This window comes from Pseudoalteromonas sp. NS-SX12 (assembly GCF_057367955.1).
In genome coordinates, this window is record NZ_CM170634.1 from 173,015 (window position 1) to 230,685 (window position 57,671).

53 protein-coding genes (2 of these 53 running past the window's edge) are annotated in these 57,671 nt (G+C 41.0%); 20 read left to right on the forward strand and 33 right to left on the reverse strand.

Annotated elements, in window-relative coordinates; genetic code table 11:
- A protein-coding gene (locus AC2IOM_RS00875; protein ID WP_486358835.1) for a tRNA1(Val) (adenine(37)-N6)-methyltransferase crosses the window boundary here: on the reverse strand, positions 1-602 show its 5' portion. Its footprint begins 103 nt before the window's first position; 602 of the gene's 705 nt are visible here — the first part of the coding sequence; it begins with the start codon at positions 600-602; its stop codon lies beyond the left edge, outside the window.
- A 76-nt stretch (positions 603-678) separates the two neighbouring features.
- On the opposite strand from AC2IOM_RS00875, the gene srmB reads away from it, so the two are divergent.
- Complete coding sequence (gene srmB / locus AC2IOM_RS00880) at positions 679-1,908, forward strand: ATP-dependent RNA helicase SrmB (RefSeq protein WP_138633952.1); 1,230 nt, start codon at positions 679-681, stop codon at positions 1,906-1,908.
- A 30-nt stretch (positions 1,909-1,938) separates the two neighbouring features.
- On the opposite strand, the gene AC2IOM_RS00885 is transcribed toward srmB, so the two are convergent.
- Complete coding sequence (locus AC2IOM_RS00885) at positions 1,939-2,997, reverse strand: bifunctional transcriptional activator/DNA repair enzyme AdaA (protein WP_486358836.1); 1,059 nt, start codon at positions 2,995-2,997, stop codon at positions 1,939-1,941.
- Positions 2,998-3,077: 80 nt separating this feature from the next.
- Positions 3,078-5,471: an alpha-glucosidase gene (gene ygjK, locus AC2IOM_RS00890; protein ID WP_486358837.1), complete on the reverse strand. Its 2,394-nt coding sequence runs from the start codon at positions 5,469-5,471 to the stop codon at positions 3,078-3,080.
- A gap of 169 nt (positions 5,472-5,640) precedes the next feature.
- Between ygjK and AC2IOM_RS00895 the strand changes: the two genes are divergently transcribed.
- Positions 5,641-6,570, forward strand: a complete 930-nt coding sequence (locus tag AC2IOM_RS00895) for a tetratricopeptide repeat protein (RefSeq protein WP_486358838.1) — start codon at positions 5,641-5,643, stop codon at positions 6,568-6,570.
- 68 nt (positions 6,571-6,638) lie between these two features.
- The gene (locus tag AC2IOM_RS00900; protein WP_486358839.1) at positions 6,639-7,496 is read left to right on the forward strand and encodes a GGDEF domain-containing protein; all 858 of its coding nucleotides are present in this window, start codon (positions 6,639-6,641) and stop codon (positions 7,494-7,496) included.
- Here AC2IOM_RS00900 and yaaA read toward each other — a convergent pair.
- A complete protein-coding gene (yaaA, locus tag AC2IOM_RS00905) occupies positions 7,493-8,272 on the reverse strand; it encodes a peroxide stress protein YaaA (protein WP_486358840.1) in 780 nt (259 codons plus the stop codon). The two genes, AC2IOM_RS00900 and yaaA, sit on opposite strands and share 4 nt — an antisense overlap.
- A 232-nt stretch (positions 8,273-8,504) precedes the next feature.
- On the opposite strand from yaaA, the gene tal reads away from it, so the two are divergent.
- From tal to AC2IOM_RS00920, 3 genes are all read left to right on the forward strand, one after another.
- The gene (gene tal / locus AC2IOM_RS00910) at positions 8,505-9,455 is read left to right on the forward strand and encodes a transaldolase (protein WP_486358841.1); all 951 of its coding nucleotides are present in this window, start codon (positions 8,505-8,507) and stop codon (positions 9,453-9,455) included.
- Between the two features lie 14 nt (positions 9,456-9,469).
- Positions 9,470-11,083 (forward strand): glucose-6-phosphate isomerase, encoded by a 1,614-nt coding sequence (gene pgi / locus AC2IOM_RS00915; RefSeq protein WP_486358842.1) that lies wholly within the window; start codon positions 9,470-9,472, stop codon positions 11,081-11,083.
- A gap of 158 nt (positions 11,084-11,241) precedes the next feature.
- The gene (locus AC2IOM_RS00920; RefSeq protein ID WP_010560807.1) at positions 11,242-11,427 is read left to right on the forward strand and encodes a DUF3545 family protein; all 186 of its coding nucleotides are present in this window, start codon (positions 11,242-11,244) and stop codon (positions 11,425-11,427) included.
- Positions 11,428-11,480: 53 nt separating this feature from the next.
- Here AC2IOM_RS00920 and ung read toward each other — a convergent pair whose 3' ends face one another.
- The 5 genes from ung to AC2IOM_RS00945 form a co-directional block, all read right to left on the reverse strand.
- Entirely contained in the window at positions 11,481-12,152 is a 672-nt protein-coding gene (gene ung / locus AC2IOM_RS00925) for a uracil-DNA glycosylase (protein ID WP_486358843.1), read from the reverse strand.
- Positions 12,153-12,246: 94 nt separating this feature from the next.
- Positions 12,247-13,530, reverse strand: a complete 1,284-nt coding sequence (thrC, locus tag AC2IOM_RS00930) for a threonine synthase (RefSeq protein ID WP_486358844.1) — start codon at positions 13,528-13,530, stop codon at positions 12,247-12,249.
- On the reverse strand, positions 13,517-14,476 hold the full coding sequence (gene thrB / locus AC2IOM_RS00935; protein ID WP_486358845.1) for a homoserine kinase: 960 nt from the start codon (positions 14,474-14,476) through the stop codon (positions 13,517-13,519). Before thrB ends, thrC begins: the two co-directional genes overlap by 14 nt.
- Positions 14,477-14,485: 9 nt before the next feature.
- Positions 14,486-16,900: a bifunctional aspartate kinase/homoserine dehydrogenase I gene (gene thrA, locus AC2IOM_RS00940; RefSeq protein WP_486358846.1), complete on the reverse strand. Its 2,415-nt coding sequence runs from the start codon at positions 16,898-16,900 to the stop codon at positions 14,486-14,488.
- 221 nt (positions 16,901-17,121) lie between these two features.
- Complete coding sequence (locus AC2IOM_RS00945) at positions 17,122-17,493, reverse strand: response regulator (RefSeq protein ID WP_040641222.1); 372 nt, start codon at positions 17,491-17,493, stop codon at positions 17,122-17,124.
- 259 nt (positions 17,494-17,752) lie between these two features.
- On the opposite strand from AC2IOM_RS00945, the gene AC2IOM_RS00950 reads away from it, so the two are divergent.
- A complete protein-coding gene (locus AC2IOM_RS00950; protein ID WP_054978612.1) occupies positions 17,753-19,519 on the forward strand; it encodes an ATP-binding protein in 1,767 nt (588 codons plus the stop codon).
- 116 nt (positions 19,520-19,635) lie between these two features.
- On the forward strand, positions 19,636-20,547 hold the full coding sequence (gene rdgC, locus AC2IOM_RS00955; RefSeq protein WP_010560814.1) for a recombination-associated protein RdgC: 912 nt from the start codon (positions 19,636-19,638) through the stop codon (positions 20,545-20,547).
- A gap of 81 nt (positions 20,548-20,628) precedes the next feature.
- Here the strand turns inward: rdgC and AC2IOM_RS00960 are convergent, their stop codons facing one another.
- The 5 genes from AC2IOM_RS00960 to ftsY form a co-directional block, all read right to left on the reverse strand.
- The gene (locus AC2IOM_RS00960) at positions 20,629-23,058 is read right to left on the reverse strand and encodes an arylsulfatase (RefSeq protein ID WP_486358847.1); all 2,430 of its coding nucleotides are present in this window, start codon (positions 23,056-23,058) and stop codon (positions 20,629-20,631) included.
- Positions 23,059-23,449: 391 nt separating this feature from the next.
- The gene (rpoH, locus tag AC2IOM_RS00965) at positions 23,450-24,313 is read right to left on the reverse strand and encodes an RNA polymerase sigma factor RpoH (RefSeq protein ID WP_010560833.1); all 864 of its coding nucleotides are present in this window, start codon (positions 24,311-24,313) and stop codon (positions 23,450-23,452) included.
- Positions 24,314-24,500: 187 nt separating this feature from the next.
- On the reverse strand, positions 24,501-25,487 hold the full coding sequence (gene ftsX / locus AC2IOM_RS00970) for a permease-like cell division protein FtsX (protein ID WP_010560834.1): 987 nt from the start codon (positions 25,485-25,487) through the stop codon (positions 24,501-24,503).
- Positions 25,487-26,161: a cell division ATP-binding protein FtsE gene (gene ftsE, locus AC2IOM_RS00975; protein WP_486358848.1), complete on the reverse strand. Its 675-nt coding sequence runs from the start codon at positions 26,159-26,161 to the stop codon at positions 25,487-25,489. Before ftsE ends, ftsX begins: the two co-directional genes overlap by 1 nt.
- A 21-nt stretch (positions 26,162-26,182) precedes the next feature.
- Positions 26,183-28,234 carry a signal recognition particle-docking protein FtsY gene (gene ftsY / locus AC2IOM_RS00980; RefSeq protein ID WP_486358849.1) on the reverse strand — a complete coding sequence of 684 codons (2,052 nt, stop codon included), beginning with the start codon at positions 28,232-28,234 and terminating at the stop codon, positions 26,183-26,185.
- 121 nt (positions 28,235-28,355) lie between these two features.
- Here ftsY and rsmD point away from each other — a divergent pair, with 121 nt between their 5' ends.
- Positions 28,356-28,943, forward strand: coding sequence for a 16S rRNA (guanine(966)-N(2))-methyltransferase RsmD (rsmD, locus tag AC2IOM_RS00985; protein ID WP_486358850.1), 588 nt, complete (start codon positions 28,356-28,358; stop codon positions 28,941-28,943).
- A gap of 12 nt (positions 28,944-28,955) precedes the next feature.
- Here rsmD and AC2IOM_RS00990 read toward each other — a convergent pair whose 3' ends face one another.
- On the reverse strand, positions 28,956-29,546 hold the full coding sequence (locus tag AC2IOM_RS00990) for a YjaG family protein (RefSeq protein WP_010560838.1): 591 nt from the start codon (positions 29,544-29,546) through the stop codon (positions 28,956-28,958).
- Positions 29,547-29,649: 103 nt separating this feature from the next.
- Positions 29,650-31,044, reverse strand: a complete 1,395-nt coding sequence (locus tag AC2IOM_RS00995; protein WP_486358851.1) for a hypothetical protein — start codon at positions 31,042-31,044, stop codon at positions 29,650-29,652.
- A gap of 267 nt (positions 31,045-31,311) precedes the next feature.
- Between AC2IOM_RS00995 and AC2IOM_RS01000 the strand changes: the two genes are divergently transcribed.
- From AC2IOM_RS01000 to AC2IOM_RS01015, 4 genes are all read left to right on the forward strand, one after another.
- Complete coding sequence (locus AC2IOM_RS01000) at positions 31,312-31,743, forward strand: DUF2721 domain-containing protein (protein ID WP_138634940.1); 432 nt, start codon at positions 31,312-31,314, stop codon at positions 31,741-31,743.
- Positions 31,744-31,852: 109 nt separating this feature from the next.
- Positions 31,853-33,370: a DUF3369 domain-containing protein gene (locus AC2IOM_RS01005; RefSeq protein ID WP_105170832.1), complete on the forward strand. Its 1,518-nt coding sequence runs from the start codon at positions 31,853-31,855 to the stop codon at positions 33,368-33,370.
- Positions 33,371-33,668: 298 nt separating this feature from the next.
- Complete coding sequence (locus AC2IOM_RS01010; protein ID WP_010560842.1) at positions 33,669-34,580, forward strand: LysR family transcriptional regulator; 912 nt, start codon at positions 33,669-33,671, stop codon at positions 34,578-34,580.
- A 51-nt stretch (positions 34,581-34,631) separates the two neighbouring features.
- Positions 34,632-35,264, forward strand: a complete 633-nt coding sequence (locus AC2IOM_RS01015; RefSeq protein ID WP_486358852.1) for a 2OG-Fe(II) oxygenase — start codon at positions 34,632-34,634, stop codon at positions 35,262-35,264.
- Here AC2IOM_RS01015 and ubiA read toward each other — a convergent pair.
- A complete protein-coding gene (ubiA, locus tag AC2IOM_RS01020; protein ID WP_486358853.1) occupies positions 35,254-36,120 on the reverse strand; it encodes a 4-hydroxybenzoate octaprenyltransferase in 867 nt (288 codons plus the stop codon). The genes AC2IOM_RS01015 and ubiA overlap by 11 nt on opposite strands.
- 2 nt (positions 36,121-36,122) lie before the next feature.
- Positions 36,123-36,656 carry a chorismate--pyruvate lyase family protein gene (locus tag AC2IOM_RS01025; RefSeq protein WP_486358854.1) on the reverse strand — a complete coding sequence of 178 codons (534 nt, stop codon included), beginning with the start codon at positions 36,654-36,656 and terminating at the stop codon, positions 36,123-36,125.
- 168 nt (positions 36,657-36,824) lie between these two features.
- Here AC2IOM_RS01025 and AC2IOM_RS01030 point away from each other — a divergent pair, with 168 nt between their 5' ends.
- Complete coding sequence (locus AC2IOM_RS01030; protein ID WP_100912842.1) at positions 36,825-37,220, forward strand: flagellar basal body-associated protein FliL; 396 nt, start codon at positions 36,825-36,827, stop codon at positions 37,218-37,220.
- 28 nt (positions 37,221-37,248) lie between these two features.
- Here AC2IOM_RS01030 and glpG read toward each other — a convergent pair whose 3' ends face one another.
- The 6 genes from glpG to AC2IOM_RS01060 all read right to left on the reverse strand — a co-directional run bounded on the left by glpG (position 37,249) and on the right by AC2IOM_RS01060 (position 42,577).
- A complete protein-coding gene (glpG, locus tag AC2IOM_RS01035; RefSeq protein WP_486358855.1) occupies positions 37,249-38,076 on the reverse strand; it encodes a rhomboid family intramembrane serine protease GlpG in 828 nt (275 codons plus the stop codon).
- Positions 38,077-38,081: 5 nt separating this feature from the next.
- The gene (glpE, locus tag AC2IOM_RS01040; RefSeq protein WP_100912840.1) at positions 38,082-38,405 is read right to left on the reverse strand and encodes a thiosulfate sulfurtransferase GlpE; all 324 of its coding nucleotides are present in this window, start codon (positions 38,403-38,405) and stop codon (positions 38,082-38,084) included.
- Between the two features lie 58 nt (positions 38,406-38,463).
- Complete coding sequence (tdh, locus tag AC2IOM_RS01045) at positions 38,464-39,489, reverse strand: L-threonine 3-dehydrogenase (RefSeq protein ID WP_054978625.1); 1,026 nt, start codon at positions 39,487-39,489, stop codon at positions 38,464-38,466.
- A gap of 47 nt (positions 39,490-39,536) precedes the next feature.
- Positions 39,537-40,733 carry a glycine C-acetyltransferase gene (locus AC2IOM_RS01050; protein WP_010560850.1) on the reverse strand — a complete coding sequence of 399 codons (1,197 nt, stop codon included), beginning with the start codon at positions 40,731-40,733 and terminating at the stop codon, positions 39,537-39,539.
- A 234-nt stretch (positions 40,734-40,967) separates the two neighbouring features.
- On the reverse strand, positions 40,968-41,525 hold the full coding sequence (gene gmhB, locus AC2IOM_RS01055; RefSeq protein ID WP_486358856.1) for a D-glycero-beta-D-manno-heptose 1,7-bisphosphate 7-phosphatase: 558 nt from the start codon (positions 41,523-41,525) through the stop codon (positions 40,968-40,970).
- Positions 41,525-42,577 carry a glycosyltransferase family 9 protein gene (locus AC2IOM_RS01060; protein WP_486358857.1) on the reverse strand — a complete coding sequence of 351 codons (1,053 nt, stop codon included), beginning with the start codon at positions 42,575-42,577 and terminating at the stop codon, positions 41,525-41,527. The genes gmhB and AC2IOM_RS01060 overlap by 1 nt, the downstream gene beginning before the upstream one ends.
- Before the next feature lie 101 nt (positions 42,578-42,678).
- On the opposite strand from AC2IOM_RS01060, the gene AC2IOM_RS01065 reads away from it, so the two are divergent.
- Positions 42,679-43,401 (forward strand): 3-deoxy-D-manno-octulosonic acid kinase, encoded by a 723-nt coding sequence (locus tag AC2IOM_RS01065; protein WP_486358858.1) that lies wholly within the window; start codon positions 42,679-42,681, stop codon positions 43,399-43,401.
- Between the two features lie 22 nt (positions 43,402-43,423).
- Here AC2IOM_RS01065 and hldE read toward each other — a convergent pair whose 3' ends face one another.
- Both hldE and AC2IOM_RS01075 read right to left on the reverse strand, forming a co-directional pair.
- Entirely contained in the window at positions 43,424-44,869 is a 1,446-nt protein-coding gene (hldE, locus tag AC2IOM_RS01070) for a bifunctional D-glycero-beta-D-manno-heptose-7-phosphate kinase/D-glycero-beta-D-manno-heptose 1-phosphate adenylyltransferase HldE (protein ID WP_138634920.1), read from the reverse strand.
- Between the two features lie 9 nt (positions 44,870-44,878).
- The gene (locus AC2IOM_RS01075; RefSeq protein ID WP_010560855.1) at positions 44,879-45,460 is read right to left on the reverse strand and encodes a D-sedoheptulose-7-phosphate isomerase; all 582 of its coding nucleotides are present in this window, start codon (positions 45,458-45,460) and stop codon (positions 44,879-44,881) included.
- Between the two features lie 183 nt (positions 45,461-45,643).
- On the opposite strand from AC2IOM_RS01075, the gene AC2IOM_RS01080 reads away from it, so the two are divergent.
- Positions 45,644-46,762, forward strand: a complete 1,119-nt coding sequence (locus tag AC2IOM_RS01080; RefSeq protein ID WP_486358859.1) for a glycosyltransferase family 9 protein — start codon at positions 45,644-45,646, stop codon at positions 46,760-46,762.
- Positions 46,763-47,097: 335 nt separating this feature from the next.
- Here the strand turns inward: AC2IOM_RS01080 and AC2IOM_RS01085 are convergent, their stop codons facing one another.
- Positions 47,098-48,510 carry a capsule assembly Wzi family protein gene (locus tag AC2IOM_RS01085; RefSeq protein ID WP_486358860.1) on the reverse strand — a complete coding sequence of 471 codons (1,413 nt, stop codon included), beginning with the start codon at positions 48,508-48,510 and terminating at the stop codon, positions 47,098-47,100.
- A gap of 111 nt (positions 48,511-48,621) precedes the next feature.
- Between AC2IOM_RS01085 and waaA the strand changes: the two genes are divergently transcribed.
- Both waaA and AC2IOM_RS01095 read left to right on the forward strand, forming a co-directional pair.
- Positions 48,622-49,890: a lipid IV(A) 3-deoxy-D-manno-octulosonic acid transferase gene (waaA, locus tag AC2IOM_RS01090; RefSeq protein WP_486358861.1), complete on the forward strand. Its 1,269-nt coding sequence runs from the start codon at positions 48,622-48,624 to the stop codon at positions 49,888-49,890.
- Complete coding sequence (locus AC2IOM_RS01095) at positions 49,871-50,416, forward strand: DUF1415 domain-containing protein (RefSeq protein ID WP_486358862.1); 546 nt, start codon at positions 49,871-49,873, stop codon at positions 50,414-50,416. The genes waaA and AC2IOM_RS01095 overlap by 20 nt, the downstream gene beginning before the upstream one ends.
- Here the strand turns inward: AC2IOM_RS01095 and AC2IOM_RS01100 are convergent.
- Positions 50,413-51,069 carry a TetR/AcrR family transcriptional regulator gene (locus AC2IOM_RS01100; protein ID WP_394226984.1) on the reverse strand — a complete coding sequence of 219 codons (657 nt, stop codon included), beginning with the start codon at positions 51,067-51,069 and terminating at the stop codon, positions 50,413-50,415. The two genes, AC2IOM_RS01095 and AC2IOM_RS01100, sit on opposite strands and share 4 nt — an antisense overlap.
- 145 nt (positions 51,070-51,214) lie before the next feature.
- Between AC2IOM_RS01100 and coaD the strand changes: the two genes are divergently transcribed.
- Positions 51,215-51,697: a pantetheine-phosphate adenylyltransferase gene (coaD, locus tag AC2IOM_RS01105; protein WP_486358863.1), complete on the forward strand. Its 483-nt coding sequence runs from the start codon at positions 51,215-51,217 to the stop codon at positions 51,695-51,697.
- Positions 51,694-53,106 (forward strand): capsule assembly Wzi family protein, encoded by a 1,413-nt coding sequence (locus tag AC2IOM_RS01110; RefSeq protein ID WP_486358864.1) that lies wholly within the window; start codon positions 51,694-51,696, stop codon positions 53,104-53,106. The genes coaD and AC2IOM_RS01110 overlap by 4 nt, the downstream gene beginning before the upstream one ends.
- Here AC2IOM_RS01110 and AC2IOM_RS01115 read toward each other — a convergent pair whose 3' ends face one another.
- The 5 genes from AC2IOM_RS01115 to AC2IOM_RS01135 all read right to left on the reverse strand — a co-directional run.
- Positions 53,107-53,622 carry a hypothetical protein gene (locus AC2IOM_RS01115; RefSeq protein WP_054978638.1) on the reverse strand — a complete coding sequence of 172 codons (516 nt, stop codon included), beginning with the start codon at positions 53,620-53,622 and terminating at the stop codon, positions 53,107-53,109. It lies immediately after the preceding gene.
- Positions 53,623-53,689: 67 nt separating this feature from the next.
- Positions 53,690-54,214: a hypothetical protein gene (locus AC2IOM_RS01120; RefSeq protein WP_054978639.1), complete on the reverse strand. Its 525-nt coding sequence runs from the start codon at positions 54,212-54,214 to the stop codon at positions 53,690-53,692.
- A 344-nt stretch (positions 54,215-54,558) separates the two neighbouring features.
- Entirely contained in the window at positions 54,559-56,424 is a 1,866-nt protein-coding gene (gene argH, locus AC2IOM_RS01125; protein WP_486358865.1) for an argininosuccinate lyase, read from the reverse strand.
- Positions 56,425-56,455: 31 nt separating this feature from the next.
- Positions 56,456-57,658, reverse strand: coding sequence for an argininosuccinate synthase (locus AC2IOM_RS01130; RefSeq protein ID WP_105170849.1), 1,203 nt, complete (start codon positions 57,656-57,658; stop codon positions 56,456-56,458).
- Between the two features lie 12 nt (positions 57,659-57,670).
- Position 57,671, reverse strand: partial view of an ornithine carbamoyltransferase gene (locus AC2IOM_RS01135; RefSeq protein ID WP_138630053.1) — a 1-nt sliver only. Its footprint extends 920 nt past the window's final position; just 1 of its 921 coding nucleotides falls inside the window; its start codon lies off the right edge, out of view; the stop codon is cut by the window's right edge — 1 of its three bases falls inside, at position 57,671.

A 57,671-nucleotide genomic window follows, 5' to 3' on the forward strand; every position in this document is an offset into this window, starting at 1 on the left:
TCATCATTATGCGCTAAACAGATTAACACGCGTTTTGCTGCTTTCTTTTTGCTAGTAAATACCCACAGTTTTTTTGTAATTTGCAAATTAGCGTTATCTGCGGCACTTTCAAACCGGCTTAACTCGGTAGTTGGCAATACCACACAAAACCGGCCCTTTTCGCTTAATAAACTCGCTGCTTTAGCACATAAACTATCAAACGATAAACCATCCGTATGGCGTGCCGTCATGCGCTGTGCATTATCGCTTTTCAGTGAGCCATTAAAAAATGGCGGGTTTGAAACAATCAAATCAAACGCTGTATTTGCTTGAAATTCATTGATATCACCTTGCCACAAATTTAAATCCGTCCAAGGCGAAGCTGAAATATTCTCTTTTGCTTGTAAAAATGCGTCATTATCAATTTCAACACCTGTGATAACTAAACTAGGCGCACGCTGCTTAAGCATTAAAGCAATTAGCCCCGTACCTGTACCAATATCTAGTGCTGTATTAACCCTCTCAAGGGGTGCCCAAGCGCCCAGCAAAATACCATCAGTGCCCACTTTCATGGCACATTTATCGTGGTTAATATGAAACTGCTTAAACGTAAAACCCGACATTGCGGTAAAATGCCCTCTGCCCTATTGCCTCATTCGGTGTATAATACAGCTAATTTTCCTTTATGTTTATTTCCTTATGCACTTTGCTGACCTAGATCTTGATCCCAAATTATTAAACGCCATTGAAAAAATGGGTTTTGATAAACCGACTAGCATTCAATCGCTCGCTATTCCTGCGGCGATGAAAGGTCGCGATATTTTAGCAAGTTCACCAACCGGTACTGGTAAAACGGCTGCGTTTTTACTTGGTTCAATGCAATACCTGATTGATTTCCCAAGACGTAATCCAGGTTTTGCGCGCGTACTTATTATGACACCAACACGTGAACTCGCTTATCAAGTGTATGAACAAGCAAATGCCCTTGCAGCGCAAACTCACCTTAAAATTGGTGTAGTAACCGGTGGTATTAACTACGGTAGCCATAAAGAAATTTTTGAAAAAAATAACGACATTCTGATTGCTACGCCTGGTCGTTTAATGGATTACCTAAATTCAGAAAACTTCCACGCAGAAGATGTTGAAGTACTTATTCTTGATGAAGCCGACCGCATGTTAGACATGGGCTTTCGTAAAGAAATGCTACGTATTTGCGACGAAGCAAAAAACCGTAAACAGTGCTTTTTATTCTCAGCAACACTAGAGGGCGACAGCGTTGAGCTATTTGCAGAGCGTATTCTAAATGATCCAGCACTTTTAGAAGCAACGCCATCACGCCGCGAAAAAGGCAAAATCCATCAGTGGGTGCATTTATCAGATAACCGCGAACACAAAGTGGAACAACTTGAAGCGATTTTGAAATCGGAAGAAGTTGAAAAGGCCATTGTGTTCGTTAAAACACGTGAACGTTTAGAACAGCTAGTTGGCGAGTTATTCGCGAAAGACATTAAAACCACGTGGCTGCGTGGTGAAATGCCTCAGGATAAACGTTTAGCCGCACTAAAAAGCTTTGATACTGGCCGTACAAACGTATTAATTGCAACCGACGTTGCCGCGCGCGGTATTGATGTAGCTGATATTAGCCATGTAATTAACTTCGATATGCCACGCACTGCCGACATTTACGTACACCGTATTGGCCGTACAGGCCGTGCAGGTAAAAAAGGCACAGCAATTTCATTTATTGAAGCTCATGATGTGGAAATCTTGGCGAAAGTTGAGCGCTACACAGAACAAAAACTTAAGCGCCGCACAATTAAAGGCTTAGAGCCAAAACATAAAGAAGCGAAATTGCCGGCGAAAAAGAAAAAAGACCCAGAAAAAATGAAGGCTAAAAAGAAAGCCAAGAAAAAAGCGAAAAAGAAGTAGCTTTACAAAAGCGGTGTTATCACCGCTTTTTTATTCTTTAAATTCAGCCCCTTCGTGACGTAATAGCCACGCTTTTCGCTCTAAGCCACCGCCGTAGCCAGTCAGTGAGCCATCCTTACCAATCACCCGATGACACGGCACAATAATCGCAACCCGATTCATACCATTTGCAGTGGCGACAGCGCGCACCGCTTTAGCGTTATTAAGTGCAGTTGCTTGCTCTGAATAACTGCGTGTTTCGCCAAATGGAATAGTTTGTAACCCTTGCCATACACCTTGTTGAAATTCGGTTCCAGGTAAATCTAGGGGAATGCTAAACTCTTTACGCATACCCGTAAAATATTCATTGAGCTCTAACTTACACTGCTTAATGTGATCATTCTCGCCTTGTAAAATCACTGCATTTAGACGCTTTTGTAAATCGTTAAATTCCGTTTCTAACATGCGTCTATCAACAAACTCGACAAGACATACACCGCTATTGGTTGCGCATATAAACATTGGGCCAATGGGTGTAGTGTGGCGCGCAATTAAGATAACTTGCTTCTCTTTACTTTTACTTGGGTTAAGGCCTGTGGCTTTTTTAAAAGTGTAGGCAAATCCGCTTAATGAGTTAAAACCCGAATCAAGCGCCGAATCAATCAGTTGCTTGCCATTTTGAATTTCTTGATAGGCAGTATTTATACGCACCATGCGCTGATAAGCTTGAAACGTCATACCATAGTGTTTTTTAAACCAACGCCTTACCAGCTCAGGTTGAATGCCCGCTTCTTTTAAGTGGTAGTCTGAAAGTTTTTCTTGGCCTTTTTGCGCTAGCAATTTTAATGCTGTCGCCACTGGCTCTGGCATTGAATGGGCATTTTGTGTTGGCTTACACACTTTGCACGGGCGAAACCCCGCATCAAGGGCATCTTTTACCTCTGAGCAAAACTCGACATTTTCTTTTTTGGGTTTGCGTGCTGTGCAAGTCGCGATACAAAAAATCTGCGTGCTGGTAACACAGGCATAAAAACAGCCAAGATATTGACTGTTTTTATCTACCAATGCTTGGTAATACTCGTTAATTTTTTCAGGTTGTGTGATTTTCATAAAGCCAATCATTCGGTGATTTTAGCCAAGCGTAACCAAGGCTAACATTTCACTCAACCGAAAACTGAACAAGTATATTTTTAGTGTTGGACTAACGAACTTTCAGGCAATCCAATTTCATCCAACATCATCATTAAATGTGCAGCGCTCCAACTAAAGTTAGTTGCACCTTGTTGCTCACCAGTAAAAGGATGATAGTTTTCACGAATACTGTCTTTTTGGCTGAGGCCTTTACTATTACTAATTAGCTTTTGTAAAAGCTGCTGCGCGTCCTTTTTATAGCCATAATGACTTAGTGCACTTAGTGCGAAATACACTTGATCAAGCCACACTCTGCCGCGCCAATAAACATCTGCTCCAAATGCGGGGTTTGTGATAGCAGCGGTAGGAAATGGCACATGGGTATTAAATTCGTGCTCACGAAGCATGGTATTAATAACGCTTTTAGCATTTTTGTCACTTGCCACTTGGCTAAATAACGGCGCCCAACCTTCAGGGCCTTTGCCGCGATGCACTAACAACTTACCTTTACATTCACTCGTTGACTGTGGGGCATTATCAATAGCTAAGTCATAATAAAAACCAGTTTTGCTATCGTAAAAACACGCATCAATACGTGCTTTTAAGGTTTGATATTCTGCTTGGTATTTTTGTGCATCTTGGTTGTTACCTAATCGTTTTGCCATTGCCGCTAATTGGCGTTTTTCCATTGCTAGATAGCTATTAAGCTCTACAGATTCTTGGTTGATAGTATAACCAACTAGTTGACCATCACGCATGTTTTCGAAAATCTTAACCTGCCAATCAGCCTTCGCTTTTGTCATATCGCCTTTATAAGTTTGATTGGCATATTCTTTAAACTGCTCATTTGAAATAAAACCAAAACGCGCCGCATTATCCATACCTGACTCCCAGCCCGCAGCATGTTGCACAGGGATATCAAACGCATCAATTTGGCTGTTGTCAAGTAAACTTAAATACAGCTGATTACCACGGCATGAATACCAATTATCTTTCCCTTTTTTGCACGATGCCAAAACAGCCAGTTGCGTGTTTGCTTGTACTGAGAAACGCATCTCCCCTTCTTTTGTGGTATGTTTATCATCAACCGTGCCGCCATATTCAATTAAACCATTGCTATTATGATCGCGGTTTAAATACCACCATTCATGGTACGCTTTTAATTTCGGATATATTTCAGCCAAAAACGCTTCATCATTGGTTTTTGACACAATTTGCCAAACTACCCAAGATGCCAGTGGCGGCTTAGTATTACGCTCATTCCAATTACCGCCATCGCCACCGCGCGCTTTTGAGTAATTGTAAAACACCGCATCAATCACCATGCCCGCATCTTGCGCACGAAGTGTATCTTTATGCGTTATCTGATAATCAAACATGGCGCGTACGTTATCTTTAGCAAGTTCGGGCATCACCTCTGCAAGTGCATAGGCATGCTTCCAACTGTCCCACGCCCATACACCATTAAACCAACGGGCAGTCACCGATGGGGTTATGCCATTATGTTTAATAGCCCCTGCAGGGCTACGCCAGTTGCCAACTAAAGTTTCTAGCGACTTTATTGCTAACCTTTTTGCTTGTTCGTTGTGCTGATTTGATAGTTTATTTGCCAATGACTGCCATCTGGTTTTCGCATTCAAATAGGCAGGCTTTTTGCTGTTCAACCAAGCACTTATTTTTACATCTTCGCTGTCGCTTTCGTGCTGATTATGGGTATAACTGAGCACTGTGGTCAGTAATCGAGAGTTTGCAGGTAAAACCGTTAAACCACTTGTACTTCTGTAGCTTTGTTCAACAGGATTAAAAGCTGATTTAGAAGCAATAGAACGGGCTATTTTAAATCGCGCGGTGCTGTCATTAAGTTTGTGCCACGTATCACGGGTTTGGCCAAATTGCCATGCAATTGCTTGCTTAGATATTTGTGGTGTTATTTGCCAAATATAATCATCATCTGCGCTTTTCCAATGCTTTGTATGTTGCCCTTGCCACTTTAGCGAAAGATTAAGCGGCTTTTCGGTTAAGTTAGTAATGCGCGTATCAATCACACTGCTACGCGTTGATACAAAACTTAAGTAAATATCGATGCTAAATGTTTTTGTGGTAAAGGTTTGTTTGTAATATCCAAGTTCACTGGAAATGGTACTAGGTAAAGCCGAGAGACGTTGATATTCACCGCCATCAACAGCAATCGATAGCATCTCAACATATTCAGCAAAATAAAGGGTGTACTCTTCAAACACAATGGCAGGCCCCGCAAATCCGCCAGCATTTTCATGTTTTGGTTGTAAAAACCCATGCCAGCTACCAAGGTCAAATAATGGGTTTGCTTGCTGATTACCATAGCTATCGTAATATTTAGCGAGTTGTGGTGCGCCTTCACGATTTAATTGTGAAAGTGGTGATGCCTGTAAACTACAACAAACGATAAGAAAAGCAGCGAGTAATGTTTTCATTCTAAACAATATTTTATTTTTGCATACATTATCCATAAAGTAATACAAAAAACAATCTGATTGCGTTAGCACTAAGCACATCACAAATATTTGAATTGAATTAAACTAATTTCTAAAATAACGGCTAAAGCCAAGTTTATTGGCACGAAATGGCTAAATTATAATAATAATGAAAATTCGATATTTTACTTTAATAGGTATATGGCTACTTTGTACAAGTACAAAGGCCGCTGATAACCTACATAACTTTGAAGATGTGTGCCCCAACTTATCAGCACCCGATTGCAGCGCAAAGTTGCTTAAGCAACAAAGTGAGTATGCGCCCTACAGTACCGATTGGTATTTTATTACGGCTCATTACTTAGATTTGCTGTATGAAACTACCAATCTAAAACCGTTGAAAAATCTTACCGAGCAATATTTAAATTCAGGCCATACTCACCCTGTTACATTTCAAACTCAGCTCTATTTTTACGCCGCTAAAGCATTTGATATTTATAATGAAAAAGTAAAAGCCAAAGAATATGCACAGCAAGCGCTTAAATTGGTTAGTGCCACATCTGAGAGCTTTCCAAACCCATTGCGTATGGTTGAAATTGCCAATTTGGAGATGGTATTTGGCGATAAAGATACAGCAACACAAATGCTCAACCGCTTAGCTCAGCAATACCGAAAAAGTAAAGATGCTAAACTACAACACGAAATTTACGGCAACTTAGCAAATGCTTTGTACTCGCAAGGTCAGCTACTCGAATCAATCCCGCACAGAAAAAGCGCGCTATTTTGGGCTCGTAAACTCGGGTTTAACGATAACCTTACCATGGCAAGTGGCAACTTAGCCCGCACCTATCAATTGGTTGGTCAATTACAACTTGCAAACGAAACCTATCGCGATGCTATAAGCAATTTTAACAGTGAAGAAAGCCCCAACTATTCTATTTTCCAACTGCGTTTAGCCGAAATAAACACCGCACTTGGAGAGGTAGAAGCTGCTAAACAGCACATAACTAAAGTTAGATTTACTAGACTACTGCCAAGCCACCTTACACTTTATCACCAACTGGCAAATAAGCTCGAACTAAACCCAACCGCACTATAGCGCGCAACTTGTTAATACGACTTGAACGGTGAATACTTGTGGTACTAACAAAATAATGTAGTTCTAAGATGTCGGTTTATATACTAGCACTGTTTATTTTACTGCCCTTTGTCTCGTATTGGTTATTCCCAGCTGTCGCTAACGTAGATGTAATTAGTTTTGCATCTGAATTTATTATGGCGATTGCGGTACTTGTTTGTATTTTCAATTTGAAAAATTTTCGACAAAGCGAACGTTCAAACAACGTGCTTTTTACAGGTTTTTCAATTTTATTAGTTGCCATTTGTGTCGATGCACTTGATGAATTGGTTATCTTTCCAAAAGTCATCACTATCGTTATTGAAGATCTCTTTCAAATTATAGGTTTGTTGCTGATTGTGTTTGGCATCAAACTATGGCTTGAAAAACAAGAAGCACAAAGTAATACACTATTAAAACTTGCCACCACCGACCCGCTAACAGGCGCTTATACTCGCCGCTATTTTATTGATAAAGCAAATGAAACAATGCAAAGCGATACCCCACGGTTTTGCATTTTAATATTAGATATTGATCATTTTAAAAAGATTAACGACCAATATGGTCACAATGTGGGTGATTTGGCACTCGTTGAATTTTGTAATCTGATACAAAGTAACTGTCGCGAATCCGACTTATTCGCACGTTGGGGTGGTGAAGAATTTATTATATTACTGCCGCATATAGCAACATCTTCAGCTTACAACAAAGCCGAGTCACTGCGCGTACAATTAGAAAATACCGAACTGCATTTATCAAACGCAGTATTTAATATGACCGTTTCGATTGGTATAGCTGAATACTCAGCTAGCGTAAAAAAGCTAGAGACGTTAATCGATATCGCTGATAAACGTCTCTATCAAGCCAAGCAACAAGGCCGCAACCAAGTTGTATCAGGTACTGATTAAACTTGCTCTGCGCGTAAAAACACAGGTTCATTAGCCTTTTTCGTGTGCTCTTCGCTGTAATAGTAACCTGCACAGTCAAACGCCAATAATTGCGCCATGTTCGTTACTTGTTGTTCCATAATGTAACGCGCCATTAAGCCACGCGCTTTTTTCGCATAAAAGCTAATTACTTTATATTGACCATTTTTACAGTCTTTAAATACCGGTGTAATAATCTCACCGTTAAGTGCTTTTTTATCCACCGCTTTAAAATATTCGTTCGACGCTAAATTGACGAGCGTATTGGTATTTTGTTCAGCAAATACTTCATTCAGCTTTTCAGCAATGATACTACCCCAAAATTGATATAAATTAGCTCCACGTGGATTCGTCAGTTTTGTGCCCATTTCAAGGCGATACGCCATCATTAAATCAAGTGGTTTTAGAATACCGTATAAACCTGACAAAATACGCAAATGACCTTGTGCGTAATCCAGTGCTTTTTCGCTTAGCGTTGCGGCATCTAAACCTACATAAACATCACCATTAAACGCATAAATAGCTTGTTTGGCGTTACTATCATTGAATGGCGTTTGCCACTCGGTAAAACGCGCCACGTTTAAACCCGCTAACTTGTCGCTAATTTTCATTAAGCTTGAGAGATCTTGTGCTGATAGTTCGCGACATACTTCAATAAGCTCTTTGCTGTGCGCTAATAGCTCAGGTTGTGTATGGTTTTTACTCGGTGCAGGTGTTTCGTAGTCTAAATTTTTAGCAGGTGATATTACTGTGATCATAATTACTATTGACTTGTCGTTGTATTAAGGTAATTTCAACACTTCTTGTAATAAAAATCACCTGTTAGTTAGCATTCGATGGATTTTTCTTCGCTAGGAGTAGCGTAAACCCTGTGTTACGGACATTTGACCTTTCCCAAATACTTGTCATCTAGCTTTAATGATTCATCTTTAAGCTAAACTTAGCTAACACGCTATTTTTATTACCTTGATATTAGGAATGAGGTAAACCATGACACAAATTTTAGCGGCTTTAAAAGCCCAATCAACGATTGTTGCCGATACTGGTGATATTGCAGCAATTAAAGCACACCAACCGCAAGACGCAACAACCAACCCATCACTACTTCTAAAAGCCAGTGAAATTGAGGCATACCAGCCGTTGCTAGCAGAAGCACTTGCATATGCAAAAGCAAACGAAGCCGACGCTGCAAAACAAGTTGCACTTGCATGTGATTATTTTTCAGTTTTGCTAGGCAAAGAAATCAGTGAAGTTGTACCAGGTTACATTTCAACAGAAGTAGACGCGCGCTTATCATTTAATACTGAAGCGACCATCGCTAAAGCTAAATCGTTACTTGCGCTTTACCGCGAAGCAGGTGTTGATACAGACAAAATTTTAATTAAAATTGCGTCAACTTGGGAAGGTATCAAAGCGGCTGAACAGCTAGAAAAAGAAGGTATTAAGTGTAACTTAACGCTACTTTTCTCTGAAGCGCAGGCCAAAGCGTGTGCCGATGCCAATGTATTTTTAATTTCTCCCTTTGTTGGCCGAATTTTAGATTGGCACGTAAAAAATGGCATGCCAAAGCCAGCGTCTGCACTTGATGATCCAGGCGTTCAGTCGGTGCGTAGCATTTACAACTTTTATAAAACACACGGCTATGAAACCGTTGTTATGGGCGCAAGCTTCCGTAATACCGGCGAAATTTTAGCGTTAACCGGCTGTGACCGTTTAACCATTAGCCCTCAGCTATTAACTGAACTTGCTGAGCTAACCGACGCTGAAGTTTACCCACTTGAAAAACCGACTGAAGTATTGCCAAAACCGGCACCACTTAGCGAAAACGAGTTCCGTTGGCAGCATAACCAAGATGCAATGGCGACAGAAAAACTAGCGGAAGGTATTCGCTCGTTTGCCGATGCACAAGTTGAACTTGAAACTCGTTTTGCAAACCTATAAGGAATAAACGGTTTATGACCACCTTAGCGCAGTTGCACACGCAACTAACAGATGCTGCTGAGAATATTAAAAAGAGCCAAATTTTGGCTCTTTTTGATGCGCAGCCTAACCGTGCAAGTGAATTTACACTGAGCGCGGCAGGTTTAACCCTCGACTTTGCTAAGCAAGCAATCGATAAATCCACTCTTAACGATTTAATTGACGTTTCTAAGTTAAAGCAGTTAGCGCAAAAACGTGAAGCGCAATTTACAGGGCAGTTAATTAACAGCACAGAAAAACGCGCTGTACTGCATACTGCATTGCGCAATACGCAAACCTTAGCAACACATTTGCCTGAGGTGGCACAAGAAATAAACTCAATAAAAGCGAGATTGCTCGATTTTGTTTCTCGCTTTGAACAAAATGCCATTGTTGGCAATACGGGCAAAGCGATAACAGATGTTATAAGCATTGGTATTGGCGGCTCATTTTTTGGCCCTAAAATGCTTGAAGCAGCCCTAATTGATAGTCATGTAAATGATGTGAATGTGCATTACCTTGCCAATATTGATGGGCAACAAATTAAGCACACACTGACAAAATTAAATGCTGAAACAACTCTAATAGTAGTGGCATCAAAATCGTGGACCACAGCTGAAACCCAACTTAATATGCATGCCGTAATGGACTGGTTTAAACAAACCATGCCAAATACAGCAATCGCTGAGCACTGGGTTGCATTAACGGCAAAACCAGAACTTGCAAAGCAAGCTGGCTTTAGTGAAGAAATGATTTTCCCATTGTGGGATTTTATTGGCGGTCGCTATTCCGTTTGGTCTACCATTGCCCTTCCGTTAGCACTTAAAATTGGTAAAACTAATTTTGAAGCCTTACTTGAAGGCGCTGCAAACCTTGATAATCATTTTTTAACAGCTCCAGAAGAGCAAAACTTACCTATTATTGCGGCGTTAATTGGCTATTGGCAACAAAAGTACTTAGGTGAAAATAACTTATTAGTACTCCCCTATGGTCACGCTTTAAAAACCCTACCGGCTTACTTACAGCAACTTGATATGGAAAGTAACGGTAAAAGTGTCGATCTTACAGGTCAGCACATTGATTTATCGGGTCCGATTTTATGGGGAGCTGAAGGCACCAATTGTCAGCACTCTTTTATGCAGTTACTGCACCAAGGTAAGCAAAGTGCCATGATTGACTTTATTTTACCACGCGTTGGTGAAGCCAATTACCAGCAACACCACAAAGCAATGATTGCCAATTGCCTAGGACAAAGCCAAGCGCTATTGCAAGGTAAAAGCTTGGCACAAGCAAAAGCAGAGCTAGCAGCACAAGGCTTGACTCCAGAGCAAATAAACGAACTTGCGCCACATAAAGTAATGCCAGGCAACAAAGGTTCTAATACGTTATTAATTGACGATTTATCGCCTCGTTCACTTGGTGCGTTGCTGGCGTTTTATGAGCATAAAGTGTTTGTGCAAGGTGTGCTTTTTGGCATTAATAGTTATGACCAGTGGGGCGTTGAACTTGGTAAACAACTTGGCAACCAAGTGCTTGATGCGATGGCGTCCCAAAATTACCAACAGCTTGATCCATCTACAGCTAATTTGCTAAAAGCACTTACAAATTAATACCCTAACAGCTACCCCTCGGGCAGCTGTTTTACCCTTCTTTGATCTAGTCGAAAAACCTTCATTATTTTTTAACAAAAGCTAAACATATTAGTTTTATTTTTAGACGAGTTATGATATTTCTTATGCCGAGGTTAAAAAATCCACAGGAGGATACCATGGATAGCATCGAAGATATTTTTGCAATATTAGAACGTCCTGAACCAACAACAAAAACCTCTTCAAAAGGGAAAAAGCGCAAATGGCGCGAAATAGAAGCGTTAAAGGAAAGACATAGACTGAAAAAAGAACTCGAAGAATACGGTTCTTTAGACGACATTGACCTTGATGATTTAGTCATCTAAACAATATAAAGGTCAAATCAAAAAAGGCTCTTACGAGCCTTTTTTATTGCTTGTTAAACCTCTTTTGGTAGCAGCCAATTAATTGGAGTTTTACCCATAGCAATTAAAGCACCATTTGCTTTAGAGAAATGCTTACAACCAAAAAAGCCGCGATAGGCAGAAAGCGGTGACGGATGCGGCCCATTAAAAACAACATGCTTAGTAGTATCGATATGACGTCCTTTTTTTTGCGCATGCGAACCCCAAAGTAAAAACACTATACCATCACCATGTTCATTTAATGCAGCTATAACACGGTCGGTGAACGTTTCCCAACCGAGTTTTTTATGCGAATGGGCTTGGCCTTGCTCAACGGTTAATACCGTATTGAGTAACAGCACTCCCTGCTCTGCCCACGCCTGCAAATAACCATGATTGGGTATAGTAAAACCGTCGATATCAGTTGCTAATTCTTTATACATGTTGGCCAAAGATGGAGGCGCTTTAATACCCGGTTTTACTGAAAACGCCAAGCCATGCGCTTGGTTTAGGCCATGGTAAGGGTCCTGCCCGAGGATCACTATTTTCACATCTTCAAACGCGGTGCTTGAAAACGCACTAAACACTTCATCCGCAGGGGGAAATACATTAACCCCCTCTGCGCGCCTTTTGGCAACATAGTCGAGTGTGTCTTTAAAGTAGTCTTGCTGCTTTTCAACTGCGAGTAAATCTGTCCAAGTAGTCATAGTGATTGTTAATAGCTATTTTGAACGCAATTATGCCATAAAAAAGCCGCTAACTTGTAGCGGCTAAGTATTTCAATCAACAGATTAAAAAGGATTAAGCAAGTTTCGCCAAAATGTTTTCACGCAGCACTTGATAGTCATTAACTAGGTCTTCTGCTAAACATTGTTTTGCTAATGCATCAGCAAGTGGTTTTGGCATATCTAATTCAATCGAAAGAATGTCTTCCACTGACTCTTTAAATTTAGCTGGGTGAGCCGTTGATAAAAAGATGCCAACACCATCGGCGGCTAAATCTTGTTTTAAGCCTTGGTAAGCAATTGCCGTATGCGGCTCAGCTAAGTAACCTTTAGCATAAACATCGTGCATTACCGCTTTCGTTTCTGCTTCATCAACACTGTGCGAATAAAAGTTATCGTAGCTAAACCAGTTGTTATCTAGCATAAACTGCACGCGTGGCCAGTTATTTGGCTTACTTACGTCCATCGCATTTGATAACGACTCTAGTGTTGCATTTGGCGTCCATTCTTTTGATGCCAAATAGCGCGGCACAGTATCATTTTGGTTTGTCGTTGCAGAAAGCTTAGCCACAGGTAAACCTAAACTTGCGGCAATCATTGCAGCACACACATTACCAAAGTTACCACTTGGCACCGAAATATGCGCTTTTGCGCGCTCTGCTTTAGGTAATTTCGCCACCGCTTCAAAGTAGTAACATACCTGTGCAAGTAAACGGCTAATATTGATTGAGTTTGCTGAGTTTAAGCCTAAGCGCTGTTTTACTTCATCATCTAAAAACGCTTGTTTTACCATTGCTTGGCAATCATCAAAGCTGCCATCTACTGCGTAACAATGAATGTTATTGCCCAGGGTTGTGAACAGTTTTTGCTGTGCTAATGAAATTTTACCTTTCGGGTATAAAATCACCACATCAATGTCTTTTTTGCCGTAAAACGCATGTGCCACAGCAGCACCTGTGTCACCACTTGTTGCTGTTAAAATCGTGGTTTTGTTACCTTCATTAAATACCGACAAGCACTCCGCCATAAAACGGCCGCCAAAGTCTTTAAATGCAAGCGTTGGACCATGAAACAGCTCAAGGCAGTACACTTTATCTTCAACTTTTACCAGTTCAGCTGGAAAGTTAAAGGCATTTTGTACCATTTGCTGTACGGTACTTTCTGGTAATTCATCACCTATTAAATGCGATAAAATTTTGCTGCTACGCGCGACAAAATCAAGCTCAAGTAACTCATCAACATTACTTAGCGGCACAAGGCTATTTGGGAAAAAGACACCTTGATTGTTGCCTAATCCTACTTTTACCGCCTCTACAAACGATACCTTCTGCTCGGCGTCTTTTAGATTATGCAATAACATCACTTTCTCCTTTTTCTAGTACACGTGTGCCACGGTTATCTATTTTACAAATGTGGCTAAAACCGTTTTTATTCAAATAATTTTCTTTTAACCAAGCGTCTATCGCTTGTGCTTGCGCTTCACTTTTTGTTAACGCCAAAAGCGTTGGACCTGCGCCAGAAATGGCAACCACTTCTGCACCTAATTCTGGTAATGCCGCTTTGGCTTCGCTAAAGCCTGCAATTAATGATTGGCGATAAGGTTCTGCAAGTTCGTCTTTCATCAGGGCTATTGCGCTATCAAATTGCCCGCTAAAACATAACGCAGTAAATGCGCTTAAACGCTGACCATAATTAATGCTAGTGTGCATGCTGACTTCTTTTGGCAGCACAGCACGTGCTTTTGCGGTATTCAGAGCAAAGCCTGGGTAAGCAACAACTAACTGCCAGTTTTCATCTGTTGGTAACGCCAGTGAATTATTTGGCACTAAATCACCGCACAATTGCAAACCACCTAAATAACACGGTGCAATGTTATCGTAGTGGCGACCACCACTGACTTTTTCTTCAAAATCAGCCATTAATGCCAATAACTGTTTTTGCGAAAGGTTAGTATTAGCAAACTTATCAAGTGCCGCAAATGCAGCAACCACAGAGCACGCACTTGAACCTAAACCAGAACCAACCGGTAAGTTTTTCTTTAATTCCAGTTTACATGCTGGCATATCGCTTGAAACATGCTCACGGAAATGCACTAAACACTGATAAGCAAGGTTATCCTCTTTAGGACCTGCCAGTTTTTCAGCGTATTTTCCACTACATACAAATTCGTCTTGGCCTGAATCGCTTGCGCCAATTGCAACAATGTCGCCAAGTAGCGCGCCACTTACTGGCGCAAGCGCTGCGCCAAGTAAATCAAAACCAACGGCAAAGTTGCCACTGGATGCGGGTGCATAAACTTCAATCATCACCCTCTCCTACGGCAGTGTTTTTAAAATGTCAGCAAATACGCCTGCCGCAGTAACTTCTGCGCCAGCGCCATAACCACGAATGACAAATGGTTTTGGCTGATAGTATTGGCTTAAGATTGCCAATGCATTTTCACCATCGCGTACACTGTTAAGCGCATCTTCTTTGCTTACTGCTTGAATGCCTACTTTACATTTACCATCTTCGATTGAACCAACATAACGCAGTACTTTGCCATCCGCTTTTGCTGATTCAACACGCGCTGTAAATTCAGCATCAAGTTCAGGTAGTCGTGCCATAAACTCATCAACACTTGCACCTTCAGCAAATTCTGGTGATACCACAGGTTCAACGTCAATATCATCAAGCTCAAGCTGTAGTCCAGATTCACGGGCAATAATAAGTAACTTACGCGCTACATCCATACCGGATAAATCATCTCGCGGATCAGGCTCTGTAAAACCATTGTCTTTTGCTTGTTTAGTTGCTGCGCTTAAACTTAAGCCATCCTCTACTACACCAAACATATACGACAGTGAACCACTTAAAATACCGTTGAAGCTAAGTAATTTATCGCCTGCGCCAAACAGCAGCTGCAAGTTATCAAGCACAGGTAAGCCAGCACCTACGTTTGTTTCGTATAAGAATTTACGGCCTGTTTTTTGTGTGGCAGAAACCAGCGATTGGTAATATGCCTGCGAGCTCGTATTTGCTTTTTTATTAGCCGCTACCACATGGAAGCCTGCATTAATAAAGTCTAAATACTGCTCTGCTAAGAACTGTGATGATGAACAATCAACCAATACTGGGTTAATTAAATGGTTTTCTTTAACAAATTGCTCAACCGCTTTTAAATCAAAGCTCTGCTGTGAGTCTGCTAGTTGCATTTGCCAGTTTTCAAAATCTACGCCGTCACTATCAAGTAGCATTTGACGCGAGTTTGCAACGCCATACAAATTTAGTTTGATATTACGTTTTTGCAGCCATTCTTGCTGGCGTTGTAGCTGGCTAACCAGCTCTTTACCAACCAAACCACAGCCGAGTAAAAATACATCGATAGAAGGCACATGAGTAAAGAAGTTTTCATGACATACTTTCACTGCATCATTACAAGATTGACCATCAATTACCGCTGAAATCGCGCTTTCTGTCGAGTCTTGCGCAATCGCAACAATGTTAACTTGTGCTTGCGCAAGTGATGCAAAGAACTTAGCAGCAAGGCCTTTATGGGCTTTCATGTTATCGCCAACTAAAGTCACAATTGCTAAATTTTGTTCGATTTGGAATGGTTCTATCAGGCCTGCTTGCGCTTCTAACGCGAATGCTTGCTCAAGTGCGTTTGTGGCTTTAGCTAAATCAGCTTGATAAACACAAAAACTAATGCTGAATTCGCATGATGACTGTGTAATTAACACAATTGAGATTTCATCTTGGGCTAATGCGCTAAATACGCGCGATGCCATGCCCACTTTACCTTTCATGCCAGGGCCAGACACCGTGATCATGGCAAGATCTTGTAAACTCGAAAGGGCTTTTACAGGCTCACCGTTAGAGCTTGACTGTGCACTGATAAGCGAACCTGGTACATCAGGATCATGAGTATTTTTAATCTCACACGGCACGCCATATTTTGCACACGGTAGAATTGTTTTAGGGTGAAGTACTTTAGCGCCAAAGTAAGAAAGCTCCATGGCTTCTTTGTAGCTTAAGCTATCAATTTTCATGGCTGATTTGATATAACGCGGGTCGGCGCTGTAAACACCATCTACATCTGTCCAAATTTGGCAGATTTTAGCATCAACACAGGCTGCGGCGATCGCTGCAGAGTAATCAGAACCATTACGACCAAGGGTTGTTAACTCACCTTGCTCGCTTGCGGCAGTAAAGCCCGGCATAATATAAACCTTGCTTGGCTGCTCTGCTAATTGCTTTGCAAATTGCTGTTTTGATTGTGTTAAATCAACTTCTGCATCTAAATAGTTGTTGTTTGACGCAATGCACTTAGTGGCTTCTAGGTAAACAGGTGATAATTCATTTAACAACGCTTGCATCAGCGAGACACTAACGCGCTCACCAAAGCTTATAACGTAGGCTTTTACTTGTGCTGGGCAATGCCCTATTAACGCAACCCCATCGAGTTTTTGTTTTAGCTCATCAAAATTAGGCCAATTAGTTACAACTGCAACGTCTGACACCTGCGCTTTAAGGCCTTCACTACGCGTAACGAGTGCTTGCCATGCTGCTGAATAATCTTGCCCTTTTTCAGCTAGTTCAGATAATTCAACAAGACTGTCAGTCATACCGCCAGGTGCAGATAACACTAACAACATCTGATCTTCAAGTTGACCTTTGGCAAGTTCAGCTACCTGCTTTAAACAGGCAAAGTCAGCAAGAGACGAGCCTCCGAATTTTAATACCTTCATTCTTTTTCCCCATTCCAAAAACGAAAAAGGCCTGTGCTCGTAGTGAGCACAGGCCTTTAAATTTTGCGTACAGACCTATGCCACTATCCAGTTAGGATAATGGTTGTAATAATGGTGGTGTGTACTAAATTAATTTGTTTCATGGCCTTTAGACTGCCGAATCGTCAAAGATATGTCAACTATAAAAAAAGATAATTTATTCCATTTAGCACTATAATAAATCAACGAATGCCAAATTTATGCAAAAGTGACGAAAACGCTTCATCTTTAAATGGTTTTTCAATAAATCCTAGTACGCCAAACTCAGCCACTCGCTGTTTCATTTCAGGTTGAATATCGGCAGAAATAATAATGGTATGTAAGTGAATTTTTTCGGCTTTTAAATTAGCTAACACGCCCAGACCGTCCATAACTGGCATAGTCAAATCTAGGCACAACAAACCGAACTCTTGCTGGCGCAATAAGTCGAGTGCCTCTTGCCCGTTCTGGGCTTGGCTAACAACAAAGTCATTGTGATTTTTGAAATAACGCGCTACTTGCTTTCGCGCAATTAACGAGTCATCACACACAAGTACGGGAAATGTACTAGACAAAATAAAACCAATAAAAACCGTAACAATATAGCCATAATATGAGTAAACGCGGTAATTGCAAGATTTATGCGTGCTAGTTACGTTATGGCGTGATTAGATCAAATTATTTAACAAAAATGTCAGTAGAGCTGGTTAAAATGAACTAAGCTTTTATTTATTCGATTTATTTAACCACTTTCGTATTTATTTTTAGGTCAAAATTAGCTAACTTTAATGGCGAACATGATAAAATTACAATAATGAGGTTCTGGTTAATTCAATGTTAAGCAAAAGTCTTTCTAAACGCTTGTTAACCAGCGTACTCTCAGTATATTTTGTACTTACGTTTATCGTAACTTGCGGTCAAGTAATCGCTGAATACCATAATTCAAAAGATCACATTCAAAACGAACTTTCCACCTTACAAAAAACCTTTTCCGGCAGCTTAACGCGCGCCATTTGGGAGCTAAATACGCAGCAAACCCGCACTATTGCCGAGGGTTTACTTGCAATCCCCTCTATCGAAGGGGTAATTGTTCGCGATGATAACGGTGAAATTATTTCACAAATAGGTCAATCAATTGATATTGTTGAACGCTACGAGTCGCAACTTGTACAAGAAGCAGTGCTTGTTCAACATACCAGTTCAGGCTTATTTGGTTACACCTTTCCGCTAGTATTTGAATTTTCAGGTCGCGCGACACAAGTAGGTGACGTAACACTATTCTCAAGCCGCGAAGTGGTGTTTAGCCGCATTATGGTATCGCTGTACTTTTTAGTAGGTAATGCCTTAATCAAAACTACTTTCCTAATTATTTTATTCTTAATGGCATTCAGACGTCTGCTTACCGAGCCATTAACAGACTTAACCCAGCAAATTGAAGAATTGGAGCTCGATAACCTTGAAGGTGCGCGCGTAAGCATAGAAACCACTGAGCACAACGAACTAAAAATTATGGAGCATTCGTTCAATAAGCTGATTGATAAAGTGGTAAGTTATAAAGACCAACTCGAATCAACACAACGACAGCTTGTAAAAACAAACGAAAAGCTCGACCAACAAAACTTACTTCTAGAGCAAGAGGTTGCACGAAAAACATCGAATTTAAGCCAGGCAATGATGGATTTACAGCAACAGAAATACGAACTTGAAAAACAAAAGTTAGTACTTACAGAAGAAGTCGATCGCCGCAAAACCACGGAAGGCGAATTACTCGTTAAGCAGGACGAACTTACTAAATATGTAGATGAATTAAATATGGCCCAGGAGCGCTTAGTTGGCTCTGAAAAAATGGCGGCATTGGGTGGTTTAGTTGCAGGTATTACCCACGACATTAATACGCCCGTTGGTATTGGCGTAACCGCCACATCGTTTTTACAAGAGCGCTTGGCACAAGTAGAAGCGGCATACGCAGAGAAAACCCTCTCACCAAAAGCGCTTGAAGAATTTATTGCCGACGCAAAACAAAGTACCGCCCTATTAACAACTAACTTAGAGCGCGCATCTGAGCTTGTTGCTAGCTTTAAGCAAATTGCGGTAGACCAAGCCAGTGAAGCGGTGCGTCAAATTAACTTAAAAGAATACCTTAACGAGATTATTCGCTCGCTTCACCCGAAACTTAAAAAGACAATGCATAAAATTAATATTCATTGTCCGGAAGATTTATTACTCAATTTGCCTGCTGGCGCAATTAGCCAAATTTTTACCAACCTGATTATGAATTCACTAATTCATGGTTTTGAAGGCATAAATGCAGGTACCATCGATATTAATATTCAAGAGCAAGATGGCGAAGTTGCCATTACCTTTAAAGATAACGGCCGTGGTGTTGAAGCTGAGCAGCTAGAAAATTTATTTGACCCATTCTACACAACACGTCGCGAGCAAGGCGGCAGCGGCCTTGGCACGCACATTACTTTTAACTTAGTTAAACAAACCCTGGCTGGCGATATCACAGCAACCAGCGAACCAGGCAAAGGCTTATGCTACAAAATCACCTTCCCTAAGGATATGCCAAGTCCAGACTCCTACCCGTTGGTGGATTAATTGCTCAATTGATAAAGAAGCGCTGAAAGGCGCTTTTTTATTGTTTGTAACCCTGATACGCTTAGCAAAATTTATAACGAAATTGGTTTTGCCAATACAATTTCAAGGATCCTTTCATGTGGTTTAGTAACCTAATTTGCTATCGCTTCAAACAAGAAGTTGATTACAACCAAGACGAATTTGAAAAAGCACTCGAGCAAGATAAATTTCGCCCATGTGGCAGCCAAGATTTAAGCACCTTTGGCTGGACCAAAGCACTTGGTAAACATGGCCAAATGCTGTCGCACTTTAGTAAAAAAAGCATTCTGCTTTGCGCTAAACGCGAAGAAAAAGTACTACCGCCAGCAGTGATCAATGACCTTCTGGCAGAGAAAGTAGAACAAATCGAAAACAGCGAAAACCGCCCTGTTAAGAAAAAAGAGAAAGACGAGTTAAAAGAAAACTTAGTGCATTCTTTACTGCCTCAGGCGTTTAAAAAATCAAGCTTACAGTTTGCCTTTATCGACTTAGAAAAAGGCTGGATGGTGGTTAACAGTGCAAGTTTCAATAAAGCAGAAGAGTTACTTGCACTACTTCGTAAATCACTTGGTTCACTGCCTGTAGTACCTGCTTTCGTAAACTATGATTTAGGTTTATTTTTAACAAATTGGTTAGCGAAAGACGAAGCTCCAGAGCAATTTACCATTGGTCTTGATGCAGAGCTTGTTGAACCAGAAGAAAACGGCGCTAAGGTAGTACTTAAACAGCATGACCTTGCCTCTGACGAAGTAAAGAATCACTTAGATAACGGTAAAGTGGTTACAAAGTTAGCGCTAGATTGGATGGAGCGCATTCGCTTTGTACTGCAAGAAGATGGCTCAATTAAACGTGTAAACTACGCAGAGCTGTTAAAAGAAGAAAACGCTGATATTCCAAAAGAAGATATGGCAGTTAAGCTAGATGCTGACTTTATGCTTTCAAGCGATGAAATTAAGCAAATGTTAGAAGCCCTGATCACTGCACTAGGCGAACCGGAAGATACAATTTAAGGTTTCCTTTGTAGCCGACGCTAAATATTCAAAAAGCCGCAAATGCGGCTTTTTGAATATAAGTTGTAAAATACTAATGTGTTATTTTAGATTAACCACTACCCGTTTAATTTCACCACTAAATTTAAACGGCACGGAATAACTTTTAATCACAGGCATGCCAGCGTCTCGGCCGACCTCTAAACCCTCTGTCATAGAAAATCGTGTAGGTACGGTTTCATCAATTCGACCTTTCGCAATTTCATTGCCATTTAAGCTAATAGTAGCTATACCACCTTTGCCTAACCCACCACCATCATATTTAAAGTCCATAACTAATGTATGCTCTCCAGCGGGAACTCTCTCTTTAGCCGCAACAACGTACTTATGTTTTGGGTAATGTGAACGGGAATATGCAAAAGTGGGCACGCCATCAAGTAACATGAGTCCGTAACCACCAAACCAACCTCCTTGTGTCATGATCATACCTTCTGCATTACCTTCGTTGACATTTATCTCAGCAGTAATAGAGAAAGACCTATTTTTAACATTAACAGCGGCGCCCTCTGGAATACGCTGAGTACTGTCATAATAAATAAATTCTGTTCGACCTCGGTTTGGTTCAGGCCTCGATGCAGGATCAGCGCGCTCAACATAGCGATCATCTAACGGAAACACTTTATTTTTTTCAGCTTCAGTTAGGAAAATCGCTCTTAGTTCCTTTAGCTTTTCTGGGTGCTCATTCGCAACATTTTTAGACTGACTGAAGTCTTCTTTTAGATTATAAAGTTCCCATTCATAGTCATTGAATGGATCAGGGCTGCTTTCGCCACGTCCCTGCCAAGGCAAGCGTTTTGGTGTGGTATTGGCGATCCATCCATCATGATAAATCCCTTGGTTTCCGATAATTTCAAAGTACTGGGTCGTATGTGTTTCTTTCGCATCAGGGTTGTTAAATGTATAAAGTAAGCTCTTGCCATCCATTGGAACTTGCTTAAAACCATTTATAGTTTCTGGCGCAGGAAGATTAGCCGCTTCCAAAATTGTGGGTACTATATCTGTAACATGCGTAAATTGATTTCGAATCGCACCAGGGTCTTTAATACGCCCTTTCCACATCAATGCCATACCAGTTCGCGTGCCACCTAAATGAGATGCGATTTTTTTATCCCATTGAAAAGGCGTATTCATCGCGTGGGCCCAACTATGAGAGTAATGGTTTTCAAACCACATCCCCCCAAAAAGATCTATGTTCTCAACCATGTAGTCAAGTTGGTCAACGACATTATTGCCCATAGTGCCCACTTCACTTGTCATACCTAAACCAGTAGGGTCCTCTGCGCTCGCACCATTGTCTCCCATAATATAAACAACAAGTGTATTGTCTAACTCGCCCATGGATTCAATTGCATCTAATACACGCCCAACTTGATGATCTGCATGCGATAGCGCTGCTGCATACGCTTCCATTTGCCTTGCTGCAACTCGTTTTTCTTTATCGGATAAACTCTCCCATTTATTGTAATCATCTGGTGTTTTATTCAAAACCGCATTTTCAGGAATGATGCCGAGCTTTTTTTGATTTTCATAAGTCATTTGACGCTGCTTATCCCAGCCATGGTCAAACTTACCTTTAAACTTATCTAACCACTCTTGTGGCGCATGGTGAGGAGCATGCGCGGTTCCAGGCGTATAGTAGGCAAAAAACGGTTTGTTAGGCCATACCGATTTTTGCGTTCTGATCCACCCGATAGCGCGATCAGACATATCTTTGTCTAAATGATAATCTTCTTTTCCAAGATACGGCTCTATCGGCACAGTATTTTCATATATTGGCGGTCTAAATTGATGGGCATCACCACCTAGAAAACCAAAGAAATATTCGAAGCCAAGCCCTGTCGGCCAAAGATTGAAAGGACCAGCTCTAGATGTTTGCCAATCCGGCACATTATGGTTTTTACCAAACCAAGACGTTCCATAGCCGTTACTTGTTAAGATTTCCCCAATAGTGCCTACACTGCGAGAGACTAAGCTATGGTAGCCGGGATACGGAGTTGAAAACTCCATAATAATTCCTGTCGACGCGACATGATGGTTGCGTCCAGTAATCAACGAAGCACGCGTTGGCGAGCAGACTGCTGTTGTATGAAATGAATTGTAACGTAATCCTTGGTTAGCTATTTTATCTAATGTTGGTGTAGGTACGGGTCCACCAAATGCAGAACTTGCACCAAAACCTACATCATCCATCATTACCAAGAGTACGTTTGGCGCTCCCTCTGGCGCTGATATTTCTTTAGGCCAATCAATCGCACCACTTTTCGCTAATGAAGAAGAAAGTTCTTCAACTTGTTGATAGGGTTCAATCGGTAGGTGTCGACGGTCTGGCCATGTAGATACTTCTTTGACCTCTTTATTAGTGCTGTTCGTAACCTGTGTTGATTCGTCTTTCGGACCACACGCCACTAAGATAAAACACGCTAGAATACCTGCAATAACTTCAAGTGACTTTTGCAATTTGGCATGCAACATTAGAACTTTCCTTCTCTAAAATTCCATAAAATTCATGACTTTTAATTAAAAAACACTAGTTCATGATCGTTACACAATAACATAACGAACAAAAATCATTCAATATTTATATTGGGAAAAGGCGAGTACAAAAATACAATTTAATTAAAGCTATAACTAAATCAGAAAAGTTTGTGTTACGAAACTATACATTGCGTAACTGCACTCTCTTGTTCATTTTTGTTACACGACAAAAATGAACAAGAGCGCATCATGGATGATGCGAGATAAAAATCAGGGATGAGTGCTGCTTTGCATAAGACGACTAAGCTCCTAATGCCCATTACCAGTTGAAACCCAGCCACAAAAAAAGCCGCTGATGCGGCTTTTTCTCTTTGGCTGTAATTAGCAATTACGCCATTAAGTTTTGTAGCTTTTTCATAGCTGATTTTTCTAACTGGCGAACACGCTCTGCTGATACTTGGTATTTAGCAGCTAGGTCTTGCAGCGTTTCTTTCTCTTCTGCTAACCAACGTGCGCGGATAATATCTTGTGAGCGGTCATCTAACGTATTTAACGCTGAGAATAAACGTTGGTTAGAGTTATCTTGCCACTGCTCTTCTTCAACTGTTTCAGCTAAGTCTGACGATTGGTCTGTTAAGTACTGAACTGGTGAAAACTGTGATTGTGTTGCGCCGTCGTCTTCGTCAGCATTTAGGTCAAAGCCCATATCTTGGCTGCTCATACGTGATTCCATTTCACGTACGTCTTTTTCAGATACACCTAATTCGTTAGCAACCGTTTGTACTTCTTCGTGATTAAACCAGCCTAAACGCTTTTTGTTTTTACGAAGGTTAAAGAACAACTTACGCTGCGCTTTAGTCGTTGCTACTTTTACGATGCGCCAGTTTTTCAGCACATATTCATGAATTTCTGCTTTAATCCAGTGAACAGCAAACGATACTAAGCGTACACCTACAGTTGGGTCAAAACGTTTTACAGCCTTCATTAGGCCAACGTTACCTTCTTGGATAAGATCTGCCTGCGGTAAACCATAACCCGAGTAACTTTTCGCGATATGCGCTACAAATCTAAGGTGTGACATAATTAACGCACGTGCTGCATTAAGGTCGCCACTGTCCTGTAGCTTCTCTGCCAATGCCTTTTCCTCATCCGCACTTAGCATAGGAATAGTGCTTACAGCTTGTAGATAGCTTTCAATGCTACCTGCGTTTTGCGGCATACTAAGTGTTAGGGCATTCATCTCTTTTGTCATATTTCACCTCAGGTGGAGTAACAAACTTTCTCAATTTTAGCACTCTCTTAACTAGAGTGCTAATCTGAATTTACAGGTTTTGAGCAAGAATTCAAGTTAAAGTTCCGTGAAACTTGTAAGAAAAAACTAATGACCTGAAATATCGACAATTTTAAATGTAGTTTTATTGTAAAACGTAATATTGGCATTACACTTCGTTTGGCTCAATGGCGTCGATATAGCGCTTAACAGATAAAAACGAACCAAATAAACCCAAACAAACAGCAAGCCCTAGCAGCACAAGAAATTCACTAAAGTTGAGTCCCTGTAAGTTAAAGTTAGCGTTATAAACGCCCACAACTTGGGTAACGGCATTATCAAGCCAAAGCAACATCATCAATACCGCTAGAAAAGCAATAAAACCGCCTACTATGCCATACCAAATGCCGGTCCACAAAAACGGCGCTTGAATAAAATGGTTGGTTGCACCAACGAGCTTCATTAGCTGTATTTCTTGTTTCTTATCCATAATAGACAAGCGAATAGTATTACCTACAATCAACACCACTGAAGTTAATAGCAAAAATGCAATTGTAAGCACGCTTTCACGCAATAAACTAAGTAGTGCATTAAGTCTTTCTAACCACTCAATATCGAGTTTGCCAAAATCAACATCTCGCTCTCGCTCGAGTTTATCGAGCAATTCGCGTGCCGCTTCTGGTTTGGTAAATTGGCTATTCGGTGTGACTAAAACAACACTGGGTAGTGGATTTTCGTCGAGGTAATTAAGCGCTTCACCAAAACCCGACGCCACTTTAAACTCTTCTAATGCATCTTGCTTTGAAATAAAACGCACATCTTTTACTTCGTTATAAAGAGACAGGCGCTTAATCAATGCGCTCGATTCTTTGTCAGAGATATCCTGTTTTAAGAACAATGAAATTTCAGCTGCATTGTCAAAACCGCTACTTACCTTTTGCACATTCTTAACTACCACATACAAGGTTGTAGGCAGGGTTAAACTAAGCCCGAGCACTGCAATGGTCATCAGTGATGCAACTGGCGTTCGCCACAATTCACCTAGGCTGTGTACACCTTGGCGAATGGTATTCATAAAGGCAAAGTACAGCCCCATAAAATAAGAGTGTTGAACCTGTTCACCCTGACTTTTGCGGCCTTTAAACAATAAACTCATTATGCACCTCCCATAAGTGGATCGGTGACTAAATTGCCTGCCTTTAAGGTTAAGCTGCGGTACTTCATACGCGCTATTAAGCCTAAATCGTGGGTAGCAAGAAGCACAGTTGTGCCATGTTGATTGAATTCTTCAAACAGTTTTAAAATTTCAACTGACAACTCAGGATCTAAGTTACCGGTAGGTTCATCGGCAAGTAAAATAGGCGGTGAATTAACAATTGCCCGCGCAATACCAACGCGTTGTTGTTCACCACCCGATAGGGTTTCTGGTGCACAGCGTGCTTTATTTAACAGCCCTACTTTATCGAGGGCTGCATGCACTCGTTTTTCGATATCACGGCGATGACTGCCAGCAATAACCAGTGGCAACGCCACATTATCGAATACCGAGTAACGGTCGAGCAATCGGTGGTTTTGAAAAATAACGCCAATATCGCGCCTAACATAAGGCACTTGCTTTGCCGTTACTTTATTTAGTAGCACACCATTTATATATACCTCACCAGCAGATGGACGTTCCATCAAGCTGATCAGTTTAAGCAAGGTGCTTTTCCCAGCCCCACTGTGGCCAGTCAAGAAAGCGAGTTCACCGGGTTGTAAGTGAAAACTTACTTTCTCAATTGCTTTATGGCCACCTGGGTATGTTTTACTTACCTGTTGAAATTTTATCATTATTATAATTATGTCGTTGAATTACTCTTCGCTAAACAGAGCCTCGATAAAGTCTGTGCTATTAAAGGTACGTAAATCATCAATACCTTCACCCACACCTATGTAGCGAATTGGAATGTTAAATTGGTCAGCCACCGCAAAAATAACCCCACCTTTGGCTGTACCGTCTAATTTCGTTAAGCTGATCCCTGTCAGGCCTACAGCTTGATCAAATAGTTTTACTTGGCTAATTGCGTTTTGACCAGTACCTGCATCGATAGTTAGCATCACTTCATGTGGCGCATTCACATCAAGCTTTTTCATCACACGTGCAATTTTTTCTAGCTCTTGCATTAAGTGATCTTTGTTTTGTAAACGACCCGCAGTATCGGCAATTAATACATCCACGTTACGAGCCTTCGCTGCTTGCAATGCATCAAACACAACAGATGCACTATCTGCGCCGGTGTGTTGCGCAATAACAGGAATATCGTTACGTTCGCCCCAAACTTGTAACTGCTCTACCGCAGCTGCACGGAATGTGTCGCCCGCAGCTAACATAACCGACTTACCTTCAGCTTGGAATTGCTTAGCTAGCTTACCAATGGTTGTTGTTTTACCTACGCCGTTTACACCCACCATTAAGATAACAAATGGGCCATCGCTGTTTTCAATCACAAGCGGTTTGTCTGCACTTGCTAACATTGACGACATTTCTTCTTTTAATAAACCGTATAGTGCATCACCATCTTTTAGCTGTTTACGATCGGCTGCGTCCGTTAAACTATCAATTAGCTTGAGCGTTGTATCAACACCTACATCAGCTGTAAGCAGTTGTGTCTCGAGCTCTTCAAATAGCTCATCATCGATTTTTTTACCGCTAAAAATATTGGCAAAACCTGCACCGATGTTTTGCTTTGTTTTAAGTAAGCCTTTTTTTAAGCGACCAAAGAAGCCAAGTTTAGGTTCTTTACTTTTTTCAGCTTGCTGTTTAGCTTGCTCTTCAGCTTCTAAACGAGCAGCCTCTTCTGCTTGGCGCTTTTCTTCCGCCTCAGCAGCTATTCGTGCAGCTTCTTCGGCTTGGCGCTTTTCTTCTGCTTCAGCAGCTATTCGTGCCGCTTCTTCTGCTTGACGTTTTTCTTCCGCCTCAGCAGCTATTCGTGCAGCTTCTTCTGCTTGGCGTTTTTCTTCCGCCTCAGCAGCTATTCGTGCAGCCTCTTCTGCTTGACGTTTTTCTTCCGCCTCAGCAGCTATTCGTGCAGCTTCTTCGGCTTGGCGTTTTTCTTCCGCTTCAGCTGCTAAACGTGCTTCTTCGGCTTGACGTTTTGCTTCTGCTTCAGCAGCTAAACGCGCAGCTTCTTCGGCTTGGCGCTTTTCTTCCGCCTCAGCAGCTATTCGTGCAGCCTCTTCTGCTTGGCGTTTTTCTTCCGCTTCAGCAGCTAAACGCGCGGCCTCTTCTGCTTGGCGTTTTGCTTCCGCTTCAGCTGCTAAACGAGCAGCCTCTTCTGCTTGGCGCTTTTCTTCCGCCTCAGCAGCTATTCGTGCAGCCTCTTCTGCTTGGCGTTTTGCTTCCGCTTCAGCAACTAAACGTGCAGCTTCTTCGGCTTGGCGTTTTTCTTCCGCCTCAGCTGCTAAACGCACCGCTTGCTCAGCCTGGCGTTTTTCTTCTGCCTCAGCTTCTAAACGTTCCGCTTGCTCAGCCTGACGTTTTTCTTCCGCTTCAGCTGCTAAACGTGCCGCTTGCTCGGCTTGGCGTTTTTCTTCCGCCTCAGCAGCTATTCGTGCTGCTTCTTCAGCTTGGCGCTTTTCTTCCGCTTCAGCTGCTAAACGCGCAGCTTCTTCGGCTTGGCGCTTTTCTTCTGCTTCAGCAGCTAAACGTTCCGCTTGCTCAGCCTGACGTTTTTCTTCCGCTTCAGCAGCTAAACGTGCTGCTTCTTCCGCTTGGCGTTTTTCTTCAGCCTCAGCTTCTAAACGTGCCTTTTCTTCCGCTTCTAATCGCGCTTGTTCTTCTGCCGCTAGGCGTGCTTCTTCTTGCTGCTGTTGCTCGTCTTTTTTGCCGAAACCAAGCCAAGATAAAAATTTATTTTTTGCCATTTAAGTTAAATACCAATCACAAAATTCTGATAAACTACAATTCCCAATATGGTATCACTTTCACCGGTGAATGAAAAAAATCATATTGGTTTTTTAGTCTAATTCTGTAAGTAAATTTGTAATGCGATCACACAAGCAAAAAAACAAGCCAACAAACAATTCTGGTCAAATTAGAATTATTGGCGGCAAGTTCCGTTCGAGAAAGTTAAAAGTGCATGATGTTGAAGGCTTAAGACCTACAACAGATAGGGTGAAGGAAACCGTATTTAACTGGTTGATGCTATACACCAGCAATGCCAATGTGTTAGATTGTTTTGCAGGTTCAGGTGGTTTAGGGTTCGAAGCTCTGTCTCGCTACGCCGAAAAAGTAACGTTTATTGAACTGGATGCAACAGCACATCGACAGATCGCTGAAAATATCAATGCACTTAAAGCAGAAAATACCACATTAAAACATGGGAACAGTTTAGAGGTTCTGCCCAAACTAGCTGATAAATTCGACTTAGTATTTATTGATCCCCCCTTTCGCAAAAATTTAGCAGAAAAAACCTGTCACTTATTAGCTGACAATAATTTGCTAAATAACGACGCGGTTGTGTATTTGGAAGTCGAAAAAGAATTAGTAAACTTGAATTTCCCAGACGGCTGGCAAATTTTAAAGGAAAAGAATTTTGGCCAGGTTACGAGCTACTTGTTAGCGACCAAGTAGCCCATAAAAGCGTTAAATTTCAATACCGATATTGCTTTGACCATCAGCAATTGCTAATTGTTTTAACGCTTTCACTGCATCTTTATCGATACGTTCAAATGACTCAACTTTATCAATCAACTCTGCCAGCACTTCCATTTCGTATGCCATTAGAGGGTGAGCACGAAGCGCTGCGTTATCGGCTATTTCACCTTCAGATGTTAATTGGTATTCGATAAACTTCGCCACACTTGCTTGCGATATTTTGCACACATCAACAAAGTTAGCTTCTTCTTTTTGCTGCATACCATTAATTAAGGTAATTAACGCAGTACACGTATCAATTGCAGGGTATACGCCAAACATATCAAAGTCGTTGAGATCAGGCGTATTTTGTTCAACCTTTTCGTTTAATTTTTCTAAGCTAATTTTAGCTTTTGGCAATAATAGTTTTTCCCACAATGAGTTAAGAGCATTACGCAACTCTGTGCCATTACCAAACTCTAACGCTTCACTAAATAACAAATAATTGGGCAGCATTCGTTCAATCATTGCCGCTGCTAATGATGCCTGCTGTACATAGTTAAGTTCGCGAATACGCTGAAAGTTATTAGGTTTTTTCATTATTGTTCAGTCTAAAATTTAATTAGGCGAATTGTAGCAAGATTCGGCTTAAAACACATAAAAAAGGCGTGCTAATTAGCACGCCTTTTTTCTATTCTAACTATTATTCTTGGTTAAGCTGTTTCTGCGCGTATTCAAACTTAAGCTTAAATTCGGTTACTTTTGCTTCAAGCTCTTCCACACGGTCCGTTAAACCAATGTTTTCGCTACGTATTGACTCATAAGCACCACGTGCTTGTTGCGTATCTTTTTCAATACGGCTTAGCAAGCTTGAGTTACGACCTTGTTCACGGTTAAGCGCAGTGTCTTGCGCTTCTAACTGACGGCGTAACTGCGAAATCAAATCTTGGTCATCTTGCTTCGCGTTTTCAAGCAGTGTGAGTTTTTCCATTAACTCTTGGTTTTTAGATGTTTCTTCAGAAAGAGCATCTGCTTGCGCTTTCACTTTTTCTTTAAGCGCGCTTGCTTCTTGGTTCAAGTCTTTCTTCAAATCGTTGAAGCGACCTTCACTTTCTTGACTGATTTGCGTTAACTTCTCAGACAGTTCGCTAACTTGCTCTTTGTGCTGTTCAATATCAGATGAAAGCAGTTTGTTTTGCTCTTCAAGTTTACCAACAACCTCTGATTGCTCTTTCACTTGGCTTTCAAGTTCTGCTTTATCTTTCTCGTATTGTTGCAGTGATTTTTCTTTGTCTTCTAACATCGAGCGCAATGTTTCACTGTCTTTATTCGCTTCTTGCGACAGTGATTGGTGCTTCTCATGTACTGAGTCTAGCTCGCCGCTTACGTCATCAAGCTGCTGCTTTAATTTCTCGATAACTTCGTCTTTACTGGTTGATTCTTGCTTTAACAGCTCAATTTCATCAGTAAATACTTTTTTCACTTCAACCAGCTTTTGATCTTGGCTTTGATGCTCTGTTCTGCGCTCTTCAATCAACTGTTTAAGCTTGTTCGACTGCGCTTCGTTCTGTTCTTTTTGTTTGTGAAGCTGCGACTCTGCAAGTTCAAGACTTTCTGTAAGCTCGGCAATTTTGCCACTTAGTTCGCCTTGTTGCTGCTCTGATTGAGAGCTTAATTCGTCACTTACTTTTTCAAGCTCAGCTTCTTTCGCTGCAATCGCCTCTTCTAGCGATTCATTATCCAGCTCTAATTGATTTGCTTTCTTTTTAAATTCGGCAAGTTGCGCTTCAAGCTGCTGAATGTGCTCATCTTCATCATTTTGATGTTGAACCATTGCCGCTTGATGACCTTTTTCTAGCGCCTGTTGACTCGCGCTCAGTAAAAGAGTTTGCAATATCGGCGCGATATTCGTCGTAAAGGTTTGACTTAATTCAGAAATATACGGATGTTCGAACTCAATTGCGTCAGCAACCTGTTGCTCGATACTTTCTTGACTTGCATTCACTTTTTCTGCTGCAAGATTAAACACATCACTAGGCGATAAACTGTTTAAAGCACTCAGCACTTCATTTAACTGCTTGCTCTTATTTTCACCCATGTATCCCCCTTTGAGCTTTTTATTATTATTGCTCTAATGTAATCCAATTTACGTATAAAGTTTCTTTGTTATCATTCGTTGTTATGAATAATAAAAATCAAAGATAAGTGTAGACAATAAAATCTGGCACTGCTTACTATAGCGATGAGATTTAATCGTGTTATTTTTGCGCTTTAGTCTAGCCTACAATATAGTCGGATGGAATAACCTAGTTGTAAAATAAAGAAAATAAGTATTTATTACTAAAAAAGAAATTATTAAAACGGTATGACAATTGAACTAAACTTAACCACCCCAGCGCTGCTTTTTCCAGCAATATCATTGCTTTTACTAGCATATACCAACCGTTTTTTGGTACTTGCACAGCTTATTAGGCAACTAAATTCACGTGAAAATGGCAATGAAATTCGCGCTATGGTGAAGGCGCAAATTTCCAACCTTCGCGACCGCCTAAATTTGATTCGCCGCATGCAGTTTTTTGGTGTGCTTTCCTTTTTGCTTTGCACCGCAGCTATGTTCGCAGTATTTCTCACACAAAACTTGCTGGGTACAGGCTTATTTGGTTTAAGTTTAGCGTGCTTGCTGTACTCATTAGTGTTGTCACTTTACGAAATTCATATCTCTTGTCAGGCTATCGAAATCGAACTCAATAATATCGAAAGTAAACCCGTTATTGATAATGACGACAGCGCCACATAACAGCCCTAGCCTTACAGCGCGACGTAATATTTGTGACATTTAATATTTCACTACTCTAGTTTTTTGCTTCTATACTTTTAAACAAGGTTCATAAATTAGAGCAGCGACTGTGACGGACTTTCTATTTGCCGACGAGCAAATTGATGACATTGCAAAAGCGTCAAACGACGAGAGTTGGAATATTTTGGTAGTTGATGATGAAGAAGATATTCATCAGGTCACCAAGCTAGTTCTAAACGGCTTTACGTTTGAAGATAAGCGGCTGATTTTTCACCATGCATACACTGCCGCTGAGGCAATGCAAATGCTTAAAGGGTTGCCCGAGGTTGCCGTAGCATTAGTGGATGTAGTGATGGAAACCAGCCACGCTGGTTTGGATCTCATTCGTTATATTCGCGAAGACGCCGATAATCACGATATTCGCCTGATTTTACGTACCGGACAACCAGGAGAAGCCCCTGAAGAGTCAGTGATTCGTGATTACGATATTAACGATTACAAAAATAAAACCGAACTGACTGCAATAAAACTCAAAACATTGTTGTACTCTGCCCTTCGCTCTTATCGCGATATTTGCATTATTGAGCAGCATAAATTGGGACTTGAAAACATTATTAATGCTTCTGCTAAATTCTTAGAGTGTGAAACGGTTAACGAATTTGCATCTTCGATCCTAGAGCATGTTTCAGGTGTAATTGGCCACAGCAATAAAGAGATTTACTGTGCCGCAGCAATCAACTCGCAGACCGATAATGCAACAGATTTTAAACTACTAGCTTGCTCTGGTGCTGATAACACAAAACAAGACGTACCAAGCGAAATTGGCAATTTATTTGAGCAAGCACACAATACGAAGTCATCGTTTAAAACACCGCAGGAATATGTTGGCTATTTCCCAACAAAAGGCGGCTTAGAGACTATGCTGTACGTCAGTAAATCGTCAGACTTAAACGCTTCAGACCATCAACTATTAGAGTTTTTTGCTCATAACATTGCCCTTGCATACGACAACTTACGGTTGCGTGAGCTCATTAGAGAATCACAAAAAGAGCTCTCTTATATTCTTGGGGAAGCCGTTGAAAAACGCAGTAAAGAGACGGGCAGCCACGTAAAACGTGTGGCCCATTATAGTTATTTGCTTGCAATTAAATATGGGTTAACCCCGTATCAGGCGGAAATTATCAAGCTTGCTTCACCGCTACACGATATTGGTAAAATCTCCATCCCAGATCATATTCTCAATAAACCCGGAAAGCATGACGCGCAAGAATGGGAAATCATGCAATCACACGCTGAGATTGGCTATGACATACTTAAAAACTCAACTAATGAAATTTTAAAACAAGGCGCGACGATTGCGTACGAACATCATGAACGCTGGGACGGCAAGGGTTATCCGCAGCAACTTGCAGGTGAAGATATTGATATATCAGGGCGTATTACCGCACTTGCAGATGTGTTTGATGCACTTGGCAGCGAGCGCTGCTACAAACCCGCTTGGCCGCTCGATAAAATACTTACACTGTTAAAAGATGAAAAAGGTAAGCAGTTTGATCCCAAACTAATTGAGATTTTTATTGATAACCTCGATGAATTTTTAGCAATAAGAGATCAATTCCCCGACTGAGAAAAACAGTTAGCCGTTTTATTTACTTTTTCGTTCTAACTTTACGGTTGCGACTATTCCTAATGACGCATTAACCAATATTAAAAATACGTCGGTAAACTGAATAAAAAACACAACAAACTAAAGTAGTGTTTTACTAAGTCCAAAGTCTTGCTCTAATGTGTAACTTTTAACTTCGTTATCATTCATTTACGTAGAATGATAACTCTAATAATTAATTACACTTTAGCAATGGTATTTGTACCCTAATTATGTTCTCATTAGCAACAATCACGGATTTTAGTTTACAGGAGTAATCATGCGTATAGAGCAATTTGAACAATTTATTGCACTTGCCCATCATCAACATTTTCGCAAAGCTGCAGAGGTGTGTAACTTAAGCACATCAGCCCTTACCCGCAGCATTCAAACGCTTGAATTAGATCTCGCTTGCAATTTATTAACACGTTCGACGCGCTCGGTTAAGCTAACCGCCGCGGGCGAAGTATTTTTACAGTACTGCCAACAAGCGCTCGATAATCATGCATTACTTAAACAAAAATTAAGTAAATTTACCGAAGCCAAAAACGAAAAAATTGTTATTGGGTATAGCCCAGAAGCCATTGGCCTAGTGCCACAGGCGTGTGGCAAATTTATGCAACAATTTCCGAACATTTCAATTGAAATGCAACTACAAGATACCGACACGTTATTGCAGAATATTCGAAATGGTCAACTTGATTTAGCAATTAATGCGCCTATCACAACAAGCTCAGGTGAAATGTTTTGCCTGCCAGAACAAGTGGTGATGTTCTGCCATAAAGACCACCCTATTTTACAAAGTTCACCGGTACAGTTATCACAAATAACCAAACTACCTATGTTAGCGACAGTAAGTACTAATCAAGCACTTGGTAAATTAATTAATCAGGCAGCAACTAATCTTAACAAACAAGATTCATTGCGCTTAGGTACGTTTGAGCAAGTGGTTAATAAATTAAGCGACCGTAATCACATAGCACTCACTACACTCGATTTAATGCAGCAAGTGACCAACAATAAAGAACTTGTAAATTTAAGCGAAATGATTGAGCAATCTGAAAAACTCAACTTAGAGCTGCAAATTGCAAAAGCGAATCTAACGGCACCTAATATTTCTGAGCTTTTAAACTTTATTACTTTAGAAGCAGGTGCTCGCCCTGAAATTGAACTTGCAAAAGCAACTTTCTAACTGACTCAATGTTCTTTAAAATAACGCCAATTTTTACATTTGGCGTTATTTATGAACTGCTCACCCGAGACCTTTTTACACCTCGACAACCTGCTCGATAACATAGCGAAAAACGGCTATTGCATTATCGAAAATGCGATTTCTGCAGAGTTAGTAGCTCAATTACAGCAGCAATGTGAAGCGCAAGAAACACAATTTCAACACGCTAAAATTGGGCGCCATCAGGATTTACAGCAAGCAAGCGCTATTCGTAGCGATAAAACAAAATGGTTTAATGGTGACACAGCTGCCGAAACGAGTTACCTCGCCCTTATGGAGCAAATTAGAGTAGCAATCAATCAAAGCTTCTACCTTGGCCTATTTGATTATGAATGCCATTTTGCGATTTATCAGCAAGGTGATTTTTACAAGAAACATTTAGATGCGTTTAAAGGTAAATCAAACCGTGTATTTACCACAGTTTGCTATTTAAATACCCCAAACCAAGGCGGCGAGTTATTAATTTACCCTGAAAAAGGCAAAGAACCACTCGCTAAAGTAGCACCTAAGGCTGGTACGTTAATTTGTTTTGAAAGTGAACGCTTTCCGCACGAAGTATTAGCAGCTGGTAGCACACGCTACTCTATTGCAGGTTGGTTTAGAAAGAATAATTCAAGTGCGAACTTTGTTGACCCTAACCAATAAAGCTTGCGGCTATGCCCATAAAGACAAATAGCCCAACGTAGTTATTGTTTAAGAACGCCCAAAAACAAGCATCGCGGTCGCGGTGCTTAATTTTTACTTGCTGATGCGCCAACAAAAATGCTGATAGCAGCACGCCAATGTCAAATGGCCATGGCAAATTGCGGTTGAAGCCAATAAATACTAAGGTCAGTAAAAAAGCGATTTGCAGTATAAATACCGCGGCTTTATCGAAACTACCAAACAAAATAGCGGTAGATTTAACCCCAATTTTCACATCATCGTCCCTGTCCACCATGCCGTACATGGTATCGTATGCCACGGTCCAAACAAGGTTAGCAAAATACAGCCACCACGCTTCTTCAGGTACTTCACCAAGCACAGCCATATACGCCATTGGAATCGACCAACTAAATGCGGCGCCGAGCACGACTTGAGGCAAATGGGTATAGCGTTTCATAAAGGGATAACAAAACGCTAATGCTAACGCCCCAAACGACAGTAACACGGTTTGCCAATTTAAAAATAGCACCAAGATAAATGCTATTAAAATCAGTAGAGTAAAAAGCTGTATCGCCTCTACTGGTGTTGCTTTACCGGATGCCAATGGGCGCATATGAGTGCGTTTAACTAAACCATCCACTTTACGATCAGCAAAGTCATTAATTACACAGCCAGCGCTGCGCATAACAAATACACCAGCGCTAAAAATAAGCAAAATCGTTAAATCTGGCACACCAGAACTCGCTAGCCATAGTGCCCAGTATGTTGGCCATAACAAAAGCAAAGTACCGATTGGTTTATCAGTGCGCATTAACGCTTTATAGGCATCACGATTTTGCCATGTTAGCTGGATCATGGTTATTCAAATGCTCCTGGTAAAAAGGCTTCACACACCATCAGTTTTAGGTCTGCTAAATGAAACACACTGCGGCGAGCTGAAACATCAGCGATTTCAAGCGACAAGTCTTGTAATAACGAGTGAAGTTGTGCACTGCCCGAAAACTGGGTGATCATTAAATCTTCCCGCACTAAATTAGGGTGCTGAAAAATAAACTCACCGAGTGGACGCTCCCCCAAATTTAAAAACAGACTATTGTCAGTTAATTGCTCAAGCGGGATCCAGCTTTGCGCATACACCCGTGGTTTTTCATCACCATATAAAATAACTTCGCGGCATAGCGCAGTTTGCTGCTCAGTACTTAACACATTGGCTTGCTGCGCGCTGAGCGTAATGTGCTTTTCGCTTAGCACGCGCACACTAAATTGCGAAAACCTTTGTTTCAACTTTGCAGTAAGCGAACCGGTTTCTAACAACCACTCACTCTGCACACTATTTAGCTGGGTAAAATTTTGATGCCACTGCGCCGAAATATCTAAAGGGAAAGTTACCACAATAACCTGCTGCGAAAAAAAATCGCACCATTTTAGCACTGGATAACAGTGAGCTAAATGGTAAATTAAATTTTCAATTAAATTACGTTTAAGTGACTAGTAAAAAGCCCATAATCAAGTATTATTATTGTTAAGTTACTATGGGAAAAACAAGGTGTTAGTCACGCAATGCGTAGCCTATCGATATTTCTAATTACACTTTTTTTATCACTATCAACGCCTAAGGCCGAGGCTGCGTCTAATTTTGGTTATTTTGGCTTTGAGCCAGATATCATTACAAACTACATTGCGACTTCAAATAAAAAATTAGGTTACGTTAGAGTAACGGTTGAACTAATGATTAAAGATATGGGCAATTTAGAAGTAGTTGAACACCACTCACCTTTACTGCGTGATGCGATTGTTGAAATCATTAGCAAAGAGCAAGAAGAACACGTTAAATCGCTAACTGGCCGCGAGGAAATTCGTAAACGTTGTAGCGAGCGAGTAAAAGAGTTATTAAAAGAAGAAACAGGACAAGAAATTGTCCACGATGTGCTTTTTACTAAGTACCTGTATTATTAAGCTAAATATAGCTTAGAAAAAAGCAAAGTTAATTAACTTTGCTTTTTTTATGGCTATTCGCAACGAAAACACCCAATACAGCACCCGCAACAAGCCCGCCTAAATGTGCCCAATTCGCCATATTGATAAACAACACATCGGCAAAACCAAGTACCAGCCACACCAGCATAAAGCCAACAATGGATGGACTAACGGCTAATTTAGGGTTGCCAGTAAAATGGCCGTAAAGCCAACAAAAGCCGAGTAAGCCATAAACCACACCAGACAGGCCGCCAAAGTTAGCATTCACCAACCCAAACTGAAGCCAGTTACTGGCAAGTGCTGTAACAATAAATACCAATACTAAAAAGCGTTTACCTAATTGTTCTGTAATTTTATCGCCAAGATACATCCACCACATCAAGTTAAAGATCAAATGCATTGCTGAAAAGTGCATAATAGTGGGTGCAAGCCAAGTATGCGGTGCATTAGGGGCAAACTGAAGATAGGGAAACAACCACTCAAAACCGCCTAAAACAAACGCCCCATATACCAAAATGGATAACAATGACACGCTTTGAATTAGTGATGAAAGCTTTAAAAATCGCGGTATCAAATTAAGCGAACTGCCGCCGTAACTTAGTCCACTATTGGTTGAACCAACTTGCCAAGATGCCTCAAGATACTTTGCTTGATGAGGGTTGGCTTGGAATTGCGCCAATTCTTTTTCAGCAACTTCAAAGTGACTTTCTGACACCAGCAATGCAACGGTTTCACTGTTAATTGGCTTTAATTGACAGTGAATATTAATGCTATTAAGGTAATCACAAAAACCTTGTGCAGCCCTTACATTACTTAGCGTAGTAAGTTGCTTCACAATGATTACGCACCTGACTCAACATTGTCTGCTTGTTCAGTACCCCACGCGGCAAAGCCACCGTCCATGCTGTAAACATCTTCAAAACCCTGCTCAACCAGATAGTTCGCAGCACTTTGTGAACTAATACCGTGATAACACACAACAACTATTGGTTGCTCATAATCTTTTTCATTTAAAAATTGTGCCAAATTCTCATTCGACAGACGCTCAGATCCAGGAATACGTGCGGAGCTGAAACTATTTGGATCACGAATATCGGCAATAACAACATTGTCATTTGTAAGAAGCGCTGCTGTTTGCGACACTGAAATATGTTTGTATGACATATATACCTCAATAAAAAAGGGAGCAAATGCTCCCTTTATAATATCATCAAGCGATAGCTTAATCCCAATTTAAAATAACTTTGCCTGACTGGCCTGAAATCATGGTATCAAAGCCTTGTTGGAAGTCATCAATGTGGAATTCGTGAGTAATAATTGGTGATAAATCTAAGCCAGATTGAATCAAACTTGCCATTTTGTACCAAGTTTCAAACATTTCACGGCCATAAATACCTTTAATAATTAACCCTTTAAAAATAACCTGATTCCAGTCAACCGCCATATCTGATGGTGGAATACCTAGCATGGCAATTTTACCGCCATGGTTCATGTTATTTAGCATGCTGTTAAACGCGCTCGGTACACCTGACATTTCAAGGCCAATATCAAAGCCTTCTGTCATGCCAAGCTCATTCATCACATCTTCTAATTTCTCGTTCGCCACGTTTACCGCGCGTGTTGCACCCATTTTACGTGCAAGGTCTAAACGGTATTCGTTTACATCCGTAATTACCACATGACGGGCACCAACATGTTTAGCTACCGCTGCAGCCATAATACCAATAGGGCCAGCACCTGTGATCAATACATCTTCACCGACTAAATCAAAAGACAATGCCGTGTGAACAGCATTGCCAAATGGGTCAAAAATTGATGCTAATTCATCAGGGATGTTGTCAGGAATCTTAAACGCATTGTATGCAGGAATAACTAAGTACTCTGCAAATGCACCTTCGCGGTTTACACCTACACCAGTAGTGTTACGACATAAGTGAACACGGCCTGCACGACAGTTACGACAGTGGCCACAGGTAATATGGCCTTCACCTGATACGCGATCACCCACTTTAAAACCACGAACTTCTTGGCCCATATCCACTACTTCGCCAACGTATTCGTGACCCACAACCATAGGTACAGGAATGGTATTTTGTGACCATTCGTCCCACTTGTAGATATGTACATCCGTACCACAAATCGCTGTTTTGCGGATTTTGATTAATAAGTCATTGTGGCCAACTTCCGGTTTAGCCGTTTCTGTCATCCAGATCCCTGGTTCAGCTTTAAGTTTTGATAATGCTTTCATCTTTTTACTCACAAAAAAGGCCTGTTATCTAACAGGCCAATATCAAATTAAATGATACCTAATTCTTTACCAATACGGGTAAATGCAGCAATTGCTTTATCTAGTTGCTCACGGGTATGCGCAGCAGAAATCTGTGTACGAATACGCGCTTGCCCTTTTGGTACTACAGGGAATGAGAAACCTGTTACGTAAATGCCTTCAGCCAGTAACTTATCAGCCATTTCAGCTGCTAATTTAGCATCGCCTAACATTACTGGAATAATTGCGTGATCTTTACCTGCACAAGTAAAGCCAACCGCTTCCATTTGCTCACGGAAGTACGCCGCATTTTGCCAAAGTGTATCGCGCAGCTCTTTACCGTCAGCTAGCATATCAAGCACTTTGATTGATGCTGTAACGATTGAAGGCGCGAGAGAATTTGAGAATAAGTAAGGACGAGAGCGCTGACGTAACCATTCTACAATTTCAGCTTTACCTGACGTATAACCGCCCGATGCACCACCTAGCGCTTTACCTAATGTACCCGTGATAATATCAACGCGGTCCATTACATTACAGTATTCAGGTGTACCACGACCGTTTTCGCCAACAAAACCCACCGCGTGAGAATCATCAACCATTACCAGTGCATCGTATTTGTCAGCCAAATCGCATAACGCTTCTAAGTTACAAATAACGCCGTCCATTGAGAACACGCCATCTGTAGCAATTAGTTTGGTTTTAACACCCGCTTCATCAGCAGCAATTAATTGCTGCTCTAAATCAGCCATGTCGTTATTGGCATAACGGAAGCGTTTTGCTTTACATAAGCGCACACCATCAATAATTGATGCATGGTTTAACGAGTCTGAAATAATCGCATCTTCTGGGCCTAAAATTGTTTCAAAAAGGCCTGCATTAGCATCGAAGCAAGATGAATAAAGAATAGTATCTTCAGTTTGTAAGAAATTACTGATTTTTGCTTCTAAGGTTTTATGAATGTCTTGCGTACCACAAATAAAACGTACTGATGCCACACCAAAACCGTGGTCATCTAATCCAGCTTTTGCTGCATTAATTAACTCTGGGTGATTTGCTAAACCTAAGTAGTTATTTGCACAAAAGTTGATTACTGAGTCGCCAGATGCAACTTCAATTTCAGCTTGTTGTTGTGACGTGATTACACGTTCACTTTTGTATAATCCATCTTCTTTTACTTGTTCAATCTGTTGTTTAAGCTGATCAAAAAATGCAGATGCTCTCATCCAAAGTCTCCAATGCCTAATAGAACGGGTTGCTCGCACGTTTTCCACAAATACGTTAAAAACGGCGAATGCTAAGCCTTAAAATTGTAGCTTATATTTAAAGGGGTAATTGTAAAAGGTTAGGTTGATAAATGCACTTAATACTAGTAAATGCGATTAGAAAAGTAGATAAAACTACAACTAAACAAAAATACAGTTTAATAAACTGCATTTTAAATAGTTCACTAATTAATCCTAGGTGTTTTCACTAAACTTTTCACTGGCGCAATTCAGCGATTGCCATACGTCATCAGCTAACGTGATAGTTTGCTCGTCAAACGATTGTCCTGACTGAACAAGAATCTTCTTACTAAACCCTGCCGTCTTTGCTGCTAACATGTCTGAGCCTTTATCGCCAAACATAATGCATTTTGATGGGTCCAGCCCGAGCTCTTTCACACCTTGCAATAGCATGCCTGGCTTAGGTTTTCTGCAATCACATTGCTGTTTATATTGTGCAACACCTTTAGTTGGGTGATGCGGGCAAAAGTAGACTTTACTGATTTCCACATTATGTTGTTTAAACTGTGCCACCATCCAATCGGTAAGCGTATGAAAATCTTGTTCGGTATAGTAACCGCGCCCAATACCCGACTGATTCGTTACAATCACAATTTTGTAACCCGCGGCCTGAAATAACTGACACGCTTCAAATACACCAGCAATAAATTCAAAATCATCAATTTTATAAACATAGGCGTGATCAACGTTAACAACACCATCTCTATCGAGAAAAACAGCTTTATCACTCATTACAATGCCTTTTCGTTTACAACACGGTCAAACATCTCTTTAACGCTGTCTACGCTAATTTGTTGCATTAGATCTTTGCCTTTTACACGTGTACCCCATGGCAATTGGGTTGCTGTTTTGCCAGTTTGCTTTTTTAGATTTTGATGATAAACCTCAACCACATAATCTTGGTATAAATAAGGGCCGGTACGCGCCGGATTCGAATGTGCATATAGTCCAATCACCGGAGTGCCCATAGTCACCGCCATATGTGCAGGGCCAGTATCTGGCGCAATGACAAGAGAAGCGCTTTCTAACACACATAACAATTGTTTTAAGTTTGTTTTGCCAACAAGGTTAAGTGCTGTTGATTTCATCGCATTGTCAATTTGCTTTGCAAGTGTGACCTCGAGCTCTGTAGGGCCACCGGTTATAACAACACTAAATCCTTGCTGCACCGCATAATCCGCTATTTCGGCATAGCGCTCTGGTAGCCAATTGCGCTCAGCCTTACTTGCAGCAGGCGAAAGCACCAATACTTTATCGCCAAGTGGCGATAATATTTCCTCAGCAAAGTCTCGGTCCTCTTGGGTTACAGGCATCAGCCAAGATGGCTCATAATGCGGCACACCTATGGCTTTTGCGAAACCGCGAAAACCCTCGAGTACATGGGCTTCTTTTTCAGCCGCAATACGGTGGTTAGTAAATAAAAAGTGCCCTTCTTTAGCGCGCTGCCAATCAAATCCAATTTTTATTTTTGCAGGAATAACACGCGCCGCTAAATTGGCACGCAGCGCAACTTGCATGTGCAATAACACATCAAACTTACGCCCTTTAAAATGTTCTTTAAGTGAGTGATAAGCCGCTTTGCCTTGTTTTTTATCAAAAACAACCAACTCAACCCCCGGTAAATCAGCCAGTAACATCGCCTCTATTTTACCAACAACCCATGTAATTTTAGCGTTTGGATAATGACGCTGAATTGCCTGCACCGTGGAAACGGCATGGCATACATCACCGATTGCTGAAAGACGTAAAATACAAATATCGTTGAACGGCCCTTGTAAGCTCACAATTTACCTAAAAACATATAAATAGATGCGTGCAGTTTAACGTAAATTAAAACTTGGTATAATCACTTTTTGCACGCAATTACTATTTAGTTTAAATCGCCATGCTGTCATTTCAAAAACACGGTTCAGCCACCATCATTACCCCAAGCGACTTGGAGGGCACGTTCAATCCTAATTTATTTGATGTTGAATATTTGAGCCGTAATGATTTGATTAGCGCCAAAAAACGTGGCCGTGCAACAACTTACTTTTTTGATTGTGGTAACACAACGGGTGTACTTCGCCATTACTGGCGTGGCGGCTTAATTGGTAAACTATTATCCGACCAATACCTGTATTTAGGCTTTGAAAAAACAAGAACATACCAAGAGTTCAAGTTATTAGTAGAGCTTGAAGCGATTGGCCTACCCGTACCTAAACCGGTTGCGGCTAAGGTTGAAACATCGGGGTTAATCTATCGTGGAGATATCATTACCGAGGCTCTACCACACTCGCAAAGTCTGCTCGATGTACTAAAAACCCGCTCATTAAATCAAAAAGAACTTACTGACTGTGCAAAAACAATTGCCGATTTTCATAATCAGGGCGTTAATCATGCCGACCTTAATATCAATAATATTTTAATTAGTGATGGACGCGTTTTCTTAATTGATTTTGACCGTGGCACTCGCGCCGCATTCGATCCACAAGAAGCACAAAGTAATATTACACGCCTAAAGCGCTCATTTGATAAAGAAGCTAATCGCAATGCACAATTTTATTGGCAAGAAAAGGATTGGCAGGTATTTATTGAGGGGTATAACAGCGCACTAAAAATTGCTTAGTGCGCCAATAAAGAAGTGGTTACTAGCTATCGCTTTGGATTTTATGAATAACGTTCGATGTTGAGCAGCCATTTACAAATTCCAGCACCTCAACTTGACCACCGTTTGCAAGTACAAAATCAGCGCCTGCAATTTCCGACACTTTATAATCGCCGCCTTTCACCAGAACATCTGGCTTTACAAGTTCAATCAGCTTAGCTGGAGTATCATTTTCAGCTTCAGAACCAAACGGGATCACCCAATCAACTGATGCTAACGCACTGATTACGGTGGCACGCTCATCAAGTGGATTAATAGGTCGCGTTGGCCCTTTTAAACGGCTAATCGACTCGTCATTGTTTAAACCCACTACTAACTTATCGCCACGCGCTTTAGCTTGCGCCAAGTAGCGCACATGCCCTGCGTGTAAAATATCAAAACAGCCATTGGTAAAGACAATTTTTTCGCCGCGCTGACGAGCAAGCTCAATATGATGCAATACCTCTTGTGCTGGCGCTTGGTACTGCTCGCCGGTGTCACGTAAATATTGCGTTAGTTTAGCACTTAACTCTTCTGGTGATACAGTAGCAGCACCCAATTTTGCAACTACTAAACCAGCTGCAATGTTTGCGATTTCAACAGCTTGCGCTGCTGGCATGCCTGTACTTAACATTACCGCCAATGTTGCGATTACCGTATCACCGGCACCAGTTACATCTGACACTTCTAATACTTGCGCTGCAAAATCGTGTTTTTCATTCGGCGTAATTAGCGACATTCCTTGCTCTGAACGCGTTAGTAGCATGCTACCTAAACCACACTCAGCAATAATATCACGTGCACTTTGCGTGATGGTTGCTTCATCACCGACAACACCACCAGCTGCTTTAAACTCTGTAAGATTTGGCGTAATAAAATCCGCGCCGCGGTAATCCGCCAATTGCTTTGATTTCGGGTCAACTAATACCGTTTTGCCTGCACCTTTTGCAACAGCAATCATATCCGCAATTAAATGCAGTGAGCCTTTGTTGTAGTCAGAAAATACCACCAAATCAAAATCGTTAATCAAGGTTTTAAGCTGCTCAAGCAATAGTTGTGAATGGGCTTCACTAAAACGCTCTTCTAGATCTAAGCGCACGACTTGTTGGTGACGGCTAATCACACGCATTTTTGCGATTGTTGGCGCCTCTGACTGACGAATAAGCTGAGAATCAATGTTCTCTGACTTTAGTAACGCCTCAAGACTTTGTCCGTTATCGTCATCACCGATAATGCCAAGCAAACTAACCTTGCCATCAAGGTGTGCGATATTTTTTGCAACGTTTGCCGCGCCACCGGCTTTATCTTCAAGACCACTGACTTTTACCACTGGCACCGGTGCCTCAGGTGAAATACGCCCAGTATCTCCATGCCAGTAACGGTCTAGCATTACATCGCCAACAACTAAAATTTTGCTGTTTGATAAATGATTAAAATACGATAAATCCATAATCAACACTTAGCTCTTTTCGGCAACTAGCATATCAACTGCTTCACACAACCAATGGCCAATAAACATATGCGCTTCTTGAATACGCGCAGTTTCATCGTTTGCAATAATAATTGGTAAACGTGCGATGTCTTTTACCTTGCCGCCATCACGACCGGTTAATGCCACCGTGTAGGCACCAATTTTGTTTGCTGCTTCTAGTGCGAGATTAATATTGGCACTGGTGCCTGAAGTCGTTAAACCAATCACTAAATCTTCTGGTTTACAAAGTGCCTGAACTTGGCGTTCAAATACTGTATCAAAGTGATAGTCATTAGCATGCGCGGTTAAAATTGACGTATCCGTTGTAAGTGCAATGGATGCTAAAGGACCACGTTCATTCTTATAACGCACTACAAACTCAGCGGCTAAATGTTGCGAGTCAGCTGCACTGCCGCCATTACCAAACCAAATTACTTTGCCGCCTTTATCTAAGGTTTCCTGGCAAGCTTGTAACAGTAATAGTGATTGTTGTTGGTATTGCTCCATAATAGCAAACACTTTGCGGTGACGTTCTAAGCTTGCTAAGTATGAGTTTGTAATCGCTTCCATAGGTCTTTGTTTATTGCATCTATAAATAGTTAACTTCATTTTATAACGAATCGTCTTAAAATGGCGAGGCTTGTTAACCAATCTTAACAAATGGCTTTGTTAAACTTTTAAGAATCTTTAAATTTACTACCCTTGCAGCAGGGTTGTTTGTTACAATTCCCGTTCATGCGCAGGGAGATTTAAGTGCATCAAAGCAAGCATTCAACCACAACTCAAATACAAGTTCCTGAACTGACTCTCAAAAAAGGCAGTAAAGTACTGTACATGACTCACCTTGCACTAGGTGATTATGTCTATCAGGGCGCGTTTCTAAAAGCCTTATCAAAACAGTACCCCGATGTGCAAATTGACGTGTGGATTGATGATTGTCGCAACAAGAAAAAATCTTGGCATTCAGGCAGAAATTCTACTTTGCAGCAGTGGCTAGCAAAAGAAAACCACCTAAATACCATATATCCCATTGCCAGTAGTAACGAGCACAGAGAGCAATTAATCGCTGATGCAAAAAATCAGCAGTATGATTTTATTGTATTTGTTGCCACTACACGCGCACCGGCCTATTTAAAAGTGGCACAGGCAATCAACGCAAACGCCACCATAGTTGGCACTGAGCCTAAAAACCTTTTGTCGCGTTTGTTTTATCGCAACCAGTACAAATCATTAAGTACTACGATTGCGCTGTCTGAATTAGCTACCAGCCAGCACATTAGTGATTTTTATAACCATATTTTTTCTCGCCTGTTTGCTGTGTCACTTGATGAACAACAGCGCTCTCGCGAAATATTGGTCACAAACTCTCTGGGTGAACAAGGCAAACAACAAATTAACGCATGGCGTAACTCTAAGAACTTAAGTAATGGGCCGACTATTTTCATTAATCATATTTCGACTAATGAAAAACGTGACTGGCAACTATCACAATTAGCTGAATTAACAGCAAAACTAACTGAAAAGTCACCTAATACACTGTTTGTGTTAAACGCGCCGCCGCATAAATTTGATGAAGTTTCTAACTGGTGTGCACAGCAAACAAACATTGCTGTGGAAGCATTTTCAGCAACTAAGGATTTCTTTGAGCTGCCGAGTGTTATGCAAGCCTGCGACTTAGTAATTTCTGTTGAAACTGCGATTATGCATATCGCAAGCAGCTTATCACTGCCACAAATCGCATTGATCAGAGAGTCGGCATCAAGCTGGCGCCCACTTAAGGCTAATTCAGTGCTTGAGGGGAAAAAGCGAGTTGATAATATTGCCGCTTCTGAAGTCGTCGTTGCTGCCGAGAATATTCTGAAGTTGGCCTAGGGTCTGCCCACCTTTACTGTTCTATTTTTGTTCTCTTTGAGCGTGCTTTTATCGCGGTGCTCGATGTGTGGCCTAGCAATCTAAGCGAATATCGAGCAAAGCTTCCGCGTCCTGCTCACGCCCCTTGCCCACATCCATGTAGGCAACAATAAAAAAAGTGCGCTCAAAAGAACCGTTCGACAGCGCTTGATTGGGTTTTCTACTGTGTTATCGGCTGACTCACATAGAATGACTATGCCACGCAGCCTCTGCCTTGTATAAAATCCAATCAAACTGCTGCAAAAACAAACTTAAAAGGTCAACAGCCCCTAGGAACTCTAGGCCATAATCAATGGTTACCAAAACATGGTTACAGATAAATAACCATAACTTTCATCGTAAACGTTTTTCCCACCCATTAAACTGGTTTCAACACGGTACTCACCGACTTTACGACTGTTAAGCACAGATAACGAATAAGCGCGCTGGTAATCGTCGCTGTCGTTATTTTGCGTGCTTAGCTTAAACTGCCAAGAGCTCAATACCGATTCAAAATAGTCATAATTAATGGTGTGTACATCAGCCGGTACACCATCGCCGAAATTACGATTATCAGCAGCGAAATGACCAAATGTGAAACCTTCATTAGTATTACCATTTTTATATAAGTGGTGAACGTACCAAAGTGTATTCCACTTGTTATATTCATATCTTAATGAAGAGTTGTTCGTTAATTTTGGTAAGTACGTACCAAATGAAATGGTTTGATTGCCAAATTTAAAATTGCTGCCATGCAAGGTATCTTCAGCACCATATTCTGCGTAAATTTCAATTGGTGTTACCCAATCAAAATAAACACTCGAGGTAAACGAGATCATTTGGTCACCAAATTCATCGTCTGTGCTCAAGTCATTATCAGCATTATCGTTACCTGATGGGTCAAAAAATGCTTTAAAGATATCACTGATATCCGTCTCACGCGGACCACCACCAAACTGCATCACACGGTTAAAGCCTATTTTCCAGCCGTATAGCGGTTCAATTGAACCATGCATACCAACAAGTTCAGGGCTACCGTCATGCCATTCACCTTGATACTGAATACCATTTTTCACTTCATCAAGTTCGGTATAAAACAATTCAAAATCGAGGTTCCACCAGTTATTAAGCGGCTCAACCGTGCCTAGTGAAATACTCATTGGCATTTGTGCGTTATTCGACATAATTTGCGCCGAATTTTTAAATGGTGAATACCAATGATCTCTGTAACCAATATCAAGCTGTAGGTTTGCTGCAGCCATGCTCAATGTCGAATTATAAGCGACTAAGTCTTGACCTTTAACGCGGTAATCTACGCCTATTTGTGCCAACATAAAGTCATTAGGGCGCCAAATACCTTCGAAAAAACCTTGCGCATATTCATCGGTTGTTAAACCGCGCTGGTTAGCAATCGGCATCGTATCACCGCTGCTTGCTGTAGTTCGTAGACCATAACGGCTGATTTTGTCTTCACCACGATAACGTTTCAGCTCACCCACTAAGTAACGATACAATCTACTATCTTTTTGTTTTAGTTTCCTAAGTGCAAGGTCGACTTCACTTAACGCATACGGCTTATGCATAGGCGTACCACTGGTGAGTGCAAACATGCGATCAAGTTGGGTTTCTAAGTGGGCGTCTATGCCTAAAGGCAAATATACAGTAGGTTTTGCAGCACTTTCTGTTGCAACAAATGCCCCTGCAATAATAAGTAAATTACTGAGTTTCATAGGCGAAGTCGTTATAGAATTATCCATTCATGATAACAAAACGCCATCACATAGCGCAGCAAAAATTGTATAAATATGTTATAACTCGCCGCTCTATCTCATGAGGTCGATATGGCACGCATCATTTACAGTTTTGTTTTATATCTTTTATCACCGCTGGTGTTTTTGCACTTATGGTTACGCGGAAAAAAAGCGCCTGAATATCGTAAACGTTGGGCTGAACGTCTTGGTTTTTATGATGATAATTTAAAACCAAACAGTCTAGTGATTCACTGCGCGTCTGTCGGTGAGTTAATGGCCGCAAGTAAATTAATTAACACATTAAAACAGACTCACCTTGTCACTATAACCTGCAATACACCTACGGGCTCAGCTGAAATAAAAAAGCAATTTAAAGACAGCGTGCAACATGTGTATTTGCCACTCGATTTTCCTGGCGCTATTTCACGTTTTATAAAACAATTAAAACCAAAAGCCATTGTTATTTTAGAAACTGAGCTTTGGCCAAATTTGATTATTAAAGCAAGTAAACATGGCTTACCTGTGTGTGTTATTAATGCGCGTTTATCGGAAAAATCGCAAAAAGGCTATCAGCGCATAAAGCCTTTAAGCAAACAAATCATGCATAACATAGGCTTGCTAGCAGCGCATAATAAAGACGATGCGGCACGTTTTTTAGCACTCGGTTTAAACCCCAAAAATGCGCATGTGACTGGCTCGATTAAGTTTGATATTACGCTGAGTAATGAGATAACAAATAACGTAGAAAAATTTCAATCTGAGCTTACAACACATGATTTTATTTGGGTTGCAGGTTCAACTCACCCTAACGAACATGAACAGGTTATTGCTGCACATTTATCACTGTTAGAGCAACAGCCAAACGCCCTACTGATTATCGCTCCGCGCCATCCTGAGCAATTTGCCAAAGTAGCTGCCTATTTAACACAACAAAATATTAGTTTTAGCCAACGCAGTAAAGCGCCACACAATGGGCAAGCAGTACTACTCGCAGATACCATGGGGGAAATGCTCACACTGTTTGGGGCCGCAAACAGTGCTTTTATTGGCGGTAGTTTAATTGAGCGCGGCGGTCATAATCCGCTTGAGGCAGCGGCATTTGGTATTCCAATTATTACCGGACCAAGCTACACCAACTTTTTACATGTCTACCCGCAATTACTAGACAGTAATGCCTGCTTGTGTGTTGATAGTGCCGATGCGCTTTGTAAAAGCCTGCTTTCAATTGCAAACGACCCTAGCAAGCAAAAAGAACTAGGGGACAATGCGTTAGCTATATTGAATGCTAACAGTGGCGCGGTTAAACGCACAATAACGCTTATTGAAAACGAGATTTCTCATGACATTATCACCGATTGAACAAACTAAAAACTGGGTTAGCCGCGTTATTGTTGGGTATAACTTTTGCCCTTTTGCCAAAAAAGAAGTAGTAAACAATACAATTAACTATGTAGATAGCAAAACAAAGTCGCATGAAGATGCGGTAATTGAAATGCTCTCGTTAATACAACAAATGCGTGAAAACGACGATATTGAAACCTGTTTACATATTTTTAGCGAAGGCTTTCAAGATTTTGACGATTTTTTAGATTTGGTTGATTTAGCCAATGCGATGTTGGTATCAAGCGGTTATGAAGGTTTTATTCAAATCGCTAATTTCCACCCAGACTATGTCTTTGCCGATAGTGATGAGCAAGACGCAGCTAACTACACCAACAGGGCACCTTATCCGACATTACATTTGATAAGAGAAGCTTCAATGGCAAGGGTACTTGATATTCACCCTGATCCGGAAGGTATTCCAGAGACGAACATTAATCTCGCGCGAGAAAAAGGTATCGCGTTTTGGCAGCAACTGTTAACGCACTGCCAAAAAGACCGTTAAGCAACCGCCTGTTCAACGTCAAGTTGCTTATTAATGTATTCTTGTTGTAATTCTTTTAGCTGATCTAAGCCTGCGCCTTTGGCGTAAGGCTTAAACAGTAATATCACTTTAACAATACCACCAAAAATATCCTGTTTTGACAAACGACCATCTTCGCTATGCGCTTTTACATAAGGCGTCCAAAAACTCACGGTTAGTTTCACCATATGTGCAAGTTCAACGATATCGCTGTCATCAATCTCAATCACTTCGGCGTATTTTAGCCCCGCAATAACCGCCGCTACTTGTTCTAACAGTTGTGCTTGCTGTTCTAAATATTGCGCTTTAAGCTCATTATCGCGGCTTAAAATATCGGTTAAGTTGTTATAAAAGAAGTTAAAACGCCACATTAATTCAACCAGTGAATCAAGGTAGCCGGCGAGCTGCGCCATCACATCTTGGTTTTTATCCATTGGGATAAAATTATCTTTAAGGTGATTTTTATAAAGGCTAAAGATATTGCGTAAAATGTCTTCTTTATTTTTAAAGTGATAATACAAGTTACCTGGGCTAATACCCATTTCTGATGCGATATGGTTGGTTGTTATCGCACGCTCTCCATGCTGGTTAAACAATGCAATGCTTGTTTGAATTATCTTATCCTTGGTACTCATAAATATCCTATTATGCCTAACGTTAATACCGCGCAGTATAAACAATCTAGTGTTGAATACCAATTGGCAAAATGTCTCGCTTGGCGATTGGTATTCCAATTAAAGCTTGATAAAATGCCAGCATCATCACTAAGTTACCAATACCATGAAAGTAAAAGCGATTTATCCTGGAACGTTTGATCCAATCACAAATGGCCACACAGATTTAGTAGCGCGCGCTGCTAAAATGTTCGACGAAGTAATTTTAGCCGTTGCACATAACCCAAATAAAAAGCCATTTTTTGAATTAGAACAACGTGTTGAAATCGCAAAATCTATTTTGTCACACCTAGATAACGTAACGGTAATTGGTTTTTCTGGCTTACTTGCTGATTTAGCGAGAGAACAAAATTCACACGTATTAGTGCGCGGTTTACGTGCTGTATCGGATTTTGAATTTGAATTTCAATTAGCCAATATGAACCGCCGACTTAATAAAGAGCTTGAGACAGTGTTTTTAACACCTGCTGAGAAAAACTCATTTATTTCATCAAGCCTAGTAAAAGAAGTGGCAATTCATGGTGGTGATGTTCATGAGTTTGTAGACCCTATTGTCGTAAGCGCCCTTAAGGAAAAGTTGGCAAAATGAAGTTAAGCCATATTGCTGCATCATGTAGTTTAGTTTTTGCAGCAAACGTTTTTGCTGAGCCTTGGATTGGCACCGATGACCCTTTTTTACGCGCCGCGATTGAGCAATTAGTAAGTGAAGGCGCGATTAAGCGCCCGGTTAATAGCTATCCGCTTATGTGGCAAGGTATTGCGCAAGATTTATCAATGATCAATCGCAATAAGCTATCTGATGATGGTATTTTCGCACTTCGTAAAGTACAACATGCACTTAAAGCCGCAAAATCAGGCTCTTATTCATCAGTTAAAGTAAGTGGTAACAGTGAGCCAAGCAACTTACAAAGTTTTGGCGAACGCAATAAGCATAAAGGCAACATTCAAGGCACCTCAGTACTAATGGGTGACAGAGTGACTGCAAAAGTATCTATTGGCTATAGCAAAGATGCCACCAGCCAAAAGGAACTCAACTATGACGGTTCTTATTTGGCGGTTTTATACGGCAATTGGAGCGTCAGTGTTGAGCAAATTAATAAATGGTTTGGCCCAAGTAACGATAACGCGTTATTACTCTCAAACAACGCCGACCCAATGCCGGGGCTGCGCCTTAGCCGTTTAAATACCGATTACTATGGACCAAGTTTTCTCTCATTTATTGGTCCGTGGAATTTTTCAGCCTTTATTGGTCAAGATAAGTACCTCAAAAACGATGATAAAGACAACCTATTTTGGGCTATGCGCTTTTCATCAACCCCTATTACCGGTTTAGAGGTAGGCGTAAACCAAACTGCGCAATTTGATAGTCCAGATACAGATCATGGCTTTGGTGCGCTATCAGATGTCATACTGACCAAGAATAAGCTCGATAACAATGGGGTTAATGAATATAACCAATTAACCAGCATTGATGTTAAATACAGTACACGACTGTTTAATCAGTCTATTGCACTTTACGGGGAATATGCTGGTACCAACGAGCTAAGCTTTTTACCTGAAGATACAATGTACACCTTAGGTGCTGAACACTTTTTTGGTGGCCAAGATTTCTTAGTTAAAAGCTATATTGAATACTCAGATACGATTTCAAACTGTCGTTATATTGCGACCTTGAGCCATTGCCAATATCAGCACCCATATTATGAGCAAGGGTACGCGCACTTAGGTGAAAATATCGCGGCAAGTATCGGTCAGAATGTTAAAGGCTTGAGTTTATCAAGCAGCTACCAAACTACAAATGGCTATGCTGGATTTGTAAAACTACGTCATATGGATTTTGAAAAACTTGATACAAAGCGCTTGCAACTAGAGGTGGGTTTTCAGCAAGGGTTATTTGACGGTTTGCTAAAGCTAAAAGCGACAACTTGGCGCGATAAGTTGGCTAATGATTCGGATACAGAATTCGCACTAAGTGGCAGTTGGGAATATCGTTTTTAATTAAGCGTGTAATACAATATGTGCGCATTGTTCAGTGCGTGCCTCATGTTTAGCTTCTGATTTAAGAGCTCTTGAGTACGCATAACGTGCCAATCTGATTAGGCCTAACCAATCACGACCAATAATTAATGTAATAATCATTGCATAATCAACCGCATTCACCGTAAAGCTATAAATAGACCACAACAACCATGGCTCTCTATTGCCCAGTAAGTTCATATCAATAAACATAGCTAAAAACAAAATTGCATTTACAATTAAACCAATAAAAATATAAATTGAAGCTGGTTTTAAAATGAGATTTAGACGACGTTTAAACAGAAGAGGAAAAAGAACAACAAGTAACGTGAGCAGATCATAAATAAACCACGTAAAGTAAATCTCAGTACCTGAGCTGAGATCGTGGAATAAGTCACTGAAATAATATGACGCAAACATAATGGCACTAACCCAGACTAAATAGTTATCTGTTTTAGCAGAAACAGTACGCATAAATATATTAAACAAAAATGCCATTAGGAACCCCCAAACAACAAGTGTCCCCATAGTTAGTGCCAGGTTAGTCGTCCAAATCATTTAATCTTTACGTTTTGATAATACCGCCACCGCGATTTAAGTTTGCGTGTGAATCAGTTTTAATAATACCACCACCACGATTTAAATCAGCGTACGAATCCGTCTTGATAATGCCGCCACCACGATTTAAATCTGTGTATGAGTCTGTTTTAATGATACCGCCGCCACGATTTAAATTTGCGTAAGAATCAGTTTTAATGATACCACCGCCACGATTTAAGTCTGCTTGTGAATCAGTTTTAATAATGCCACCACCGCGATTTAAATTTTCTTGTGGGTCAGTTTTAATGATACCGCCGCCACGATTCAAATCTGCTTGCGAGTCAGTTTTGATTATACCACCGCCACGCTTTAAATTTGCGTAAGAGTCGGTTTTAATTATACCGCCACCGCGTTGCAAATCAGTAGATAAAGTCACCTTATCATTTTGTAGGGTGTTTTGTGAACCCTCTGATTTAACTGCAGTTGACTGACTGTTTTGCGTTTGAGCATATTGTGTAGCATTTAAGCTATTGGTACCGTTAATTTGCATTTTTCAATTCCTTATAAACTAATTTTTAAAGATACCCCTAAGCATTATTTTTTAATTATTTATACTGCTATATACCTAGGGCCTTTAATTGTCATTTTTCTGACAACTAAACATCAGGTGCACAAATTTAGCAATTAGCGATCCATAAATGCGAATTACTCGCAATATACGAATAAAGGGTTAAATTTAATTTACTGTTTTATATAACAATAAAATCAAATTGAATAACAACTGCAATTTAAATAGCACCATCTCTATTGAGTAAAGTACAAAAAGTGTTAAACGTAAAAAAGCACAACAGCATAGCTGTTGTGCTTTTAATGGCGATTAAATTTGAAATGGAATTAGGCTACATTGCGACAATCGATACGCAACGAATTTGGCCGTGCAATCAAATAGTCCATAGCAACCTCATCACAGTTATCTTTTCTGAGGCACAACTCACAATCTTTCATCACCTTTTCAGGTAATTGAGATTTATGGCTGTCAGCAAAACCTAACTTACTAAAAAAACCAGGCACACGAGTCAGCACAATAATGCGCCCTAGCGCCAACTTACCACCTTTTTCAATTAGGTGATTTACCAACGCTCGCCCCTGCCCTTTCACATTCGATTCAGGATTAACTCCTAACGAACGAATTTCTGCAAGACCGGTATCGTAAATATATAGCGAAGCACACCCAGTCACTTTGCCATTCACTTCTGTAACAGCAAATTCATTGATGCTGTGGATCATATCGCTTTTTGCACGCGGTAAGTTTTCGCCTTCACGCGCCCAATATTGGATAAGTTCAGCAATTGCTTCCACATCGTTTAGCGTGGCATCTCTTACCGTAAATTCAGCGTTTTTTTTTGCGTTGCTAATGGCAAATTGAACTTGCGTCGGAGATGTACCACCAAGCGCTAAACGCGCATCTAAACACGCTTGTAGTTCAAGCACTGGGTACACATCTTCTGCGATTACATCGCAAACGGCTTTAAATTGCGCTAGTGATAAATCTTCAAGGTTTTTACCCTCTGAAATTGCCACTTGTACCAGTTCACCAACAATGTGATGCCCTTCACGGAATGGAATACCTTTGGCAACTAAGTAATCTGCAAGCTCTGTCGCATTAGCATGACCGCCTTGTGCCGCAGCTTTAGTTTTATCCGCATTAACCTTAACACCTTTAATGCAAGCTTCAGCCATATGAATACAAGCAAGCCAAGTTGGCATTGCGTCAAAAAGTCCTTCTTTGTCCTCTTGCATATCTTTATTATACGCAAGCGGCAGTGCTTTTAAGGTCATCATCATGGCACTAAAAGCGCCAAATACACGGCCAGTTTTACCACGAATAAGTTCTAGCGCATCTGGGTTTTTCTTTTGCGGCATCAGACTTGAGCCAGACGTCACACTGTCTGCCAGTTCAATAAAGCCTGCTTCACCCGAATTGTAGAAGATCATATCTTCTGCAAGGCGTGATAAGTGCATCATTGAAATTGACGCACAGCTTAAAAGCTCTACCACAAAATCACGATCCGACACGGCATCAAGGCTATTACGGCTTGCTCTATCAAAACCTAAATTAGCAGCCAGTTGTTCACGGTCGATGGCATAGGCTGTACCGGCCAGCGCACCGGAACCTAGCGGACATACATTAATGCGGCTAAGCGCACTTTCTAAACGCGCTTCATCGCGCTCTAGCATTTCAAAATATGCCATACACCAATGACTAAACAACACAGGTTGCGCACGCTGTAGATGAGTATAACCAGGTAGCACGGTACCAAACTCTTTTTCCGCAAGGGTGACTAAGGCATTTTTTAATGACGCTATGGCCGCAAGTAATTGCTTCGCAGTTTTTCGGCTCCACAAGCGAAAATCAGTAGCTACTTGGTCATTTCGGCTACGACCTGTGTGCAGCTTTTTACCAAGATCGCCCACTTTTTCAATTAGCTTTGCCTCTACATACGAGTGAATATCCTCATCCCCAGCCGTTGCAATTGCATTTGGGTTTTGCTGAACTTCATGTAAAAGTTCGTTTAAACCTACTACTAATTTTTGATGTTCGTCCGCTGTTAACACATCAACTTGTTGTAACGCACCAGCCCAAGCCACAGAACCAATAATGTCTTCTTCTGCCATTTGATAATCAAATGGCAGTGAGTCATTAAATTGCTTAAATGCGTGATCTGGTCCCGAAGAAAAACGTCCGCCCCACAGTGCCATAACTCTATCCTCTCACTAATTCTCGGCAAGATTACTTGTTATTCATTGCAGAAATTCTACTGCTTAATGAAAATAGACGAATAAAGCCTTCTGCATGTGATTGGTCATACACATCATCCTCACCAAACGTTGCAAAGTCTTCACTATATAATGAGTTTTCAGATTGCTTTTGAACTGCAGTAACTTGACCTTTATAAAGCTTTAATACCACTTCGCCGGTTGCAAGAGTCGAAAACGCTTCTGCTGCAGCTAAAATTGAATCTTTTAGTGGCGTAAACCAACGACCGTCATAAACAAGGTGTGAGAACTCATTCGCTAAAGTGTCTTTCCATTTACGGCTGGTTTTATCAAGCACTAACTCATCAATCGCTTGAAGTGCCGCCATAATTACAGTGCCTCCAGGTGTTTCATAACAACCACGCGACTTCATACCTACCAAACGGTTTTCAACGATATCAACACGACCAATACCATGAGGTGCTGCAACTTCGTTTAGCGTAGTGAGTACTTGAAGCGGTGACATTTGCTCACCATTTACCGCAACTACTTCACCATTTTTGACACTTAACTGCACCAGTTGTGATTCATTTGGCGCTTGCTCTGGCGAATTTGTCCATGTCCATACTTGATCGCTCGGTTGACACCACGGATCTTCAAGCTCACCACCTTCGTGTGAGATGTGCCACGCGTTTGCATCACGACTGTAAATTTTAGTCGCCGACGCTGAACACGGAATATTACGCTCAGCAAGGTAATCAAGTAATGATTCACGGCTTGATAAATCCCATTCACGCCAAGGCGCAATTACTTTTAAATCGGGTGCAAGTGCTGCAAAACAACTTTCAAAACGCACTTGGTCATTCCCCTTACCGGTACAGCCGTGAGAAAGTGCATCAGCACCTACTTTACGCGCAACTTCAACTTGTGCTTTAGCAATAATAGGACGCGCCATTGACGTACCTAATAAGTAAGTACCTTCGTAAATCGCGCCAGTTTTAAGTGTTGGGTAAATATAATCAGCAACTAACTCGTCTTTTAAATCAACGATATGACACTCAGATGCGCCCGATGCAATTGCTTTTGCTTCTACGCCTTCTAACTCTTCAGCGCCTTGGCCGACATCGGCAACAAATGCCACTACTTCACAGTTATAGTTTTCTTTTAACCATGGCACGATAGCCGATGTATCAAGACCACCTGAGTATGCTAGTACAACTTTTTTAATAGAACTCATGTTACCGATTCCT

Coding starts and splice junctions, on each gene's coding strand:
- srmB (WP_138633952.1), top strand. CDS start 679: ATGCACTTTGCTGACCTAGATCTTGATCCCAAATTATTAAACGCCATT.
- AC2IOM_RS00885 (WP_486358836.1), bottom strand. CDS start 2,997: ATGAAAATCACACAACCTGAAAAAATTAACGAGTATTACCAAGCATTG.
- ygjK (WP_486358837.1), bottom strand. CDS start 5,471: ATGAAAACATTACTCGCTGCTTTTCTTATCGTTTGTTGTAGTTTACAG.
- AC2IOM_RS00895 (WP_486358838.1), top strand. CDS start 5,641: ATGAAAATTCGATATTTTACTTTAATAGGTATATGGCTACTTTGTACA.
- AC2IOM_RS00900 (WP_486358839.1), top strand. CDS start 6,639: ATGTCGGTTTATATACTAGCACTGTTTATTTTACTGCCCTTTGTCTCG.
- yaaA (WP_486358840.1), bottom strand. CDS start 8,272: ATGATCACAGTAATATCACCTGCTAAAAATTTAGACTACGAAACACCT.
- tal (WP_486358841.1), top strand. CDS start 8,505: ATGACACAAATTTTAGCGGCTTTAAAAGCCCAATCAACGATTGTTGCC.
- pgi (WP_486358842.1), top strand. CDS start 9,470: ATGACCACCTTAGCGCAGTTGCACACGCAACTAACAGATGCTGCTGAG.
- AC2IOM_RS00920 (WP_010560807.1), top strand. CDS start 11,242: ATGGATAGCATCGAAGATATTTTTGCAATATTAGAACGTCCTGAACCA.
- ung (WP_486358843.1), bottom strand. CDS start 12,152: ATGACTACTTGGACAGATTTACTCGCAGTTGAAAAGCAGCAAGACTAC.
- thrC (WP_486358844.1), bottom strand. CDS start 13,530: ATGTTATTGCATAATCTAAAAGACGCCGAGCAGAAGGTATCGTTTGTA.
- thrB (WP_486358845.1), bottom strand. CDS start 14,476: ATGATTGAAGTTTATGCACCCGCATCCAGTGGCAACTTTGCCGTTGGT.
- thrA (WP_486358846.1), bottom strand. CDS start 16,900: ATGAAGGTATTAAAATTCGGAGGCTCGTCTCTTGCTGACTTTGCCTGT.
- AC2IOM_RS00950 (WP_054978612.1), top strand. CDS start 17,753: ATGTTAAGCAAAAGTCTTTCTAAACGCTTGTTAACCAGCGTACTCTCA.
- rdgC (WP_010560814.1), top strand. CDS start 19,636: ATGTGGTTTAGTAACCTAATTTGCTATCGCTTCAAACAAGAAGTTGAT.
- AC2IOM_RS00960 (WP_486358847.1), bottom strand. CDS start 23,058: ATGTTGCATGCCAAATTGCAAAAGTCACTTGAAGTTATTGCAGGTATT.
- rpoH (WP_010560833.1), bottom strand. CDS start 24,313: ATGACAAAAGAGATGAATGCCCTAACACTTAGTATGCCGCAAAACGCA.
- ftsX (WP_010560834.1), bottom strand. CDS start 25,487: ATGAGTTTATTGTTTAAAGGCCGCAAAAGTCAGGGTGAACAGGTTCAA.
- ftsE (WP_486358848.1), bottom strand. CDS start 26,161: ATGATAAAATTTCAACAGGTAAGTAAAACATACCCAGGTGGCCATAAA.
- ftsY (WP_486358849.1), bottom strand. CDS start 28,234: ATGGCAAAAAATAAATTTTTATCTTGGCTTGGTTTCGGCAAAAAAGAC.
- rsmD (WP_486358850.1), top strand. CDS start 28,356: ATGCGATCACACAAGCAAAAAAACAAGCCAACAAACAATTCTGGTCAA.
- AC2IOM_RS00990 (WP_010560838.1), bottom strand. CDS start 29,546: ATGAAAAAACCTAATAACTTTCAGCGTATTCGCGAACTTAACTATGTA.
- AC2IOM_RS00995 (WP_486358851.1), bottom strand. CDS start 31,044: ATGGGTGAAAATAAGAGCAAGCAGTTAAATGAAGTGCTGAGTGCTTTA.
- AC2IOM_RS01000 (WP_138634940.1), top strand. CDS start 31,312: ATGACAATTGAACTAAACTTAACCACCCCAGCGCTGCTTTTTCCAGCA.
- AC2IOM_RS01010 (WP_010560842.1), top strand. CDS start 33,669: ATGCGTATAGAGCAATTTGAACAATTTATTGCACTTGCCCATCATCAA.
- AC2IOM_RS01015 (WP_486358852.1), top strand. CDS start 34,632: ATGAACTGCTCACCCGAGACCTTTTTACACCTCGACAACCTGCTCGAT.
- ubiA (WP_486358853.1), bottom strand. CDS start 36,120: ATGATCCAGCTAACATGGCAAAATCGTGATGCCTATAAAGCGTTAATG.
- AC2IOM_RS01030 (WP_100912842.1), top strand. CDS start 36,825: ATGCGTAGCCTATCGATATTTCTAATTACACTTTTTTTATCACTATCA.
- glpE (WP_100912840.1), bottom strand. CDS start 38,405: ATGTCATACAAACATATTTCAGTGTCGCAAACAGCAGCGCTTCTTACA.
- tdh (WP_054978625.1), bottom strand. CDS start 39,489: ATGAAAGCATTATCAAAACTTAAAGCTGAACCAGGGATCTGGATGACA.
- AC2IOM_RS01050 (WP_010560850.1), bottom strand. CDS start 40,733: ATGAGAGCATCTGCATTTTTTGATCAGCTTAAACAACAGATTGAACAA.
- gmhB (WP_486358856.1), bottom strand. CDS start 41,525: ATGAGTGATAAAGCTGTTTTTCTCGATAGAGATGGTGTTGTTAACGTT.
- AC2IOM_RS01065 (WP_486358858.1), top strand. CDS start 42,679: ATGCTGTCATTTCAAAAACACGGTTCAGCCACCATCATTACCCCAAGC.
- hldE (WP_138634920.1), bottom strand. CDS start 44,869: ATGGATTTATCGTATTTTAATCATTTATCAAACAGCAAAATTTTAGTT.
- AC2IOM_RS01075 (WP_010560855.1), bottom strand. CDS start 45,460: ATGGAAGCGATTACAAACTCATACTTAGCAAGCTTAGAACGTCACCGC.
- AC2IOM_RS01085 (WP_486358860.1), bottom strand. CDS start 48,510: ATGAAACTCAGTAATTTACTTATTATTGCAGGGGCATTTGTTGCAACA.
- waaA (WP_486358861.1), top strand. CDS start 48,622: ATGGCACGCATCATTTACAGTTTTGTTTTATATCTTTTATCACCGCTG.
- AC2IOM_RS01095 (WP_486358862.1), top strand. CDS start 49,871: ATGACATTATCACCGATTGAACAAACTAAAAACTGGGTTAGCCGCGTT.
- AC2IOM_RS01100 (WP_394226984.1), bottom strand. CDS start 51,069: ATGAGTACCAAGGATAAGATAATTCAAACAAGCATTGCATTGTTTAAC.
- coaD (WP_486358863.1), top strand. CDS start 51,215: ATGAAAGTAAAAGCGATTTATCCTGGAACGTTTGATCCAATCACAAAT.
- AC2IOM_RS01110 (WP_486358864.1), top strand. CDS start 51,694: ATGAAGTTAAGCCATATTGCTGCATCATGTAGTTTAGTTTTTGCAGCA.
- AC2IOM_RS01115 (WP_054978638.1), bottom strand. CDS start 53,622: ATGGCATTTTTGTTTAATATATTTATGCGTACTGTTTCTGCTAAAACA.
- AC2IOM_RS01120 (WP_054978639.1), bottom strand. CDS start 54,214: ATGCAAATTAACGGTACCAATAGCTTAAATGCTACACAATATGCTCAA.
- argH (WP_486358865.1), bottom strand. CDS start 56,424: ATGGCACTGTGGGGCGGACGTTTTTCTTCGGGACCAGATCACGCATTT.
- AC2IOM_RS01130 (WP_105170849.1), bottom strand. CDS start 57,658: ATGAGTTCTATTAAAAAAGTTGTACTAGCATACTCAGGTGGTCTTGAT.